41 protein-coding genes (1 of these 41 running past the window's edge) are annotated in these 57,671 nt (G+C 63.6%); 23 read left to right on the forward strand and 18 right to left on the reverse strand.

Features of this window, described 5'->3' with window-relative positions:
* Nucleotides 1–201: 201 nt before the first annotated feature.
* Nucleotides 202–2,931 (reverse strand): TonB-dependent receptor, encoded by a 2,730-nt coding sequence (locus AAC050_RS05940; RefSeq protein WP_339914145.1) that lies wholly within the window; start codon nt 2,929–2,931, stop codon nt 202–204.
* A 290-nt stretch (nt 2,932–3,221) separates the two neighbouring features.
* On the opposite strand from AAC050_RS05940, the gene AAC050_RS05945 reads away from it, so the two are divergent.
* Together AAC050_RS05945 and AAC050_RS05950 are read left to right on the forward strand one after the other, a co-directional pair.
* The gene (locus tag AAC050_RS05945) at nt 3,222–5,030 is read left to right on the forward strand and encodes an alpha-amylase family glycosyl hydrolase (RefSeq protein WP_339914146.1); all 1,809 of its coding nucleotides are present in this window, start codon (nt 3,222–3,224) and stop codon (nt 5,028–5,030) included.
* A complete protein-coding gene (locus AAC050_RS05950; protein WP_339914147.1) occupies nt 5,027–6,664 on the forward strand; it encodes an alpha-amylase family glycosyl hydrolase in 1,638 nt (545 codons plus the stop codon). The genes AAC050_RS05945 and AAC050_RS05950 overlap by 4 nt, the downstream gene beginning before the upstream one ends.
* A gap of 5 nt (nt 6,665–6,669) precedes the next feature.
* Here the strand turns inward: AAC050_RS05950 and AAC050_RS05955 are convergent, their stop codons facing one another.
* Complete coding sequence (locus tag AAC050_RS05955; protein ID WP_339914148.1) at nt 6,670–7,683, reverse strand: LacI family DNA-binding transcriptional regulator; 1,014 nt, start codon at nt 7,681–7,683, stop codon at nt 6,670–6,672.
* Between the two features lie 113 nt (nt 7,684–7,796).
* Here AAC050_RS05955 and AAC050_RS05960 point away from each other — a divergent pair, with 113 nt between their 5' ends.
* The 12 genes from AAC050_RS05960 (at nt 7,797) to AAC050_RS06015 (ending at nt 23,822) form a co-directional block, all read left to right on the forward strand.
* Nucleotides 7,797–9,851, forward strand: a complete 2,055-nt coding sequence (locus tag AAC050_RS05960) for a glycoside hydrolase family 97 protein (RefSeq protein WP_339914149.1) — start codon at nt 7,797–7,799, stop codon at nt 9,849–9,851.
* Nucleotides 9,848–11,401 carry an MFS transporter gene (locus AAC050_RS05965; RefSeq protein WP_339914150.1) on the forward strand — a complete coding sequence of 518 codons (1,554 nt, stop codon included), beginning with the start codon at nt 9,848–9,850 and terminating at the stop codon, nt 11,399–11,401. Before AAC050_RS05960 ends, AAC050_RS05965 begins: the two co-directional genes overlap by 4 nt.
* A 73-nt stretch (nt 11,402–11,474) precedes the next feature.
* On the forward strand, nt 11,475–13,904 hold the full coding sequence (locus AAC050_RS05970; protein ID WP_339914151.1) for a glucan 1,4-alpha-glucosidase: 2,430 nt from the start codon (nt 11,475–11,477) through the stop codon (nt 13,902–13,904).
* A 359-nt stretch (nt 13,905–14,263) separates the two neighbouring features.
* Nucleotides 14,264–15,043, forward strand: a complete 780-nt coding sequence (locus tag AAC050_RS05975) for an aldolase/citrate lyase family protein (protein ID WP_339914152.1) — start codon at nt 14,264–14,266, stop codon at nt 15,041–15,043.
* 74 nt (nt 15,044–15,117) lie between these two features.
* A complete protein-coding gene (locus AAC050_RS05980; RefSeq protein WP_339914153.1) occupies nt 15,118–15,852 on the forward strand; it encodes an SDR family oxidoreductase in 735 nt (244 codons plus the stop codon).
* Complete coding sequence (locus tag AAC050_RS05985) at nt 15,836–16,915, forward strand: 3-dehydroquinate synthase family protein (RefSeq protein WP_339914154.1); 1,080 nt, start codon at nt 15,836–15,838, stop codon at nt 16,913–16,915. Before AAC050_RS05980 ends, AAC050_RS05985 begins: the two co-directional genes overlap by 17 nt.
* Nucleotides 16,912–18,684 carry a thiamine pyrophosphate-binding protein gene (locus AAC050_RS05990; protein WP_339914155.1) on the forward strand — a complete coding sequence of 591 codons (1,773 nt, stop codon included), beginning with the start codon at nt 16,912–16,914 and terminating at the stop codon, nt 18,682–18,684. The genes AAC050_RS05985 and AAC050_RS05990 overlap by 4 nt, the downstream gene beginning before the upstream one ends.
* The gene (rfbF, locus tag AAC050_RS05995; RefSeq protein WP_339914156.1) at nt 18,681–19,463 is read left to right on the forward strand and encodes a glucose-1-phosphate cytidylyltransferase; all 783 of its coding nucleotides are present in this window, start codon (nt 18,681–18,683) and stop codon (nt 19,461–19,463) included. Before AAC050_RS05990 ends, rfbF begins: the two co-directional genes overlap by 4 nt.
* A complete protein-coding gene (gene rfbG, locus AAC050_RS06000) occupies nt 19,448–20,536 on the forward strand; it encodes a CDP-glucose 4,6-dehydratase (RefSeq protein WP_339914157.1) in 1,089 nt (362 codons plus the stop codon). The genes rfbF and rfbG overlap by 16 nt, the downstream gene beginning before the upstream one ends.
* Nucleotides 20,537–20,555: 19 nt before the next feature.
* Entirely contained in the window at nt 20,556–21,881 is a 1,326-nt protein-coding gene (gene rfbH / locus AAC050_RS06005) for a lipopolysaccharide biosynthesis protein RfbH (protein WP_339914158.1), read from the forward strand.
* A gap of 8 nt (nt 21,882–21,889) precedes the next feature.
* Complete coding sequence (locus tag AAC050_RS06010) at nt 21,890–22,903, forward strand: SDR family oxidoreductase (RefSeq protein ID WP_339914159.1); 1,014 nt, start codon at nt 21,890–21,892, stop codon at nt 22,901–22,903.
* 88 nt (nt 22,904–22,991) lie between these two features.
* Complete coding sequence (locus AAC050_RS06015; protein ID WP_339914160.1) at nt 22,992–23,822, forward strand: M23 family metallopeptidase; 831 nt, start codon at nt 22,992–22,994, stop codon at nt 23,820–23,822.
* Here AAC050_RS06015 and AAC050_RS06020 read toward each other — a convergent pair whose 3' ends face one another.
* The 8 genes from AAC050_RS06020 to AAC050_RS06055 all read right to left on the reverse strand — a co-directional run bounded on the left by AAC050_RS06020 (nt 23,823) and on the right by AAC050_RS06055 (nt 33,132).
* Nucleotides 23,823–25,235 (reverse strand): hypothetical protein, encoded by a 1,413-nt coding sequence (locus AAC050_RS06020; protein WP_339914161.1) that lies wholly within the window; start codon nt 25,233–25,235, stop codon nt 23,823–23,825.
* Nucleotides 25,236–25,256: 21 nt separating this feature from the next.
* Nucleotides 25,257–26,537 (reverse strand): hypothetical protein, encoded by a 1,281-nt coding sequence (locus tag AAC050_RS06025; RefSeq protein ID WP_339914162.1) that lies wholly within the window; start codon nt 26,535–26,537, stop codon nt 25,257–25,259.
* Between the two features lie 71 nt (nt 26,538–26,608).
* Entirely contained in the window at nt 26,609–27,025 is a 417-nt protein-coding gene (locus AAC050_RS06030) for a GtrA family protein (protein WP_339914163.1), read from the reverse strand.
* Nucleotide 27,026: 1 nt separating this feature from the next.
* Entirely contained in the window at nt 27,027–27,983 is a 957-nt protein-coding gene (locus tag AAC050_RS06035) for a glycosyltransferase family 2 protein (protein WP_339914164.1), read from the reverse strand.
* Nucleotides 27,980–29,086 carry a hypothetical protein gene (locus tag AAC050_RS06040; RefSeq protein WP_339914165.1) on the reverse strand — a complete coding sequence of 369 codons (1,107 nt, stop codon included), beginning with the start codon at nt 29,084–29,086 and terminating at the stop codon, nt 27,980–27,982. Before AAC050_RS06040 ends, AAC050_RS06035 begins: the two co-directional genes overlap by 4 nt.
* Nucleotides 29,083–31,014 carry an SLBB domain-containing protein gene (locus AAC050_RS06045; protein WP_339914166.1) on the reverse strand — a complete coding sequence of 644 codons (1,932 nt, stop codon included), beginning with the start codon at nt 31,012–31,014 and terminating at the stop codon, nt 29,083–29,085. The genes AAC050_RS06040 and AAC050_RS06045 overlap by 4 nt, the downstream gene beginning before the upstream one ends.
* A gap of 163 nt (nt 31,015–31,177) precedes the next feature.
* Nucleotides 31,178–32,218: a hypothetical protein gene (locus AAC050_RS06050; RefSeq protein ID WP_339914167.1), complete on the reverse strand. Its 1,041-nt coding sequence runs from the start codon at nt 32,216–32,218 to the stop codon at nt 31,178–31,180.
* Nucleotides 32,215–33,132 (reverse strand): sugar nucleotide-binding protein, encoded by a 918-nt coding sequence (locus AAC050_RS06055; RefSeq protein ID WP_339914168.1) that lies wholly within the window; start codon nt 33,130–33,132, stop codon nt 32,215–32,217. Before AAC050_RS06055 ends, AAC050_RS06050 begins: the two co-directional genes overlap by 4 nt.
* Before the next feature lie 748 nt (nt 33,133–33,880).
* On the opposite strand from AAC050_RS06055, the gene AAC050_RS06060 reads away from it, so the two are divergent.
* The 5 genes from AAC050_RS06060 (at nt 33,881) to ugpC (ending at nt 41,119) form a co-directional block, all read left to right on the forward strand.
* On the forward strand, nt 33,881–35,548 hold the full coding sequence (locus AAC050_RS06060) for a ShlB/FhaC/HecB family hemolysin secretion/activation protein (RefSeq protein ID WP_339914169.1): 1,668 nt from the start codon (nt 33,881–33,883) through the stop codon (nt 35,546–35,548).
* A 52-nt stretch (nt 35,549–35,600) separates the two neighbouring features.
* The gene (locus tag AAC050_RS06065) at nt 35,601–37,910 is read left to right on the forward strand and encodes a filamentous hemagglutinin N-terminal domain-containing protein (protein WP_339914170.1); all 2,310 of its coding nucleotides are present in this window, start codon (nt 35,601–35,603) and stop codon (nt 37,908–37,910) included.
* Between the two features lie 191 nt (nt 37,911–38,101).
* Nucleotides 38,102–38,671, forward strand: coding sequence for a L,D-transpeptidase (locus AAC050_RS06070; protein ID WP_339914171.1), 570 nt, complete (start codon nt 38,102–38,104; stop codon nt 38,669–38,671).
* 230 nt (nt 38,672–38,901) lie between these two features.
* Entirely contained in the window at nt 38,902–39,933 is a 1,032-nt protein-coding gene (locus AAC050_RS06075) for a cysteine synthase A (RefSeq protein ID WP_339914172.1), read from the forward strand.
* A 97-nt stretch (nt 39,934–40,030) separates the two neighbouring features.
* A complete protein-coding gene (gene ugpC, locus AAC050_RS06080; RefSeq protein WP_339914173.1) occupies nt 40,031–41,119 on the forward strand; it encodes a sn-glycerol-3-phosphate ABC transporter ATP-binding protein UgpC in 1,089 nt (362 codons plus the stop codon).
* Nucleotides 41,120–41,123: 4 nt separating this feature from the next.
* Here the strand turns inward: ugpC and AAC050_RS06085 are convergent, their stop codons facing one another.
* The 7 genes from AAC050_RS06085 to AAC050_RS06115 all read right to left on the reverse strand — a co-directional run bounded on the left by AAC050_RS06085 (nt 41,124) and on the right by AAC050_RS06115 (nt 52,888).
* On the reverse strand, nt 41,124–44,285 hold the full coding sequence (locus tag AAC050_RS06085) for a discoidin domain-containing protein (protein WP_339914174.1): 3,162 nt from the start codon (nt 44,283–44,285) through the stop codon (nt 41,124–41,126).
* 7 nt (nt 44,286–44,292) lie between these two features.
* Nucleotides 44,293–45,114, reverse strand: a complete 822-nt coding sequence (locus AAC050_RS06090) for a carbohydrate ABC transporter permease (RefSeq protein WP_339914175.1) — start codon at nt 45,112–45,114, stop codon at nt 44,293–44,295.
* Nucleotides 45,111–46,016 carry a sugar ABC transporter permease gene (locus AAC050_RS06095; protein WP_339914176.1) on the reverse strand — a complete coding sequence of 302 codons (906 nt, stop codon included), beginning with the start codon at nt 46,014–46,016 and terminating at the stop codon, nt 45,111–45,113. The genes AAC050_RS06090 and AAC050_RS06095 overlap by 4 nt, the downstream gene beginning before the upstream one ends.
* A gap of 11 nt (nt 46,017–46,027) precedes the next feature.
* Nucleotides 46,028–47,293 (reverse strand): sugar ABC transporter substrate-binding protein, encoded by a 1,266-nt coding sequence (locus tag AAC050_RS06100; protein WP_339914177.1) that lies wholly within the window; start codon nt 47,291–47,293, stop codon nt 46,028–46,030.
* A complete protein-coding gene (locus tag AAC050_RS06105; RefSeq protein ID WP_339914178.1) occupies nt 47,290–48,729 on the reverse strand; it encodes a glucoamylase family protein in 1,440 nt (479 codons plus the stop codon). Before AAC050_RS06105 ends, AAC050_RS06100 begins: the two co-directional genes overlap by 4 nt.
* A 90-nt stretch (nt 48,730–48,819) precedes the next feature.
* Entirely contained in the window at nt 48,820–51,840 is a 3,021-nt protein-coding gene (locus AAC050_RS06110; RefSeq protein ID WP_339914179.1) for a TonB-dependent receptor, read from the reverse strand.
* Nucleotides 51,833–52,888, reverse strand: coding sequence for a LacI family DNA-binding transcriptional regulator (locus AAC050_RS06115; RefSeq protein WP_339914180.1), 1,056 nt, complete (start codon nt 52,886–52,888; stop codon nt 51,833–51,835). The genes AAC050_RS06110 and AAC050_RS06115 overlap by 8 nt, the downstream gene beginning before the upstream one ends.
* Nucleotides 52,889–53,170: 282 nt before the next feature.
* Between AAC050_RS06115 and AAC050_RS06120 the strand changes: the two genes are divergently transcribed.
* The 3 genes from AAC050_RS06120 (at nt 53,171) to AAC050_RS06130 (ending at nt 56,080) form a co-directional block, all read left to right on the forward strand.
* Nucleotides 53,171–54,520 carry a GH1 family beta-glucosidase gene (locus AAC050_RS06120; RefSeq protein ID WP_339914181.1) on the forward strand — a complete coding sequence of 450 codons (1,350 nt, stop codon included), beginning with the start codon at nt 53,171–53,173 and terminating at the stop codon, nt 54,518–54,520.
* A 202-nt stretch (nt 54,521–54,722) separates the two neighbouring features.
* The gene (locus AAC050_RS06125) at nt 54,723–55,199 is read left to right on the forward strand and encodes a MarR family transcriptional regulator (protein ID WP_339914182.1); all 477 of its coding nucleotides are present in this window, start codon (nt 54,723–54,725) and stop codon (nt 55,197–55,199) included.
* 167 nt (nt 55,200–55,366) lie between these two features.
* Nucleotides 55,367–56,080, forward strand: coding sequence for a PepSY domain-containing protein (locus AAC050_RS06130; protein ID WP_339914183.1), 714 nt, complete (start codon nt 55,367–55,369; stop codon nt 56,078–56,080).
* Between the two features lie 13 nt (nt 56,081–56,093).
* Here AAC050_RS06130 and AAC050_RS06135 read toward each other — a convergent pair whose 3' ends face one another.
* Nucleotides 56,094–56,369: a metal-sensitive transcriptional regulator gene (locus AAC050_RS06135; RefSeq protein WP_339914184.1), complete on the reverse strand. Its 276-nt coding sequence runs from the start codon at nt 56,367–56,369 to the stop codon at nt 56,094–56,096.
* Between the two features lie 102 nt (nt 56,370–56,471).
* On the opposite strand from AAC050_RS06135, the gene AAC050_RS06140 reads away from it, so the two are divergent.
* Nucleotides 56,472–57,671, forward strand: partial view of a heavy metal translocating P-type ATPase gene (locus tag AAC050_RS06140; RefSeq protein WP_339914185.1) — the 5' portion only. The gene runs 1,158 nt beyond the window's last position; 1,200 of the gene's 2,358 nt are visible here — the first part of the coding sequence; its start codon is at nt 56,472–56,474; its stop codon lies off the right edge, out of view.

The following is a 57,671-nucleotide window of genomic DNA, read 5'->3' on the forward strand; positions in this document are numbered from 1 at the left end:
CGGCGTCTGGATATCCGTCATCTCATTCCCCCGATGGGCGTGCGATCAACGCGCATGATGCCTGCCACAACTGTTTTCACCGAATATCGGTCCCGTCCAGACGCTTTCAGATCAGCCCGCATCCGAACCTGGGACATGTCTCCCACCGGAAAGCGGGCCGCTTCGGTCTCCCGAAACGGCCCGTTCCTGCGGAGCTGGCCTCTAGTAGCGGTAGTTGAGACCGATCAGATAGGTCCGGCCGTACACCTGGTGGTCGATGATCCGGCGACGGTCATTGGCTTCGTATGTATAGAAGGGCTCGTCCGTCAGATTGTTGACCTGGAACAGGGCCGACAGACCTTCCAGCGGACCGGACTGGAACTGGTAGCCGATCTGGGCGTCGATGATGTTTTCGGCTCCGACCTGACGCAGGGTCCGGCCATTGCCAAAGCCCGCAACCTCTCCCAGGAATTCTGACCGGTAGCGGCTGCTGACGCGGGCCTGAATGCCATCCTTCTCATAGTAGACTGTCAGATTGGCGACAGTCTCCGACAGACCGGGAATGGGGGTGGCAGGATTGCCCGGATCCGGCTGGATGTTGCTCTTCGTCGAGGACACCGAGAACTGACCGCCGAAGCCTTCAAGCCAGGGCGAGATGAAGCCGAACGGCGTGGAGACCGCAAACTCGACGCCATAAAGCTCGCCGCCCGTGCCGTTCGCAGGAACGGAAACGATGCCCTGGTTGATGACAGGCGTGATGCCGCCGTTGGGGAAACCGGTGAAGTCGAAAACCTGGTTCTGATTGTAAATATAGGTGTCCAGCTCCTTGTAGAACCCGGCCAGAGACACATAGGCGGAGCGGCCAAAATACTGCTCGACCGAGATGTCGAAAACATTGGCGATCCAAGGCTTCAGTTCCGGATTACCGCCATTGCCACTCCAGGGCGAGCTATCGACCGTCGCCCCCGGGACATTCCTCGCGCTGTTGAAGCCGAAGGTCTGCGAGGCACGCATCTCGTCCATGCGCGGACGGGCCTGGGTCCGGGCGGCGGCCAGACGCAGGAAGCGCTGGTCCCCGATCTCGAAGATCAGGTTACCACTCGGCAGGAACTCAATGTATTTGTCGCCGCCGGAGATGGGCGTGGACAGGGTACCGGAACCCGAACCGGTGGCAGCATAGCCGCTCGAACTCTGGTCTACAGACACCACTTGGAAGCCGAAATTGCCGGTGACCGGTACATGGCCCCACGTGGAATCAAGATTGGCGCGAATGAACGAGGTAATAATCTGCTCCTCGACCTTCCAATTCTTGGCGAGAACATCCGCGTTCGGGTTGCGGACCAGATCGTAGAAACCACTGTGGATCAGCCCTAGGGTATCGTAGCTGATCATACCCGGGATGCCGATGAAGGCGAGCGAGGTCGGTGCGAGCCGGTACTGATCCGGGACCACCGGGGTGCCACCGCCGGCGACGCCGAGGAACCATTCGTCCGCGATCAGCTCCTTCTGGCGGTGGTTGAAATTGATGCCGATATCGACCGATTTGAACGGGCCGGCGTCAAAACGCTGCGTGGCCTGCAGCCGCGTAGCGAACAATTCGTCGGTGATGGTCGGGCTGTTCAGATAGCCATCCTGGCCACCCGGAATTACATCTCCGCCCCAGCCCTGGGGGCTGCTCGGGCGAATGAGGTTAAAGTCAGCGTAGTCCAGGGTGTTGTCGAACTGCGGGATACCCACACCGTCAATGCGGAACGACAGCGTATCGGCAGCCCCAGATCCGTTGTCGCCGGTACCGGAATAGCTTTCAATGATCTGGTCGGTACGGTCGACGCCCGAGTAACTTATGTCGGCCACAAAGCTCCAGCGATCATTGGGCGTGTAGTCGGTGTTGAAACCGAATGCCTTAATTTCGCTGGCCCGGGTATTGACGTCATTGCGAACGACACCACGGACATTGGTGAACTGGCCCTGGGTGACCATGCCGTCTTCAACCGTATACCCTGGCTGAAGGGACGCCGACGACCACTGCAGCGGAAGCTCGATGCCCCGCAGGATCTGGGTGTTGTCGAACTTGGAATAGAAGGCGTCCAGCGTAGTGTGCCAGCGATCGTTCGGGCGGAATTCGAGCACGCCCATATAGCCGTCACGCTCCAGCTCTGACGACATCACATAGGGCTTGCTGCCACCGATCACGCGGGTCCCAGGCGAAACCTCGGGGTAGCCCCAGGCGTTGAAACGCTCGGACTGGTAGGGCGAGGTCATATGGGCATAGCCCAGCGCGAGCCCGATCGTATTGTCCGCAAACTGGTCGATAAACGAGACGCTGTAGCGAACACCATGATCGGACGTGCCCGCATTCAGGGCCCCGATGTCATTCACTTCGTAACGAACGTTGGCGGCGATGGCGCGGTGCCCGAATTCAAGCGGGCGAACCGTACGCAGGTCGGCCGTACCGGCCAGACCTTGGCCGACCAAGGCCGAATCCGGCGTCTTGTAGACAATGACACCGGACAGAAGCTCGGACGGATACTGATCGAACTCGACGCCGCGATTATCACCCGTTGTGACCTGCTCGCGACCATTCAGAAGCGCCGTCGTGAAGTCCGGTCCCAGCCCACGGATCGAAATGACCTGGCTGCGCCCGTCAAGGCGTTGAGCTGTCAGACCCGGCAGTCGCGCCAGCGATTCCGCGATCGAGACATCCGGCAGCTTGCCGATGTCCTCGGCGGTCACGACCTCGACGATCGAGGTGTTATCGCGCTTGGCCGCGATGGAATTCTCGATCCCCGCACGGATGCCGGTGACAACGATCTCCTCGACCTCGGTCACGGGAGCGTCAGGCCCCCGCGGTCGCGTCTGCGCCTCGGCAGCGCCGGCCATCCCCAGAATGATGGCGACTCCGAAGGCACCGCCCGTCATCAGGCGCGAACGCCGGCTGAAGTGTTGTCTCATCTCATCCTCCCTTGGCCGTCGCGATTCTGGTGATGCGATCCGGTTGCCGTCGCAAACTTATGCAAACTTCTGGCAACCTTGCAAGTCGGTAATGTTGCAGATTTACGCCGCCGCGCTCGATATCTGGTGACCGAAACCCTGAATATCGCACTGCAGCACGGACCTTCTGTATGTGCGCAGGCCAAAAACCAGTGAGCTGTCGTCGGTTGACACCCGTCCCGTCCACTGCAAAATCATGCAACTTGATCGGACGGCATTGCATCGCCCGGCACTGCGGAGGGACGAAACTCATGGAAACGGGCACGGCCTGGCGCTGCAGGCGGATTGCGACGGCCTGTGCCCTGACCCTGTTGGCCTGGGCCGGTGCGGCCGTCGCCCGGGATGATTTCCGGCAGCGCCCCCCCGAAGATGAGGTCATCTATTTCCTGCTGCCAGACCGGTTCGAGAACGGGAACCCGTCCAACGATCGCGGTGGCCTGTCCGGCGATCGCCTCTCGCACGGGTTCGATCCGACTGACCGCGGCTTCTATCACGGCGGTGACCTGCAGGGCCTGACCACGCGGCTGGACTATATCCAGGGCCTTGGAGCCACCGCCGTCTGGATCGCCCCGGTCTTCGTCAACAAGCCGGTACAGGGACCACCCGGGGCCGAAAGCGCCGCCTATCATGGCTACTGGATCACCGATTTCACCCGGGTCGATCCCCATCTCGGCACCAATGACGACTTCCACGCCGTGGTCGAGGCGGCCCATGCACGGGGCATGAAGGTCTATCTGGACATCGTCATCAACCACACCGCCGATGTGATCCGGTACCGGGAATGTCCGGACAATGCCTGCGACTATCACTGGAAGGCCGACTATCCGTACCAGCGCCGCGGCGGGCTCGACGGCGAACCGGTCAATGACGGTTTCCGCGGTGACGGCGACGCTGCCGACTTCGCCCGTCTGACGCGACCCGACTACGCCTATACGCCGTTCGTTCCCGAGGCCGAGGCGACTGTCAAATCACCGGCCTGGCTGAACGATCCGATCTATTATCATAACCGCGGCAACAGCGCCTGGTACGGCGAGAGCGCCCTGGACGGGGACTTCTCCGGCCTCGACGACCTGTTCACGGAACATCCGCGCGTAGTCCAGGGCTTCATCGATATCTATGGCGCATGGATAGACACCTACGGCATCGACGGCTTCCGCATCGACACCGCCCGCCATGTGAACCCCGAATTCTGGCAGACCTTCGTGCCGGCCATGCTGGCCCGGGCCCGGGCCCGGGGGATTCCGAACTTCCACATCTTCGGCGAGACCTATGATTTCGACGCCGGGACGCTGGCACGCCACACTGTGGTCGACGGCCTGCCCAGCGTGCTCGATTTCGCGGTCCAGCGGGCTGTCCAGGAAATGGTTTCCGGAACCGCCGCCCCTGATCGGCTGGCCGGCGTCCTGGCCAATGACCCGCTCTACGCAGGGGGAGAGGCAGCCGCCCGACGGCTGCCGACCTTCTCCGGCAATCACGACATGGGCCGGATCGGACGCCTGATCCTGAACGCCCGGCCCGGGATCGATGACGAAGACCTGCTGGCCCGAACGACCCTGGCCCATGCGCTGATCCTCTTCGGACGGGGCGTACCGATCATCTATTACGGCGACGAACAGGGCTTCACCGGCGACGGCGACGACAAGGCCTCACGGCAGGACATGTTCGAGACCCGCACCCCCGACTATGCCGATGATCGCCGCATCGGCACCGCGTCGGGCCCGTTCGACCGGCAGGCCACGCTCTACACGCGCATCGCTGCCATGACCCGGATCCGCGCCGCCGACGCACGGCTGCGGCACGGACGCCAGCTTGTTCGTCGCGCCGATCGCGAGCCGGGCCTGCTGGCCCTGTCCCGCCTGGACGACCACGGCGGTGAGACCCTGGTGGTGTTCAACACGTCATCCGGGGCGATGACGGCGAACCTCGCGGTCGATCCGGCCTCCCGGATCTGGACAACAGCCTACGGCACCTGCGCCCCGACCACGAGTGCGCCCGGCAGCCTGACGGTGACCGTGCCCGCGCTCGACTATGTGATCTGTGTCTCCGAAGGTGTGCCTTGAACGTTCAGACTCTTTCGGTCGCCTCCCCGACGCCACAGGCTGAAGACGCGGAATGGTGGCGCGGCGCGGTCCTCTACCAGGTCTATCCCCGCAGCTTCGCCGACAGCGACGGTGACGGCATTGGTGACCTGCCCGGCATCACCGCCCACCTGGATCACATCGCATCGCTCGGCGTCGACGGCGTCTGGCTATCGCCCTTCTTCACCTCGCCGATGAAGGACTTCGGCTATGACGTTTCGGACTATTGCGGCGTCGATCCTGTATTCGGGACGCTTGCAGATTTCGACACCCTCGTCGCCCGGGCCCATGAGCTGGGGCTCAAGGTCATCATCGACCAGGTCTTCTCCCACGCCTCAGACGCCCATCCCTGGTTTGTGGAGAGCCGCCGCGACGCGAGCAATCCGAAGGCCGACTGGTTCGTCTGGGCTGACGCCAAACCGGACGGCTCCCCGCCATCGAACTGGCAGTCGGTGTTCGGCGGGGCGGCCTGGACCTGGGACGCCCGCCGCGGCCAGTACTATCTGCACAATTTCCTGAAGGAGCAGCCGGACCTCAACGTCCGCAATCTCGAAGTCCAGGAGGCCCTGCTCGCGAGCGCCCGCTTCTGGCTGGATCGCGGCGTCGACGGCTTCCGCTTCGACGCGATCAATTTCGCCATGCACGACCCGGACCTGACCGATAATCCGCCGGTCCTGACCCTCGGCAAACGAACCCGACCGTTCGATTTCCAACACCATTTCCACAACCAGTCCCACGGCGACATCACTGTATTTCTGACGCGGCTCAGGCGGCTGACTGATAGCTATGGCGGACGCTTCCTCGTGGCCGAGGTCGGCGGAGAACAGGCTGAGCGGGAGATGCAGGCCTACACGGCGGGGCCGGATCTCCTGAACAGCGCCTACGGCTTCCTCTATCTCTATGCCGAACGGCTCCAGACCGAACTGATCCAGCACGGCATGACCCTGTGGCCAGCCGAAACGGGGCGGGGCTGGCCGTCCTGGACCTTCTCGAACCACGACGCCCCGCGGGCCGTCTCGCGCTGGGCCGAGGGTCGCGACCTGAAGGCCATGGCCGAGATGAGTCTGCTGCTGCTGATGGCCCTGCGCGGCAATGCCTTCATCTATCAGGGTGAGGAGTTGGGTCTGCCACAGGGCAATGTGCCGTTTGACCGGCTGGTTGACCCCGAAGCCATCGCCAATTGGCCGGCCACCCTCGGTCGTGACGGGGCCCGGACACCCATGCCCTGGCATGCCGATCAGTCCCATGCCGGCTTCTCGACCACCGAGCCCTGGCTTCCGGTGGATCCCCGGCATGTTCCGTTGTCGGTCGATGTCCAGGAACATGATCCACGTTCGACCCTGAACGTGGCGCGCCGCCTGATCCGGCTACGCCGGAACCATTCGGCCCTGAGGGTCGGGAACCTGACCCCGGTCGAGGCTCCCGAGCCCCTGCTGGTGTTCGAACGCGGCCAGAGCCCCACAAGACTACTGTGTGCGTTCAATCTGGGTCATGAGACGACGGCCTGGTCCCCACCCACCAGTTGGCGGGTGGTCGAGGCGGTCAATCTGGACGGAGCCCCCGCCGGAACCCTGCCACCGCTCGCCGGCCTGCTGCTAGCTGAACCTGACGGATGAGACGTTCAGCCGCCGCAGCTCTCGCGAACGATCAAGTCGGTGGGAAGTCGCTCCGAACGACCGACCACGTCCCCTGCGTGGTCCAGCAGTTTCGAGACCATCAGACGCCCGGCTTTCATCGTGTCCTGGGCCATGGTGCTCAGGGCGGGGCGGCTATAGCGGCTGAACGGCACATTGTCGAAACCGATCACCGAGACGTCACCGGGAACGCTGCGACCGGCATGCTGCAGGGCCCGCATCGCCCCCAACGCGATCTGGTCACTGGCGCAGACCACGCCATCGAACTGCAGGCCGCGGCGGATCATGGAGTCCACCGAGGCCTCGGCCGACTCAACCTCAAAATGGGCACTGACGATCAACTCGGGATCGACGCCCAGTCCGGCGCTCTCGACTGCCTCCAGATAGCCCCGGTGGCGCTGCATGGCCTCGGGCGGATCCAGATCCCCCAGAAATGCGATGCGCTTGCGGCCCAGTCGCGCCAGATGCGCCGTCGCGCGTCGGCCTCCGGCGGTATTGTCCGACCCCACCGAACAATAGGTCTGGTCCGGCAGTTCAGCCCCCCAGACCACAAACCGACCCTCGGTCTCGACCAACCGGTTGAAGGCGGCATGCAGGGTGCTCTGCCCCAGGAAGATCACGCCGTCCGCCCGACTGGTGGTCATGGCGGCCAGCAGGTCCTCATAGGTCGCCGGCGTCACATGGCTGATGATCAGGTCGCAGCCCCGCTCCCGGGCGGCCTCGCCGACCCCGGCGAGGAGCTCCAGAAAGAAGGGGTCGGACAGACGCCCTTCCCTGCCTTGCGGGCGCGGCGCGACCAGGGCGATGGTCGCCTCTGCCCCGATCGGACCGGCAGGCATATAGTGGCGGAACGGGTAGTCATGATCGCGCGCCAGCTTCCAGATCTTCTGTTTCGTCCGGGCATTCACCGCCGGATTGTCGTTCAGCGCCCGCGACGCGGTCGAGATCGACACCCCCGCCATCCGGGCGAGGTCCTCGAGACGTGTGGTCTTGCGGCTCACTGGATGACGGCTCCGTCTGCAAAATTTGGTGCAAAACTTGTTATTCAGCCTTCTGCGCTGCCGCAACACCCTTTGGCAAGCAATGGCGATGGGATTTTGTCATGAAAACTCCGATGCTTTTGCGATGTATGGCCTTGATCGCCCTTGCCATCTCGTCGCCGGCCCTGGCCCAGACACCGGCTGTGGCCCGGGTTGAGTCCCCCGGCCATGTCCTGGCGGTCGAGGTAACCACCGACAACGACGGTCGGCCCAGCTATGCGGTCACCCGGATGGGACGTCCGGTGATCGCCCCGTCCCGACTCGGTTTCATCCTGACCGACGCCCCCAAGCTGGACCGACACCTGGCCCTGACCCCCGGTGCGACCCGCTCCGTCGACGAGACGTGGGAGCAGCCCTGGGGTGAGCGACGCTTCGTCCGAAATCATTTCAACGAGATGCGCGTCACCCTGACCGAGACCTCGGAACTGATGCGGCGCTTCGATATGGTATTCCGCCTCTATGACGACGGGGTCGGCTTCCGTTACGAATTCCCCGATCAGGCCGCGCTGCGGACGGTCCGCATCGGCCAGGAACTGACCGAGTTCAACATCGCCGAGCCCGGCACGGCCTGGTGGATCCCCGGGTTCGAATGGAACCGGGCTGAATATCTCTACAACCGGACCCCGATCGACGCGGTCGGCGTGTCCCAGACCCCGATCACGCTGCGCACCGACTCCGGTCTGCATGTCTCGATCCACGAGGCGGCCCTGGTCGACTACGCCGGTATGAACCTGCAGCGGGTCGAGGGTCGCCGCTTCCGCGCCGCCCTGACCCCCGGATTCACCAATGCAGCGGTCGAGCGCGAGGCCCCCTTCCCGACTCCGTGGCGCACACTCGAGATCACCGACACCGCGGGCGGTCTGGTCATGTCGAACCTGATCCTGAACCTCAACGAACCCAATGCGATCGGTGACGTCAGCTGGTTCAAGCCGATGAAATACGTCGGGATCTGGTGGGAAATGCATCTGGACCGGTCCACATGGTCATCGGGTCCCCACCACGGGGCAACGACCGAGAACGCCCTGCGCCATATCGATTTCGCCGCCACCAACGGTTTCGGCGGCGTGCTGATCGAAGGCTGGAACACAGGTTGGGACGGCGACTGGTTCGGCAATGGCGCGGACTACAGCTTCACCGAACCCTACCCGGACTTCGACCTCGAACGGGTCGCCGCCTATGCCCGCGCGAAGGGCGTCCAGATCATCGGTCACCATGAGACCGGCGGCAACGCCTTCCACTACGAGCAACAGATGGAGGCCGGGTTCGCCCTGGACCAGAGGCTCGGCATCCATGCGGTCAAGACCGGCTATGTCGCCGACGCCGGCGGCGCGCGTGTCGCCGGACCTGACGGACAGCCGACCCTCGCCTGGCATGAGAGCCAGGCCATGGCCCGTCACCACCTGACCGTTGTCCAGGCCGCCGCCGCCCATCAGGTCGCCATCAACGCCCATGAGCCGATCAAGGACACCGGCCTGCGCCGCACCTGGCCCAATTGGGTCTCGCGTGAAGGCGCACGGGGCATGGAATACAATGCCTGGGGTCAACCGGGGAACCCACCCGAGCACGAGGTCAATCTGGTCTTCACCCGGCTGCTGGCCGGACCGATGGACTTCACCCCGGGCATCTTCGGCATGGTCACCCGCGCGCCGGACGGCGTGGCCACCACCTGGGCCAAGCAGCTGGCCCTGTATGTGACACTCTACAGCCCGATCCAGATGGCCGCCGACCTGCTGGAGAATTACGAGGCCAACCCCGGACCATTCCGCTTCATCCGCGACGTCCCGACCGACTGGGACGACACCCGGGTGCTGAACGGCGAGATCGGCGACTATGTCACCATCGTCCGCAAGGACCGCCACTCCGACGACTGGTATCTGGGGGCCATCACCGACGAGTCGGGCCGCAACCTGACCGCGCCGCTGGGCTTCCTCGACCCAGGTCGCCGTTACCGCGCCGAAATCTATCGCGACGGTCCCGCGGCCAACTGGAATCCGCGCGACGGCCGCCGCGAGGATATCGTCATCGAAAGCCGCGAGGTCACCTCGGCCGATACCCTCGACCTGCGCCTCGCCCCCGGCGGCGGACAGGCCATCCGCTTCGTCGCCCTGGGCCGGAGATCCACCCGATGAGCGCCCCCACCTCCGACGCCACCGTCCTGACCCCACGGGTTCGTCCCCGCCTCAGCCAGCTCGCCATCTGGAATATGTGTGTCGGCTTCTTCGGCATCCAGATCGGTTTCGCCTTGCAGAACGGCAACGCCAGCCGGATCTTCCAGACCCTCGGGGCCCAGGTCGACAATCTGGCCATCCTGTGGATCGCTGCCCCCCTGACCGGCCTGCTGGTCCAGCCCATTATCGGCCATTTCAGCGACCGGACCTGGGGTCCACTGGGACGGCGACGTCCCTATTTCCTGGTCGGGGCCATCCTGACCTCGGCAGCGATGATCTATATGCCGAACGCGCCCAGCCTGTGGCTGGCGGCGGCGACCCTGTGGGTCATGGACGCCTCGATCAACGTCACGATGGAACCGTTCCGCGCCTTCGTCGGCGACAACCTGCCCGACGAGCAGCGCACCGCCGGCTATGCCATGCAGACCTTCTTCATCGGCACCGGAGCGGTGTTCGCCTCCTGCCTGCCCTGGCTGCTGGCCAACGTCTTCCACGTCGTCTCCACCGCCCCCGAAGGCGTTACCCCGGACTCGGTCAAACTGGCCTTCTACATCGGGGCGGCAGGCCTGCTGGCGGCCGTCCTGTGGACCGTGATCTCAACCCGCGAATACAATCCTTCAGAGATCGACGCGTTCGAAACCGCTCGCAGCGTGGGCCTCGCCTCCTCTCGCCCGAATGACAGCCAGGCACCGGCCCGGTCGGCCAGGATCTATATGCTGGGAGGTGCCGCGTGGACTATTCTCGGCCTCGCCGGGTTGTACAGTGTCTGGGCATTCGGCATCGAGAAGGAACTCTATGTTCTCGCCGGATTCCTTGCCGGTTTCGGCCTTCTGCAAATTGCCGTCGGGCTGATGCATCGGGCGCGGGCCTCGAACAGCCTGACCGAGATCATCGATGATGTGTTCCGCATGCCGAAGACGATGCGCGGCCTAGCGGTCGTCCAGTTTTTCAGCTGGTTCGCCCTGTTCTCGATGTGGATATACACCACGGCCGCCGTCACCGCCGTCCACTACGGGACCACCGACACGACGTCAGCTGCCTATAACGAGGGTGCCAACTGGGTCGGTGTGCTGTTCGGCGTTTATAACGGGGTCGCCGCCCTGACCGCCTTCGCCATTCCGGTCATCGCCCGCCGCACTGGTCGGCGTGGAGCCCACGCGATCAACCTGGCGCTCGGCGGCATCGGCCTGATCGGTATTTTCCTGATCCGTGACCCGCAGTTGCTGTGGCTGCCGATGATCGGTGTCGGCATCGCCTGGGCTTCGATCCTGTCCATGCCTTACGCCATTCTGGCCAGCGCCATCCCCGGACGCAAAATGGGCGTCTATATGGGCATCTTCAACATCTTCATCGTGGTCCCCCAGCTGCTGGCCGCGACCATTCTCGGCCTGATCCTGAAGAGTCTGTTTGACGGCCAGGCGATCTGGGCCCTCGTCCTCGGCGGCGTTAGTTTCTTCGTCGCCGCTCTCGCCAGCCTGAAAGTGTCCGAACCCCGGGTGTCGGGGGCATGAGCGTGGATCGCCGCCGCGCGCAACGGCCCGCCCCCCTTACCTTCCTGCTGCCTCCAATCTGACGAGCTCTCTCATGCGCACGATCTTCAGCCTCCTCGCCGGTACAGCCCTGATCACCCTCGGAGCCTGCGCCACGCTGCCCCAGCACGTGCCGACGGAAGCCGTCGACGGACACATCCAGACCGCGCCCGGCGCACCCGGCGAGACTCCAACCTGGTCCAACGCCACCAAGACCGGGGCCGGTGCATCCTACGAGGCCTATGTCGACGGCCGGTATCGCGACGGAGGCCCGACCGGCGTGGTGTCCAAAGTCTGGTTCTCGCTCGCCAACGGCATTCTGACCGAAACCATGTACGGGCTGATCCACGAGGCCCAGATCAAACAGATGCGGTTCGCCGTGGTCACGGACTCGGGCCTGTCGGTCGAGGGAACCGACACCACCAGCCGCACAGAATATCTGCACACGGACGCGCAGGGCCGCCCCCTGTCTCCGGCCTATCGCGTCATCACCACCGACAGACAGGGTCGCTACGAGATCGAGAAGCGCATCTACACCGACCCGGACAGCCAGAGCCTGGTGGTGCGCGCGACCATCCGCGCCCTGAAGGGCGACATCACCCCCTATCTGCTGCTCGAACCGCACATGGCCAACACCGGGGTCGGCGATCATGGCGATGCCACCCGCTCAGCGCTCCATGCCTCAGAAGGTTCTGTTCATCTGGCCGTGTTGCCCGATCAGCCGTTTGATCAGGTCAGCGTTGGCTTCGTCGGGGTTTCGGACGGCCTGACAGACCTTGCCGACGGCGGGCTCGACAACGTCTATTCCTCAACCGGCGATCAGCCCGGCAACATCATGCTGACAGGGGCCCTGCCCAGGGTCCGGGCGGGGCAGAGCGTCGGCCGTGATTTCGTTATCGGCTTCGGCGACAGTCGCCTCAACGCCGAGCGGCAGACCGAGGTGCCGTTCCGGACAGGCCTCGACGAAGTCCTCGCCCGCTTCAACGGCGAAGGCCAACGGATCGGGTGGGAAGACTACGTCGGCTCCCTTTCCGAGCTCCCTCGCCTCGCTGAACAGTCCACGGACGGCGGTCGATTGGCCTACGCCTCGGCCCTGATGCTGAAGGTCCAGGAGGACCGCACCTATGCCGGGGCCCTGATCGCCTCCCTGTCCAATCCCTGGGGCGACACCGTCGACGCGACCGAATCCTCGACCGGCTACAAGGCGGTCTGGCCACGCGACTTCTATCAGGTCGCCATGGCCCTGATGGCGCTGGGTGACACCGAGACACCGGTCGCCGCCTTCCGCTATCTCCCCCAGGTTCAGGTCCGCGCCGAAACGCCCGGCAATACCGGGGCCACCGGCTGGTTCCTGCAGAAGACCCATGTCGACGGCAAGATTGAGTGGGTCGGCGTTCAGTTGGACCAGACCGCCATGCCCATCATGCTCGGCTGGAAGCTGTGGAAGGCCGGCCGCATCGGCGACGCAGAACTGACCGGCATGTACGCGCGCATGATCAAGCCGGCGGCCGACTTCCTGGTCGACGGCGGCAAGGCCGGCCTCCTGTGGAACGACCGACAGGTCACCCCGCCCTGGACCCAGCAGGAACGCTGGGAGGAGCAGGAAGGCTATTCCCCCTCCACCACCGCCGCCGTCATCACCGGCCTGACCGTCGCCGCCGACATCGCCCGCGCCTCAGGTGACCCGGCCTCGGCCGTGCGCTATCTGGCCGCCGCCGACGACTATGCCTCAAAGGTCGAGGCCCGGATGTTCACCACCACCGGCGACTACGGTGACGGCCACTATTTCCTGCGCCTGAGCCGCAACCAGAACCCCGACGATCACGGACTGCTGGGTGAGAACAACGGCCAGCCCGCCGAGCCCGAGGACCGCATCATCGACGGGGGATTCCTGGAACTGGTTCGTTACGGCGTGCGCGCCGCCGATGCTCCGTCGATCACCGCCAGCCTGCCCGAATACGATGACCAGCAACGCGAGGCGCGGTTCCGGGTCCACTATAATCTGGCGGGGTCACCGGGCTGGCGGCGCTATGGCAATGACGGCTACGGCGAGAACACCGAAACAGGCGGAAACTACGGTGTGGGCGGCATGACCCCCGGTCAGCGCGGCCGGGTCTGGCCGATCTTCACCGGCGAACGCGGCCATTACGAGATCGCCCTTGCCCTGAAAACAGGGGCCCCGGCCTCCACCTTCGAAGCGATCCGCCGGACCTACGTCCACGGCATGGAATCCTTCGCCAACGACGGCCTTCTGCTACCCGAACAGGTCTGGGACAGCGTCGGCAATGCGACCCCCCACCAGTACGCCTCCGGTCAAGGCACCAACTCCGCCACGCCCCTTGCCTGGTCCCACGCGGAATATATCAAGCTGCTGCGCTCACTGGCCGACCGGGCGGTATGGGATCGCTATGCTCCCGTCGAGGAACGGTATGCCAATCGCCCGGGTCGGGATGACTCTGCCGTCCCCAACCCGGTGCGACGTTAATCGGGCTGGCCCCCAACGCCGTCACGACCGCGGCCCGCCTCTGATCCGCCGGGCCATCCAGGATGGTTCGCCGCATCCCCATCCGGCTCGCGTATCGACGTATCCGCCTGTCATATCATCGCCAGGTCCACCTGACGAAAAACGCATCAGGATTCCGCTCAACGCGCCTGTATCTACTCCAGAATGCAATTGTAATGCTAGATAGCTAGGTCTTTGAACTAGGGAGGATTCAGTCAGCACCCTTTTTTCCTTGACCTGAGCCTTACCTTTGGGGATGAACACCTCAACAGGGGGTGCCAGAAATAGCATGCTATGCGTGCGCCCCTCTATAACCTATGATTTCGCTCGGGAATGTTTAAATGAATCACGCAGAACGCATCATGCTTGAGCTGCTAAAGCGTGGGCGCGGCGAGTTTGGAGTCGTCGCAGTCAAGGCCGAATTTGAGGCGGAAGGCACCCGTCCCGACGAACTTCTTCGCCTACTGGAGTTGGCCCACCGCGCCGACCTGAAGGTCGCGCTCAAGATCGGCGGCTGCGAGGCTGTAACGGACCTGCTGTCCAGCAAGCTCTATGGTATTGATTACATCATCGCGCCCATGGTCGAGACTCCCTACGCCTTGCAGAAATTCATCGAGGCCAAGGACAAGACCCATAACACCGACGAACAGACGCAGACCGAGTTCCTGTTCAACCTGGAGACCGAAACGACGCTGCAGAACCTGGACGGAATGATCGAAGCAGGGCGCGGCAAGGTCGACGGCATCGTTTTCGGTCGGGTCGACTTCACGCTGTCGCGTGGTCTGCCGCGCGGTGACATTAATACGCGCGCGATCACCGATGCCGGCCTCACCATTGCGCGGGCTGCCCGCGCCAATGACATGAAGCTGGTGGTCGGTGGATCTGTTTCCACCGCCAGCATCGACGCCCTGCGGGAACTGCACGCCGTGCGCCTGGATCGCTTTGAGACGCGCAAGGTAATCTTCGCAGGCGACGCCCTGCACACTTCCAACATCGAAGCGAGCATCGAGAACGCCGTCAAGTTCGAGCTTGCCTGGCTGCAGAACAAACGCGACTATTACAGCAGCATCGGTCAGGAAGACGCCAAACGGATTGCGATGATCGAGACCCGCCTGGCATAAGATCGCGAAGATCCCCGAACAGATCTGATCGTCAATACCGGGCCTTATCGGGACTGCTCCGCGAGGAATGAGACGTGAATTCTAGTCAGTCCGGACAGGGCCCTTGGCGCATCCTGGTTTTCGGCGCGTCCGGAGCCATAGGTCAGGCTGTCGTGGATGCGGCGTCTGACGACGGCTGGGCGGTGACGGCGGTGACACGGGCACCTCGTCCCCCCGGCGGAGCACCAGGCACATGGGTAACGCTCGACGCGAGCCTGCACCCGATAGCGGGTTCAGCGCTCGAAGAGAACGGCCCGTTCGACGCCGTTTGCTGGGCCCAGGGCGCAAATATCTCCGACAGTATCTACAGCGCCGACGAGGACGCCGCGCTGGATCTGTATCGCACCAATTGCCTATTTGTCGTGACCACGCTGCGGCAGTTGCTCGCCGCATCGATGTTGAGACCGCAAGGCGCGCGTTTGTGTGTGGTCAGCTCCATCTGGCAGAACCGCGCACGCCAGAATAAATTGTCCTATGCCATGACAAAGGCGGCAATCGGCGGGCTGGTGCGATCGGCCAGCGCCGACCTGGGTGCAGACGGCCACCTGATCAATGCGGTTCTGCCAGGAGTCCTCGACACGCCGATGACACGGGCCGCGCTGTCAGCCGACCAAATCGCCGCCATCGGGGAGGCCACCCTGTTTGATGCGTTGCCTACGCCGCAGGCGGTAGCGTCGACGATTGCTTTCCTTTGCTCGTCGAGAAACACCGGCATAACCGGACAGTCGATCGCGGTCGACTTGGGGTACAGTCATGTCCGCATCGTTTGAAATCACATCAGCCAGCGGGAGCTATCCGGTAACGATCCGGCGCGGTGCCCTGGACGCAATCATCGAGCGTGGCGGCGACATCGTCGTCCTGTGCGACGAATATTTCACCGACTATCTGAAGTCGGCCGGTGTTCGCACGGTCAATCTGCCGGCCCTCGAGTCAACCAAGAGCCTCGACCAGATGCCGGCGCTCATCACCGCCCTGCGCAAATCCGGCGTTTCGCGGTCGACGACGATCGTCGCGGCAGGTGGCGGTATCGTCCAGGATGTCGCCTGCTTCGTCGCGTCGGTCTACATGCGCGGCGTCAAGTGGGACTACGTTCCCACCACCTTGTTGGCCATGGTCGACAGCTGCATCGGCGGCAAGTCCTCGATCAATGTCGACACCTACAAGAATATCGTCGGTACCATCCATCCTCCGCGCGCCATCGAAATAGACCCTACTCTGTGCGCGACGCTCGCACCGGACCAGATGGTGGCCGGCCTCGCAGAGGCGGCCAAGATCTGCTTCGCCAGATCGAACGAGACCTTCGAGGCGTACATGGCCCTGAAGCCGACGATAGACTCCGGGCCTGACGTCCTGACCCAGGTGATCAGCCTCAGCCTCTCGGCCAAGAAATGGTTTGTGGAGATCGACGAGTTCGACAGCAACGAGCGGCTTCTGTTGAATTACGGGCATACATTCGGCCACGCCGTGGAATCGGCGTCGAAGTTCCGAATTTCGCACGGTGTCGCGGTCGGCCTCGGTATCATGGCGGCCGGTACGATGGGTCGCCTCCTGGGCCGGGCCTACCCCGAAGGGAGCCTGCCCGCGACGATGGAAGGCCACATCGACGGCCTGTTGCGCCAGGTGCCCGACCTCCGGGATGCAGTGGGCGACATGAAGGTTGACGACCTGATCGCCGCATTCCATTCTGACAAGAAACATACCCGCGATCAGTTCGCCGTCGTAATCGCCCGCGAGGGTGGCGGCGTCGAACGCATAATGATTCCGCGCGATCCGGCCGCGGAAATCAACCTCCGCGCGGCCTTCAACGACATGACAGAACGGTACGCCGCATGAAATACAGTGACCTGATGGTCGATTGGCTGGTGGCGCAGGGCTATACCCACTGCTTCTACGTCGGCGGCGGCAACATCATGCACCTGTTGGACAGCTGCAGCCGCAAGATGACCTGCGTGGCGGTGGTCCATGAGGTGGCCGCCGGCATCGCGGTCGAGTATTTCAACGCAACTGCGGGCGGACCCAGGGCCTTGGCCCTGGTCACCGCAGGGCCCGGCATGACGAACCTTGTCACGGCCATATCGGGGGCCTGGCTGGAGAGCCGGGAACTGCTGGTGCTGGGTGGGCAGGTGAAGACCGCCGACCTGGCCCGTGGTCAAGTGCGTCAGCGCGGCATCCAGGAGATCGACGGCGTCTCGATTGCGCGGTCCATCACCGTCCACGCCTCGACAGTCGAGGGCGTTCTGGACAGAGCAGACTTCCTGGCGCGAACGGAGGCTGGCAGCCACGGGCGCAAGGGGCCGGTCTTCGTGGAGATCCCGCTGGACATCCAGGGACGCGAGGTTGATCCCGCTGCGCTCGACACGCCCGCCCCGTCGCCCCCGGCACCGCCGCGCGCAACAACCCAACAGGTCGAGGACCTCGCAACGCGTATTGCGAAAGCACAGCGTCCGGTGCTGCTGATCGGTGGCGGAGTCCGGCGCGACGTGGCGCAAGGCCTTGCGGACCAGCTGGCGGCTGCAGGAGTGCCGGTCGCCACGACCTGGAATGGTGCCGACAGAATGGGTCCCGACCACCCGGCCTACGTCGGCCGGACCAACACATGGGGCCAGAGATCCGCCAACCTGATCGTCCAGCAGGCGGATCTGGTGGTGGCGCTGGGGACGCGGCTCGGCTTCCAGCAGACAGGCTTCAACTGGCAAGAGTTTGCGCCGGTCGGCGACGTTGTACACGTCGATTTGGATCCGCAAGAACTGAACAAGGGTCATCCCCGCACGGCCGTGGCCCTCCAGGTCGACGCTAACGCCCTGCTGTCGGACCTCTTATCGCTCAACCTGGGGCAGCACGCCGACTGGCTGGCCTATTGCCGCCAGGTTCGGGCGTCAATCTCGCAGATCGAGGACAACCATACCGGCGAGGGCTTTATTTCTCCCTACGTCGTCGCCGCCACCCTGGGCGAACTTTGCACCCCCACGGACGTGATCATTCCCTGCAGCAGCGGCGGGGCGTTCACCGTGATGATGCAGACCTTCGAGACCAAGCCCGGACAGGTCATGGTCACGAATAAGGGCCTGGCCGCTATGGGCTATGGCCTCAGCGGAGCGATCGGCGCGGCCATCGCCTCAGGCCGCCGGACAATCCTCGTCGAGGGCGACGGCGGGTTTTCGCAGAACCTGCAGGAGATCGGCACCGCCGCCGTGAACAACCTCGACCTCAAGATTTTCATATTCGATGACAATGGCTACGCCTCGATCCGGTCAGTGCAGATCAATTATTTCAATGGCCGCTATGTAGGTTGCGATCGATCCACGGGGCTTGGGTTGCCCGACTGGGGGAGGCTGTTTGACGCGTGGGGAGTGCCTAGCTTGCGGCTGTCAGCGGGTTTCGAGAGCGATCCCGAGTTCCTCGCACGTTTCAATGGCCGCGGCCCTCAGGCCTTCATCGTACCGATCGATGAAAAGCAGACCTACTTCCCCCGTATCACCAGCAGGATGGTGGACGGCGGCGGGATGGTCTCCAACCCGCTGCATCGAATGACCCCGCCGCTTGACGAGACTCTGGCTGCACGGGTCGGTGTCTATCTGCCGACTATAGAGAGCAACCCATGACCGATAGACCCATCAAGGCTGTGATCCTGGCCGGCGGCAAAGGCACCCGCATCGCCGAGGAGACAGTCGTGCGGCCCAAGCCCATGGTCGAGATCGGCGGACGCCCGATCCTCTGGCACATCATGAAGAGCTACAGCCACTATGGCGTGAATGACTTCGTGATTTGCTGCGGCTATCTGGGACACAGGATCAAGGAGTATTTCCTCACCTATTCTCACCAGAACGCCGACATCACAGTTGATCTGGCGAACGGCCAGGTGTCGGTGCATCAGAGCAACGCCGAGCCGTGGCGGATCACCCTGGTGGACACTGGTCCCGAAACCCTGACCGGCGGTCGCATCCGTCGTGTCGCCGACTATGTCCGTGACGAGCCATTCTTCTGCATGACCTATGGCGACGGGGTGTGCGACGTCGACATCGGGGCGACCATCGATTTCCACCGTCGCCACGGCAAAAGCGCCACCGTCACGGCGACCACCCCCCTTGCGCGCTTCGGAGCGCTGGAGATGAACGGCGACGCCGTCACCCATTTCGTCGAGAAGCCCCACAATGAAGGTGGCTACATCAACGGCGGCTATTTCGTGCTCAACGCCAACGTGCTCGATCTGATCGAAGGTGACGAGACGGTCTTCGAAAAGGGCCCGCTCGAGGCCTTGGCGTCTCGCGGTGAACTGATGGCCTTTCGCCACGACGGCTTCTGGCAGCCCATGGACACCCTTCGCGACAAGCAGCACCTTGAGGAGTTGTGGGCTGAAGGTGCCCCGTGGAAGTCGTGGTGACGTCGGCCCTGCCCTCACCTGACTTCTGGCGTGGCCGGCGCGTTTTCCTGACCGGTCACACCGGCTTCAAGGGCGGCTGGATGGCCCTGTGGCTTCACCGTTTGGGAGCCGAAGTAGGCGGCTACAGCTTGCCTCCGTCCACCACCCCCAGCCTGTTTGAGGCGGCGCGTGTCGAGGAAGCCTGCACCGCGTCGGTGATCGGCGACATTCGCGACACGGCGGCGCTCGGCCGTGCGTTCGACGCCTTTCGCCCCGACATTGTGATCCACATGGCGGCCCAGCCCCTGGTGCGCGCTTCTTATGCGGATCCCCTGGACACCTATTCCACCAATGTCATGGGAACGGCCAATCTTCTGGAACAGGTCCGGACGGGCGGCGGCGTGGCAGCGACCCTGATCGTCACCACAGACAAATGCTACGAGAACCTCGAGCAGATGTGGCCTTATCGCGAAACCGACCGTCTGGGCGGCAAGGATCCGTACAGTAATTCCAAGGCCTGCGCTGAGCTGGTGACCCAGTCCTACTGGTGGTCCTTCTTTTCGAAGCAGCCGGGGCAGGCGCTGGGTTCCGGGCGCGCCGGGAACGTCGTGGGTGGCGGCGACTGGTCCCAGGACCGTCTGGTCCCCGATCTGGTGGCCGCGTTCGCCGCACATCGACCCGCCATCCTGCGCAGGCCCGAGGGCGTCCGCCCGTGGCAACATGTGCTGGAGCCCGTGTGCGGATATCTGCTGGCCGTCGAAAGGCTTGTCTCTACCCCGGCAGAGACGCCGCCGGCCTGGAATTTTGGTCCCAATGCCGAGGGGAACATCGCGGTGGGCGACGTCGCCGACATGCTGGTTGAAAGCTGGGGCGGAGATGCCCGCTATGAGGTGCGCCGCGAACCCAATGCGGTGCACGAGGCAACGTTACTGACGCTTGACCACACCAAGGCTCGCCAGGAATTGAACTGGACGCCCCGGTGGTCGCCTCGCACAATGATTGAGAAAACCGCCGACTGGTACCGCGCCTTCGGGGCGGGCGATGACATGCGCGCGGTCTCGATGCGACAACTCGACACCTATATTGATGCCTGAACGCCAAGGATTCTCCGACATGGATATGAAGACTGATCGCCTCGCGGTTTTGCGGGCTCAGATGATGGAACTGGCCGGCGAGTACGCCGACCTGGCCTACGCCCCACAACCCTTCGTTGCGGGAACGTCGCCCGTCCCCGTATCCGGAAAGGTCGTGGGCGCTCCGGAACTGCGGAACCTGATCGATTCCTCGCTCGACCTGTGGCTCACGACCGGCCGGTTCAACGACCAGTTCGAGAAGCGTCTGGCTGAATATATCGGCGTCCGATTTGCGCTGACGGTCAACTCAGGCTCGTCGGCCAACCTGACCGCGACCACGGCCCTGTGCTCGCCGATGTTGGGCGACAAGGCCCTGAAGCCGGGCGATGAGGTCATCACCTGTGCCACCGGGTTCCCGACCACGGTCAATCCGTCGATCCAGAACGGCCTGATCCCGGTGTTCGTCGATGTCGATCTCCCCACCTACAACATCATGCCGGATCGCATTGAAGCGGCCGTCACCGACAAGACCCGCGCCATCATCGTCGCGCATACCCTGGGTAACCCCTTTGACCTGGGCGAAGTCATGCGCGTGGCGGAAAAGCACAATCTGTACGTCATTGAAGACAGCTGCGACGCCCTGGGCGCGCGCTACGATGGCAAGCTGGTGGGAACGTTCGGCGATATCGGCACGGTCAGTTTCTATCCGGCGCACCATATCACCATGGGCGAAGGCGGCGCGGTCTGGACCGACCGGGGCGACCTCAAACGGTTGCTGGAATCGGTCCGCGACTGGGGCCGGGACTGCTATTGTGCGCCGGGCCAGGACAACACCTGCAACAAGCGCTTCAAGTGGAAGCTGGGCGACCTGCCGCGTGGGTACGACCACAAGTACACCTATTCCAACCTCGGCTATAATCTGAAGATCACCGACATGCAGGCGGCTGTAGGACTGGCGCAGTTCGACCGGCTGGACGGGTTCATCGCCGCCCGGAATCACAATTTTGCCTATCTGAAGGCCAACCTGCACGATATGCAGGAGCACCTTATGCTGCCCGAGGCGACGCCGCGTTCGGAGCCGTCCTGGTTCGGCTTCCCGCTGACCGTTCTCAGCGACGAAGAGGGCATCCGCGACGACCTGGTCCAGGAACTGAACGAGAAGGGCGTCGCGACCCGGCTTCTGTTCGGCGGAAACCTGATCCGCCAGCCGTACATGAAGCACCAGACCTATCGCGTGCACGGCGACCTGACCAACTCGGACAAGGTCATGACCTCGACGTTCTGGATCGGGCTTTATCCCGGCCTGACCGAAGCGCACCTGGACTATGCCTGTGACATGATCCGGCTGTTCTTTAAGAACCGCTGATCTCGCGCATGGAGACGCGTTTTCCGGAGCATCGCCGCGCCGCACAGGCCGCGTTTGAAAGGGCCCTCGGAGGAGAGGTTCGGCTGGCGGTGACCGGTGCCACGGGCTGGCTTGGCTCCGCCGTCGTCGCTATGGCGCTCAGGGCGGGTATCGGCCCCGGCGATGATCGGCTTCGGGCCTATGCGTCGCGTTCGGGCGAGATGGAAACGGAGGCCGGTTCGGTCCCATTGGAGGCCTTGGACGAAGCCCGGCCGTTGGAGGGTTCGAACTGGGTTGTTTGGCATTTTGCCGCCCTTGGGAAGGAGCGCACGGCCGGTCTCTCTCCCGAGGATTTCGTCGCGGCCAACACCGCCATCCTCAATGCCGCATTTCGTTTGATGGCGGCAGCCGACCACCCGCGAATGGTGTACTCGTCTTCAGGGGCTGTCCACGGAGCGGGAGGGGGGCCTCCCTCGCTCGACCAAGACCCCTATGGCCATGTGAAGGGGCTTCAGGAACGCGCGGTTCTCGACTGGTGCTCCGAGCGCGGAATCCCATTGGTCCTGCCTCGCGTTTTCAATGTGGGCGGTCCCCACGGTAACAAGCTGAACCTCTACGCCCTGTCATCCCTGGCCCAAACCGCCTTGGCCGGGGACGCCCCGGTCGTGGCTGCCCGCGGACCGGTGTTTCGCTCCTACGTCCACATCGAGGAGCTGATCGCGGTTCTGGCTCACCTGGTAAGACAGAGCTCGACCGAGACCGCGACGCCCTTCGATACAGCCGGTCGCGAAGTGGTCGAGATCGGCGATCTGGCCGCTCGGGTCTGTGAAGCGGTCGGCCTTTGCCCGGCTGACATGCGGCGGGACTACGATCCCGTCCGTCCCGCGAGCTGGTACGTCGGAGACGCCAGAACCTATCAGGTCGCCGTGCAGGCCGCGGGCCTGACGCCCATCCCGCTGAGCGACATCGTCGCCGATACTCTCGCGAGCCTGACCCTGTCTTCAGGAGGTGAGATTTTGCCGAACGGCACCCGGGCGCTATAGCCGTCAGATGACCGTCGCATTCGAGGACACCGCCAGCCTGTTGTCACCACGGTCGCCGTTTGGGATCAGCCGGACCCTGGCTCTCGCAATGTCGGGCCTCAGCCTGCTCATGTTGACCGCGGCCGTGCCCAGCCCCACCCGTCTCCATGGATCGAGCGCACAGCCCGTACCGCCTTCCGGCGGCGCGTCACCCTTCCATGAAGCCGCTGACGCGGCCGCTGGCCCTGTCGCCGTGCAACACACCGTCCTGCTAAAGCCGCTCACCCGGCCTGGCTTCGCCGCTCCCGTCGACCGCTTCGTCGTCTCATCGACCTACGGGCTGCGCCGGATGTCCTGGGAGGCCAACGCGCGCCTGCATCGCGGGATCGATCTGGCGGCTCCGCTCGGAGACCCCGTCAGGGCCATTGCCGATGGCGTCGTGACTCGAGTCGGCTGGCGGGGCGGCTATGGTCTGGCGGTTGATATCCGGCACGCCGATGGCCTTGTCTCGACCTACGCCCACCTATCCGGAATCGGACACGGCGTCGATCGTGGTGCCCGGTTAAGCGGGGGCACGCAGATCGGGGAGATCGGCTCAACCGGGTCCTCAACGGGGCCGCACCTGCATTTGGAACTGCGCGGACGCAACGGGGTATCGCTGGACCCCGGTGCCTTCCTGGGCGGAGGCCTGGCCCCAGGGGGGCTGCGCGAAGCCGATGCGGATTATCGCCGCGCAGTTCTCGTGCGCTCGCGGCAGGATGAACATCGCATCGCGCCGGCTCCGCCAAAGGTCGTGTTCGTTCAGGAACGCAGATCTGCACCGGAAAGCCGGACCCGACGTGATGAACGCGGCGAGGGCCATTTGACCTTCCGTACTGATCGTCCGCCGGTGCGCATCGTCCAGGCGCGGACCAACACCATCAGCGTCCGCCGGGATTGATCACCACAGCACGGCCTGGTTCAGGTCAAAGGAGACGTCGCGCCAGCTCGCACCCGGCTCGCTGAACAGCCACAGGGTACCATCCGCGTTCATGTCGAACATGGCCCAGCCCGCCGCCGCCCGGCCCGCGACTGGGGCATGAATGGCCGCACCATACCTATGGGGCGGTTCGTACTGGCTGCGAGTGAACAGCGGCAGTCCCGCACGACCGGGCGACCCCTCCAACTCACCGAACAGCACGGGTACGTCTTCGGCGATGGCCAACCCCGTCTCACCGGCAAAATCGACGATTGCGCCGCCGGTTCGAAAGACGAAGTCCGCCCCGTAGTAGGAGTCCGGCGTCATCTTGACGACGAATTTCTCGATCCGGCCCCTGGGGCGGACATAGGCCCCCTCGCCCAGTTCATCGCCGAAAGTCAGCATCGGTTCGGCGATGCGCCAGGGACACTGATCGCTGTCCTCGCCCACAAAGCCGAAAGCTATTCCTTGCGCGTCCGCCGCCACGACATGGCTCATCTCCAGCCAGGTCCAGTCGTCCCCGGTCGCAACTGAAAGCGATTTCGAGACAGCGCCGTCATTTACGAACAGCCGGCCCCGCCCACCCGAGACGCGCTGAACCCACATGCCGAAGACCACACGTCGGCCTCGATAGGTCTCGAAATCGGCGGGGGCGTGGTAGAAATGCGCGTCACCCGGCCCTTGGGGGACGAAGACAACGCAGCGTTTCATCGAGGGTCGGAGGTTGGACCGCCAGGCTGGACGCAGCGGGCCTTTCGCGTCCGGGTCGAATGTCATCCCGAGCCGGCCAGCATCGGCGAGACGGGGCCAGCGATCGATCCACAAATGGGCGGAGACGGTCTTGGACCATCCGTCGGGTCCGTGGCCGGTGACCCCCTTGAGGTCCGCGCGCATCACCTGGCGGCAGGCGCAGCGGATTGGGCCGATCCGCAGCACCGCGTTGCGCGGCGGCAGCAAGGTGAAGCTGCGTCGTCCATAGTCCACCGATCGAACCCGGACCGGACTGACCCGCAGCTCGGCGGGACCGGCGGCGTCAAAGGTCAGGACTGCGCCGGGATAGAGGAACTGAACTGCGTCGTCACCGAACACGCGAATCTCGACCTGGCCGCCCGGCCGTTCCGCCGCAAATTCAATCCGGTCGACGACGATGGCAGGAAGGTTGTCCGTACACAGCCAGCTCCACTCGGTGTCGAAACTGTTCAGGTGGATCTGCAGCGTCGCCGGGTCGCCATTCCAGCCGGGCCCCAGCGCGGTCAGGATCTGCCACTGACTGTTGGGAAACAGGTTTTCCGCCCCTCCGGACGGCCACGTCGCAGGCGCGCGAACAGTGCTCGGTCGCGGCATCACCAGACCTGCGGCCGAGAAGGTCAGGGCATCGCGGCGGGACAGGGACATGGGCGACCTTGGGCTCGGGTGTCAGCCGCCGGACGGGGCCAGATCCGGAGACATCGGGAGTAGAGAAACTCTACGGGCTTCGCGTGCGCGTTTGCGTCGAACGCTGCGGACGAGCGACAATATCATCAACGTCACGTATCCGAACTGGATGACAAGGAGCAGTGCGGGACGCACGAACTGTCCAATTGCGACCCCTACTTCCATCTGGACCGAACGGCCTGTGAGCCAGGAGTCGAAGTAGGGTTGGAGGACGTCAAAGATCCGATAGTCGTAGCTGATCGAGACTAGATAGGCCGAGATCAACATGGTGATGCGGGTCGGCCCGCGCCAAGGCTCCATGAAGACGAAGAACAGCAGGAATATCTGGGCGTAACCGCTGGGCGAAGAAGACGTAAGTATCATCGCGCAGATCGCACCCGTCATGTACCGGGCACGGATCGCCCCGGGATGCAGAAATGACAGGACAAAGCAGATGACGACGGCCGCCTGCGAGGCGCGCATCAACAGAGGCAGGAAGAAAGTCAGCTGTTCAAGAATCTTTGAGCCCGTGTAGTAGGCGATCGGGAAATCCGAGTTGATGAAGCGTACCATCGAGCTGAACGAGGTCGCATAATAGATGTCGGACCAGCTCCCGCTACTCTGAAGCGCCGCAAGGGCCTGTGTGTTCACTGCGATGTCCAGCGGACTACCGCCGCCTTGCATGGCATAGGTGATCAGATAGAGCACCAGGGTGGCGATCCCTGCTCCCTCGAACCAGCGCCAGCGTCTTTGAACGATCAGCGGCAGGAGGGTCAGCACCAGATAGGGTTTGAAATTGATGGCGACCGCGTGGGCCAGCCATTTCAATCGTGCTGATTTCAGGATCCGGCTGTGCGCCAGCACGAAGGCGACATAGCAGGGGATCAGCAGGTTCCCGCGCTCCAGTCCATAGAGCATAGGTAGGCCCAGCATCAGGGCCGTCGCCCTCAATAATGCCGTCGAGCGATCTATCCTGCGCAACGCCAGGAAGGTGACAACCCCGCTTAGCACCCAGAAGCCGAGAATGGACGTACGGCCGACGAGGTCGCAATCGCGCGCCACAATCGCGCTGGACGTATAACAGGCACCGTCCGAGAAGAGCCTGAGGAAGACGAAAGAGATCGGTGGGTAGACCGATTGCCAGACATCGTACGTGCCGGGATTGTGAGCCCAGTACCCAGGGTTATGCCAGTCCATAAAGGTGTCGAAAGAAAAGAAGATGAAGGGCTGAGGCAGGTACCCCTTGGTCAGCAGCCACCAGACAACATGGACGACGCTGGCCATGATCAGCGCCCACAGGACAGACTCGACGATAAGGCCCGCCGTAAATCTGGACCTGACCCTGTCGGCAAGCATTAGGTCGGCTTCGGCGGCGTGAAGACCAGAAACTTCAGCACCACGAAATTGATCGCGGCCACGATGCCGATGGTCAGGAACCCCGAGATGTAGGGCGAGGGGATGATCCGGGAAAGCCCGGCCAGGATCGCGAGACCCAGGACATAGTTCACGGCATAGGTCGCCACATACTCGACCACGGCGGCGCGGGAATTCTTGAACACGAAGCGCCGGAACATGAAATAGTTGAACGCCATCCCCGCCAGGTGCGAGACGATCTGGGCCGCGAACAGATTGACGCCGAGGAAGATCAGAAACGAAAAGACGGCGTAGCCGAAACCGGCATTCACAACGCCAACCTTGACGTAGGCCCATAGCTGTCCGAACCGGGCAAGCCGATCACGCAGCAGGGTCAGGCCGGTGTCGGGCGTCAGCATCCTAAAAATTCACCCGCAGTTTCTCGATCACAAGCGGCGTCGAACGCGTACGCTCCGAGATCAGCCGCACCTGTTCGCCGAGAAGTCCGAGGAACACGAACAGGAGGCCGAAGCCAACCTCGACCAGCAGGGCGATCATCCAAAGGCCGGTTCCGCTGCCCAGGATCAGGGCGACGATGGCCCCCAGGACGGTCAGGGCAGACAAGCCGCCAACGGCTACGGCCACATAAAACGGTAGTCGAAGCAGATCCTTGGACGAGGCTGCGAGTCCCGACAGGCCAAATTTGATCAAGGTCCCCCAGTTGTTCTTGGATTTTCCGGCGGCCCGGCCCGGCCGCTCGTAGGGGACCAGGGTGATGTCGTAGCCACTTTCGACCAGCATGCCCCGAAAGAAGGGCTCGGGCTCGTTCCAGCGGGCCAGTTCATCGACAACCTTGCGATCATAAATACCGAAGCCTGTCGCTCCGGGGATGACCTGGTAATCGGCGAACCGGTTCAGGAAGCCGTAGGCCGTGTTCCGGATCAGTCCATGCAGGGCGGAGGTCTGCTGACCCTCACCCGAGCCGATGCCCAGGACGATGGGCGCACCAGCCTTCCACTTCTCGATGAAGACGCCCAGCAGGCTTGGTGGGTCCTGAAAGTCGGCACACATGGCGATGACGGCCCGTCCGGTCGCCTGAAAGATGCCGTAGGTCGGTGAACGTAGCTGACCGTAGTTTCGGTTGTTGGCGATCAGCTTGACCCGGGAATCCACCGCGCAAAGCTTCAAGGCCAGATTGACGGTCTGATCGGTCGATGCATTGTCGATCAGCACGATCTCGTAGGTGACGTTCGTCCGCTGCAACTCGTCGCCAACCGCGGCCACGATGGCCTCGACGTTCTCCTGCTCGTTGTAGCAGGGGATAACGACCGAAACGTCCGGCGCTCCACGTGGCTTAACGAGGGTCTTACCCCTCATGTCAGGTCGTTCCGGCCGGCGCGACCCAGCCGGGGACGCCCGCCCAGGCCGGTGAAGGGAACGTACCACTCTGTGAATATGGCCAGCAGAACCAGGGCCAGGAACAGGCCGACGAATGCCAGGTTGAAGTGCCGGGCCGGATCCACGAACGGATGCTCGATGATCTGCAGATTGGTCTGGCTGGTCACTTCCTGGATGGCGATAGCTTCAAAGAAGCGACGATAGCCCTCGACCAAAGTCAACGCGTACTGCTGCTTTCGGAACAGCTTCTGATAATCCGTCACAATGTTTGACAGCCGATAGGGGCTTTCGGCATCACCGGGGTTGTCTAGCTGCGCAATCTGGCGGCGCAGTACGTTCATTTCATTGCGGATCTGACGAATCTGGAAACTGCTGTCGGCCGCGACAGAGCGCAGAGTTTCCAACTGCACCTCCTTGGCCTGGAGCGCGCTCTCATACCCGAGCCGCCGCGTGAGGTTCTGTCCGAGCGTGCTTTCGGGTGAAGCCAGATTGTAGCGTAGCCGATAGTCCAGAAGCGCCTGATCGGCCAAGTCGAGTTCTTCGCGCGCCGCGTCCCAACGATCCGTGACCAACCGACGCTTGTACTCGACCTGCTCCACACCGAGATCGGCCAGGTGTTTCTCAACAGCGGCCGTATAGGCGACCACGAGATCTCGAGCGAATTTTTGGTCATGATCGCGTGACCGGACTTCGATGACACCGCCGCTAAGGACGTGTATCTCCACCTTCTTTTCGAGACGGACGCGGGCATCGTCCTGATCGGCGAAGGCAGCATAGCCCATGGCCTTGAGGCGCTTCAGGGCCTCAAGCTGCACATCGTTCGACCGCCCGATGATGACATAGCTGCCCCTCTGCGAGGACAGGGCAGAAGCGATGTTCGTAACGCCGCTGGACACCTGGGCCAGAACCTGGGCTCCGCCGGAGGTAGACTCCTGTGGGAGAAACTTGGCGTAGGCCACATAGGAGCGGGGGAAGACCGCGAGGACGGCAGCCACAACGATGGCAACGGCGTACGCCGCGCGCCGAAGCCTCGTGTTGCGACCGATCGTCAACCCACGCTGGTAGAGACCGACAGGCGTCATTTCGCGATCGCCTGGATTGCCAGGATGCCGATAGATCCCTGGTAAAGAAGGGTCGATATCTGAAGCAGGCGCTCGAAGATGTCGCTTCCTTGGGTTCTGACCGGCACGAAGATCACGTCACCCGGAAGAGCCGGCTGGTTGAGGACGCTATGGAACCATCCTCCCTGACGGGCAGAAATCACCGATCCGTTGACGCGGATCACGGAGAGTTCGCGACTGTCGGCGATCGCACGCGGCCCACCGGCGAGCGCGAGGTAGTCGCCGATCGTGGAATTGGGACGTTCGACAAAGGAGCCGGGTTGATAGACCGCGCCAAACACGCCGACCGTCGCCGGGCGGGGCGGAATATTGATCCGGTCGTTGTTCTCGAGCGGGAAATCGAGTGGGAGGGTCGCGGCCTGTGGCGAGAGTCCAAGGACGATACGGCCATCGGGGCGGCGTTCGCTCAGCCGATTGATGACCGCCTGCACAGCCGACATCCGGACGGCGCTCTCTGACCCGCGACTTTGGCGGTCCACCAAAGGCAGCGCCGCCATCTGCAACTCCAGATCCGCGATCGCCTGCTTGAAACTGACCTCTTGCTGCAACCTGGATGATTCCCGCAGAAAGCGGGTGCCGTAAAGGTAGGCGCTGTTGGAAAGAGGGCCGGCCCGGGCCATGGCGTCGGCAAGCGTGGAGCCGGGCTCAAGGTAATAGTTCCCGGGCCGCTCAACCTCGCCTTCGATCGTAACGAGGACGGCCTGGCGTTCGCGCGGCTGAGCGATGCCCACTGCCGACAGGATGCGGACGATCGCGCCACGCTCGACGGGCCGAACCTGGGCCTCGCTCAGATTCAGTTGAAGCCAGCCTGTCCCCTCGAGATTGGAAACCTCCGCCACGACCGCGCGGCTGGAATCCGCCACGGAATTGAAGCCGCCGGCGTAGCGCAACACATCGCTCAGGGTTTCGCCGCGCACGGCCTCGTAGATGGCTTCGTTATTGACGCTGCCGGTGACGGCCACTTGAGCGCCGACCGGGCCTATGTGAATGACGTCCTCGTTCTGGAGAACGGCGTCATGGCTCTTGTCGCCACTGAGAAGTAGATCGTAAAAGTCCAGCGTCGAGATCACGCGTCCGTTGCGCGTCAGGGTGATGTTGCGGAAACTGCCGCCGCTGGCCGGGCCGCCTGCTGCAAGCACCGCATTGATCATCGTCGAAAGGCTGGTGACGCTATAGGCCCCGGGCGACGCCGCATAACCGGTGACATAGACTCGAATGCCGCGAAGCTGGCTTACCGACGCGGAGACCGTAAAGTCCCGGAACTCCCGGCCAAGGGCTCTGGACATGACTCGCTCCAGATCTCCGTAGCGCACCCCAGCCAGCATCACAGATCCGACCCGGGGAACGAACACGCGCCCGTTGTTGTCGATGGTCAGGTCCAGATTGCCTTCGACCGAGCCGGCCAGCCCCACATAAACGGTGTCGCCGGGGTTCAGTCTGTAGTCGGGCGGAACGGTCGCGTTGGCTGCAGGATTGAAGCTGCGCTGGCCACGGACGAGCAGAGAGGCCCCAAAGCGCGGTAGCGTCTTGCCTAAAACTTTTTCGACATAGAGCTCAAACTCTCCCGGAGGCGGCGGAAGAAAAATCTCGCCATCATTCCGATTCCTGGAATCAGGATCGAGGCTGTCTTCTGACTGACGATCTCGCGCGGTAACGGTCACGGGCTGATAGCCGGTTTGGTCTTGCGAACCCGTATCGCTCTGGTTCCCGCTAGAGTTGGAACCGCTGCCGGAGCTGCGGCCATCGTTGCTCGAAGTGTTTCCGGTATTGTTGGGCGCCTGACCTGTCGTGGGCGTCCGGGTATTGAACGGGTCGTCGAACGAGGGGGCCTGCGCCAGCGCGGTTCCAGGCGCAGCAGCGCCGAGGACGGCGACCAATACGGCAAGCAAGGCGAGAGCGCGGCGACCCGAATTTAGGGCGCTGGACGGGGCAAGGAAGGGTGAGATTGTCATAAAGGTCCGAGGCTTCCTTGTTCTCGTCAAGCGATCAGACGGAATTGAACTTACGCATGAGGATTCTGTCGTCACGCCGTCGGACGTGGCCACATGTGCCCTACACCAACGACAATCTCATGTCGTTTTCAAATTCAACCCACGGAACTCCCGATCCAATCTTTGCGGTCAGATCAGGGTTGGCTAGAAACGCCCGCCCCCAGGTGACCATGTCCAGCAGGCCGGCATCGACCTCTGCCTCGGCATCCGCCTGCGACAGGGACGCGCCGCCGATGATCAGGCCGGGCCACATTGGGCGCACAGCCCTGATAACTCGCCCGGATGTGGCGAAATAGTCCGCATTGGCGCAGCTGATATCAAGGATGCGCAGACCCAGGCTCCAGAGACGCGGGATGAGGTGGTCCAGCATCGCCTCCATGTCCGGCCAATCATAGGGTCCGCCCATGAAACGCGACGGCGAGATGCGCGCGATGACCTTGTCAGCGGGCACGTCCTTCAGCACAGCCTCCACCAGTTCCAGCGTGAACCGGCAGCGGTTCTCGATCGAGCCGCCGTAGGCATCCGTCCGGTCATTGACGCGGGCATCGAGGAACTGGTCGGCGAGATACCCGTGGCCCAGATGCAGTTCCACAGCGTCGAAACCAACCCCGAGGGCCCGATGCGCGGCATCAATGAACATCTGATGGACCGCCGGCATCTCCTCAACCGGCAGGGCGCGGGGCGCTTCATAGGGCTTGTCGTTTTGACGATTGATGCCTTCGGCCGCCCGGTCCGTAGAGCTGACGGGCTTGGCACCGTCCGTAAAATCGGAATGGGAGATGCGGCCGCAATGCCAAAGCTGGCAAGCGATCTTGGCTCCGGCGACATGGACAGCGTCGACCACAGGCCGCCAGCTTTCAGCCTGGGCGTCAGTCGCGATCCGCGGGACGTCCTTATAGCCATCCCCCGTCGGATGGATCACGACGCCTTCCGTCAGGATCAAACCGACACCACCCTCGGCCCGACGGCGATAGTAGGCGAGAATATCCGGCGTTGCGCGATGATCCGGGTCGGCAAACCCCCGGGTCATGGCGGACATCACAGTCCGGTTGCGCGCCGACATGATCGGGGAATCGAGGGGGGTAAGCAAAGGTGACATCATTCTTCGAGTCGATACTGATTAAAGAAGGGCGAGGCAAGGTAAGCGTTCAGCGTCGATCGCCAATCTCGTTGCATGTCTGCGTTCTCTCGTTTCAATCTTTCGCATCCCAGGACCGCGCGGTCCGGCCGCCGCTCAGGGCCGGCCTCCGCCGCAGCGACATCGGCCGCAGGCACCGGCTGTATCCGGAACCGCGCGCCCCATCCCAGGGCTTCGACAATCTGGCTTGCGACCTCGTGGAAGGCGGCGTGCCCATGCGACGACATCTGATAGACCCCGGTACGCTGCGCCTGCATTAGGTACAGGGAATTTTCCGCGAGATCGCGCGTCCATGTCGGCTGCCACACGCGGTCGCCCACCTCGAATACCTCTGCCCCTCCCATCATTGCCCGGTGCATTACGGGAATAATACGGCCGACGAAGTTCTTGTCGGCGTCGTCCCCCCCGAAAAACCCGGCCATGCGGACCACCAATGCATCCGATTGCGCGTCGCGGATGATCTGTTCGGCTTCCCATTTGAGCTCCCCGTAGAGGGACAGTGGCGCGGGCTCGGTACACTCAGCGATCGGGTCCTGGCCGCCCTCGTAAACCAAAAAGGATTGGGGATAGAACAATCGCGCATTGGCTGCTCTGGCCAGGACAGACACATTGCGTGCCCCGTCGACCAAGGTCTGGCGGGCGGCTTCTGGATCTCGGGCGCAGGCCTGGACATCGACCGTGGCTGCGCAATGGATGATCCAACCGCCCTCGACCCAGTCAGCCCACGCCATGACCTGGTCCATGTCTCGCACATCAAGCACGGCCTTGGGCAGGGCGCGCACCTCCATGGCATTATTGATGGACCCCTGCTCGGCGAAAGCCAGGCCGAGCATGCCGGCACCGCCGGTTACGAGAACGGGTATTCGCATAAATTTCATCCAAAAGCGGGAGGCGATCCGCGGTAATCATCCGAACCGGGTGCGGCGCTCACAACCTTATGCATCCCGGATTCAACACACGTTGAACATTTCGCGCCGGCTGGAATCAAGCTTCCCGCCCCTGCTCAATGGTCGAGCTATCTAGCATTACAGTTGCGTTTATGGACAGGCTCCGAATCCATAACCGCCACGGTTGGGCGGCCATGGATGGCGAGCACGTCAATGAGACGGCGCTGGAGCTCCAGGCGTCATTGCTGACGTAACTCCCGCTTCTCATCCAACCATAATGAGAGCCTTCGGACACTCTGAGCCATGATTGGCGGGGCTGGCAAGAGGCCAGCCTACGCAGACATCAACTCCTTAGCGTTGCGGATGCTCAGCCTGAAACGGAAACCCCACCGCACCCCGCACGATCACGGCCTCACCTGCCGGAAATCGGTCAGAAAAGTAAAATAACGCGGTTCGACTTCTGGGGTGCAAATATTCATCGGCCAGCTCGGAACGAATTCAAAATAAAACCGTTCAACAGCAGATACCTTTAAAAGGATCATTGGCTTTAATGCGTTGTTAATCCGCAAATATCTAATGTTTTTATTACAGGAATCCTGAGAATTAGCTCACCAATACAGGTGATTATTTCTTAGAGACGCGCCGATCAAATCGATAATCCATGCCTTTTCTACGTGCGTTCTCTCCGCTGCGTGAGAGCCGTTACGCCCTGATACCGCGGCGGCACCTCGAGGTGGCTATGTTGAAATCGAGTCTTTTAGCGACGGCGTTGCTGACGGTCAGCCAGACCGCCTATGCCCAGCAGCCCCCGGCCGCCGGCGCACAGTTGCAGCAGATTCCGCCGGTCGTGCGACCACTGCAGGCCCTTCCCGACATTCGCATCGAACGCCCGGAAGTCATCGCCGACGCGGAAGCGGAGGGCGCACGGATTCGCGTCAACGCCCTGCACATTACCGGTGCCACCCTGTTTCCGGAGACCGAGCTTGTCGCAGCCACCGGTTTCTCACCGGGGCGCGACCTGACCCTGCCGGAACTTCGCAATGCCGCCGCAGCGATCACGCGTCTGTACAACAGCCACGGCTATATCCTGGCCCAGGCCTATCTACCGGCCCAGGACGTCGTGGACGGTGCCGTGACCATCGCCGTGATCGAGGGCCGCTACGGCGCGATCAACGTGCGTAACCAGACCCGACTGTCCGACGGCGTAGCGCGGCGAGCCACCATCGGCCTGAACAGCGGCGACCCGGTCGCCATCGGTCCGCTCGAGCGACGCCTGCTGCTTCTGTCGGACATCCCGGGCGTTCGGGTCCAATCGACCCTGTCTCCGGGGGCTGCAGTTGGCACCTCCGACCTGACGGTTGATCTGTCCCCCGGGCCGGGGATCTCGGGCAGTCTCGAAGCGGACAATGCGGGCAACCGCTATACCGGAGCCTACCGGTTCGGTGGGTCGATCAATCTGAACAATCCAACCGGCTGGGGCGATGTGCTCGGCCTGCGCCTGCTCGCCTCGACCGAGGGTCTGGCCTACGGGCGCGCCTTCTACCAGGCCCCGATCGGCGACACCACGATCGGGGTCGCCTACACGCACATGCGGTATGATCTGGGGCGCGAGTTCTCGGCCCTGAATGCCGGCGGCACGGCCGACATCTTCAGCCTCTACGCCAGCCACCCCCTGATCCGCTCCCGCAGCGCAAATCTGTATGCCCTGGCCAGCCTTGACGCCAAATTCCTCACCGACGAGATCGGCGTGGTGTCCCAGGTGTCGGACAAGGAAGTCCGGTCGCTGACCGTCGGCCTGCGTGGCGATTCCCGCGACGGAATCGGCGGCGGCGGCTGGAATGCCGGATCGGTGTCGTGGACGTCCGGCGATCTCGACATCAAAAGCCCGCTCGAGCGCGCGACCGATGCGACAACCGCGCGCTCCCAGGGCGGGTTCAACAAACTTCAGTATGCCGTCTCCCGCTTGCAGACAGTCAGCGGCCCGCTCTCGGTCTACGCGTCCGTCCGCGGACAGCTCGCCACCGACAATCTCGACAGCTCGGAAAAGATGGAGCTGGGCGGGGCCTATGGGGTGCGCGCCTATCCGGAAGGCGAGGCCTACGGCGACGAGGGTTATATCGCGACGCTCGAAGCCCGGTGGATGCTGAACGAATGGACCCCGGCGCTTCCCGGCCAGTTCCAGCTGATCGGCTTCGTCGATGCGGGCGAGGTCGACTTCGCCCATGACCCCTGGGTCTCCGGTCCCAACCATGCCCGGCGCAGTGGTGGCGGCATCGGGCTCAACTGGTTCGGCCCCAACGACCTGACTGTCCGTGCGTCCTACGCACACCGGTTCAACGACCAGATCTCGACCTCGGGGCCCGACGAAAAGGGCCGCGCCTGGTTCCAGATCGTCAAATTGTTCTGATGGCCGCCGTGACGCGCTCCCGATTCCTGCCTCTCCCGACAAGGACGTTCTGATGACCAGACTCCATCACCTGACCGCCGGCGCTGCACACGCCCGGCCCCAAGGCGGCCTGTCCAGCCGCAAGGCGACCCTGTCCGCCACGACCAATCTGGCCGGCCTCACGGCCTGCGCCATGGTCGGACTGGCCGCCTCCCTGTCCCTGGCAGCCCCGGCCCAGGCCCAGACCCTGCCTACCGGCGGATCGGTCACCGCGGGTGGCGCGACCATCACCACCGGCCCCGGCGGAATGACGATCAACCAGTCAACGCAGAATACAGCGATCAACTGGCAGAGCTTCTCCATCGGCCAGGGCGGCAATGTCGTCTTCGTGCAGCCGAACAGCAGCTCGGTAGCCCTGAACCGGGTGCTGGGCCCGGACGCATCGGCGATCTTCGGCAGCCTGACCGCCAACGGTCAGGTGTTTCTGATCAATCCGAACGGCGTGCTGTTCGGCCAGGGCTCCCAGGTCAATGTCGGCGGGCTTGTCGCCTCCACCCTGGGCATGAGCGACGCAGATTTCATGGCCGGCGACTACAGGTTCTCGGGCAGCGGAAGCGGCGCGGTGCTCAACCAGGGCACAATCATCGCAAACGGCGGCTATGTCGCGCTGCTGGGTGGCCACGTAAGCAATGAGGGTCTCGTCCAGGCCAATCTCGGCACGATCGCCCTCGCCTCGGGCGAGGCTATCACCCTCGATGTGGCCGGCGACCGGCTGCTCAATGTGGTGGTCGACAGGGGCGCGGCCGGTGCCCTGGTCCAGAACGGCGGCATGCTGCACGCCGACGGCGGTCGCGTACTGATGACCGCACAGGGCGCGGGCGACCTGCTCAGAACGGTGGTGAACAACACCGGCGTCATCCAGGCCCGCACGATCGGTGAACGCAACGGAACGATCCTGCTGCTGGGCGACATGCAGAGCGGCACGTTGAACGTTGACGGCGTGCTGGACACCAGCGCCCCCGACGGCGGCGACGGCGGCTTCATCGAAACCTCCGCCGGAACGGTGAACATCGCGACCGGGACCCGCATCACGACCGCTGCCCCGTCAGGCGCGACCGGGACATGGCTGATCGATCCGCAGGACTTCACCATCGGCGCGGGCGGTAATATTTCCGGTGCCACCCTGTCCGCACAGCTGGTGACCACCAATGTCGTGATCAGCACCATGACGGGGCCGGGGGCCACCCTGCCCGGCAATGGCGACATCCACGTCAATGACGCGATCACCTGGACGGCGTCCTCCACGCCGACGACCCTGACCCTGAACGCCAATCGCGACATCAATATCAACGCTGCGATCACCGCCACCAACGGCAATTTCGTAGCCTGTTGCGGCCGCGACGTGAACGTCAACGCGGCCATAACCACAGTGAACGGCAGCCTCCTGCTCAGCGCCGGGCAGAACGTGAATGTCTTTCACGCGATCACCACGACGGATGGCAACATCACCCTGTGCGCCGGGCACGACGTCCACATCGACGCCGCCATCACCCTGACCCGGGGCAGTACGATTCCGGCCCAGAGTCTGGGCTTGACGGTCGGCCTGTCCCTCATCGCCGGCGCGGACGGTTCGGGTCCGGGCGTGAACGGCGGCACCATCATCTTCAGCCCGCTGGCCCCTCTGGTCACGGTCACGGCCGCCCCGGCCACGATCAACTACAATCCCGTGTCCTACACGGCACCGACGGACTTCCTTCCACGCTTCACCCTGACGGGGGGGGCGACACTGACGCAGCGAATGCTGCTGTTCCCGGACGGCAGCCGGGTCTTCGACGGCACGACCGCAACGACCCTCACCGGCTTCAGAACCACCACGACCTCGGGCCTGCCCTCGGGTGTCACCCTGGTAGCAGGCCCCGCCGCCCTCGCGACCTTCGATTCGGCCGCGGCCGGCACCGACGTCGGCATCACCTACAGCGGCTACACCCTCGCGGGGGCCAATGCCGACCAGTACGCCTTGGCCGGTGCCTGCTGCGTGTCCACGTTCAGGACACGAGGAACGATCACCGCCGCGCCGCCTCCTCCGCCTCCTCCTCCGCCTCCTCCGCCTCCTCCTCCTCCTCCTCCTCCTCCTCCGCCGCCTCCGCCGCCGCCTCCGCCACCACCGGTCGTCACCCGGCCCATCCTGCCCTATCCGACGGTGACCTGGCCGACTGTGACTCCGCCGGCACATATCAGGCTGGCGGTAATGGATCTGGGCGTGCGGATGCCGGTGTATGAAACGCCGCCGGTCGAGGTGGTGGTCGAGGCCCCGCCGCCTCCGCCGCCCCCCCCGCCGCCTCCGCCTGTCCCGGTCTATCCCCGCAAACAGGACCGCAACTGAGCATGCCATCCCCGGCGCACCCCTTTCTGACGTCCGCCGCCTGCATGATGCCTCGTGTGCGTACGCCCGGTGCCGAGGTTCGCTTGCCGGGACGGTGGGCCGCAGCGGCAGGACTGGTTGTGGGGCTCGCGTTCGCCCAGCCGAGTCTGGCCGCCGGATTCCCCTATTCGTCTGAAGGTCCGGACGCTGCGGTGGACGCCGCCGCATCGTCCACCGCGGACCAGATTGAGACGTGGATCCGGGAGACCGCCGACAATCAGGGACTCCCTTTTCTGATCGTCGACAAGATCAATGCGCGGGTTCTCGTCTTTGACCGCGAAGGCCAGCTGCTTGGAGAGGCCCCCGTTTTGCTGGGTCTGACGCAAGGCGACGTGTCGCCTCCCGGCATCGGCGACCGCCCCCTGTCCAGCATCGGCCCCGAAGATCGCATCACACCGGCCGGGCGCTTCGTCGCGTCGATGGGAGAGAACCTCGGCGGCAAGCAGATCCTGTGGGTCGACTACGCCACCGCCCTCTCCCTGCACCCGGTCATCACGACCCGTCCCGCAGACCGCCGACTGCAGCGCCTGGCCACGACCACCGCACTGGACAACAGAATCTCGTATGGCTGCATCAATGTGCCGGTGAAATTCTTCGAGGAGGTCGTGCAGCCCGCCTTCGACGCAACCGTGGGAGTCGTCTATATCCTGCCGGAAACCCGATCGATCGAGAAAGACTACTTCACGGCAGCCCGCGCTACCGTGGCATCGCCCTCTGACTAACGCGGGTCGTTCCCGGCTCAGGTCGAGCGGGGCAGGGTGTCGTTCACCTCACGGCAGTTCAAGTATTCGGTCCGTGCGAGACGCCGGAACTGGATCAAGGCAGATTGCTTCCTATCTGATGCAGGTTGCCGTCGGAATTTTCATTCCTGTCGGTCTCCGGAGCGTAGCGGGATCCGGTATCCGGAGCCGGCCCGGTTGCGCTCTCCGCCCTAGACCGAAAGACGTTCTCCATGACGGTGACCCGCTCCATCATCGACCTCATCGGCAATACCCCGTTGATCCGGCTGAATCGTCTTTCGGACGAAACGGGCTGTGAAATCCTCGGCAAGGCCGAGTTCCTGAACCCGGGCCAGTCGATCAAGGACCGCGCCGCCCTGTCGATCGTGCAGACAGCCAGGGCCTCCGGCAAACTGCGGCCCGGCGGCACCATCGTCGAGGGCACGGCCGGCAACACCGGCATCGGGCTGGCCCTGGTCGGGGCGGCGCTGGGCCATCCGGTGGTCATCGTCATCCCCCGCACCCAGTCAGACGAGAAGAAACAGGCGATCCGGGCGCTGGGGGCCCGGCTGATCGAGGTCGACGCCGCCCCCTTCTCCAGCCCCGCCCATTTCGTCCATACCTCGGGTCGCCTGGCACAGGAGATCGACGGCGAAAACCCGAATGGAGCCGTCTGGGCCAATCAGTTCGACAATACCGCCAACCGCGACGCCCACTACACCGGCACCGGGCCGGAGATCTGGGAACAGACTGGCGGCCGCATCGACGCCTTCGTCAGTGCCGTGGGTTCGGGCGGTACCATCGCCGGGGTCGGGGCCTTCCTGAAGGAGCGCGACCCGTCCGTCCTCATCGCCCTGGCCGATCCGGCGGGGGCCGCGATGTTCAACTGGTTCACCAAGGGCGAGATGAGCGGCGAGGGCTCGTCCATCACCGAAGGCATCGGCGTGGCCCGTATCACCGGCAATCTCGAGGGCTTTACCCCGGACCAGGCCTATCGCATCGAGGACGCCGAATTCCTGCCGATCCTGTTCGACCTCGTGCGCGAGGAGGGTCTGTCGCTGGGCGGCTCGACCGGCGTCAATCTTGCCGGCGCGGTCCGGTTGGCGCGTGACCTCGGCCCGGGCAAGACCATCGTCACCTGCCTGTGTGACCCCGGATCCCGCTATGCGTCGAAACTTTTCAATCCGGACTTCCTGAAAGCCCGTGGCCTGCCGGTTCCCGACTGGACCTCGCCGTCGCCGGTTCAAGATCACCGAACAAAATAGTCACCGGCCGCCTCCGGACGCACTTGCTGTTTCCCCCCCATTGATCCCGACCTGTAACCGGTTACGCTAAGGCGGTGAAATGATCGGGGCTTGAAGCATGGCGGACGTCCGGCTGACCGGAGTGAAAAAGAGCTTCGGGGCTGTCGAAGTCCTGCACGGCATCGACCTCGACATCGCCGACGGCGAGTTCGTGGTCTTCGTCGGCCCTTCGGGTTGCGGCAAGTCCACCCTGCTGCGGACCATCGCCGGACTGGAGGACCTCAGCGGCGGCACCCTCGAGATCGACGGTCGGGTGGTCAACGACCTGTCGCCGTCCGACCGCGGCATCGCCATGGTGTTCCAGTCCTACGCCCTCTATCCGCACATGAGCGTCTACGAGAACATGGCCTTCGGCCTGAAGATCGCCAAGGCCGACAAGGTCGAGATCGACCGGCGGGTCCGGGCCGCGGCGACGGTCCTCAACATCACCGACTATCTCGACCGCAAGCCCAAGGCCCTGTCCGGCGGTCAGCGCCAGCGAGTGGCCATCGGCCGCGCCATCGTCCGCGAACCGCAGGTCTTCCTGTTCGACGAGCCCCTCTCCAACCTGGACGCCGCGCTGCGCGTGAAGATGCGGTACGAGTTCGCCCGGCTCCACGAGGAGCTGAAGACGACGATGATCTACGTCACCCACGACCAGATCGAGGCCATGACCCTGGCCGACCGGATTGTCGTGCTCAACGCCGGCGTGATCGAACAGGTCGGGGCCCCGATGGATCTGTACGAACATCCACGGAACCTGTTCGTGGCCGAATTCATCGGCAGTCCGAAGATGAACCTGATCCCGGCCGAACTGGTCGAGAACTTGGCCCGCAGCGCCACCGTCAGAACGGAGGCCGGGGACATCGTCACGGTCGCGGTCGACGCATCCTCGGGCAAGGCGGGCGACCGGGTCACCCTGGGTGTGCGACCGGAACAGCTGGGTCTGACTGAGCCGGGCTCGCCCATCACCGCCGAGGCGGTCTTCGTCGAGACGCTCGGCAACACCACCTTCGCCTATCTGACCTATTCCGGTCTGGCCGAAACCCTGACGGTGCAGCTGTCGGGCACGGTCCGCCCCAAGACCGGCGACCACCTGACCCTGCATGTTGCCGCCGACCAGGCCCACCTGTTCGGTACCGACGGAAACGCCTTTCCGCGCCCCTGACGTTTCAGCGCATCTCGATACGACGGGCATCGGCCGGAATGGCTAGCCAGCCCCGCGACCATTCGGCCGCGCGACCGTCGATGCGCACCCGCGCCGGCGGCGTCTCGCCCGATGGCCATTGCACGGCATAGCCGCCCGGCGGCGTCGCCCCCGGTTCGATCGTCAGAACATAGGTCCGGCCCTCGCTACGGAAGCGATAGCCGACCGGGCCCCAAGAGGTGCGAATGCCGCGAACGCCGACGCCCGCTTCTGTCTCCAGCCAACGGGTCGGCACCCCCGCCGCCAGCACCAGCGCATGGTCGCGATCACGTTCATAGACCAGCAAATCGAGGGCCGAGCGGATATAGTCCGAACTGATCCAGGCGTGAGGCATGTCGCCAATGAACCGCGGCTCGCGCGCGTCGCGGCCTACGACCTCGGCCCAGCCGTTCCATGCGGCCGGTCGCATGTCAGCGAAATAGAAGTCCAGTGCCCGCAGCGCGTCCTCGCGCCGCCCCAGTCGCACGAGGGCCCCGACGTTGCGCAGCTCGTAGGGGGTGTAGTCCTTCCAGGCGATGCGGTTCTCTTGCCGCGCGGTGAAATTGAGCCACCATTTGTCAAAGGTCCCCGTCAGCAGGTTCTGTGGCAGGTCATCAATCAGCCCGCCCGGCGACAGGGCGATGGTGGTCGAGGTCGCATCAAAATCACCCCGATCGGCGGCCCCGGCGATCCAGTCGATGCCGTACACCTGTGCCGTCGCCGTGATCGAGGCCGTCAGGTCAGTACGAAACTCAGCCTCCGAAGCCCGAATGCGGGCAGCGGCAACCGGGTCGCCCATGGTGTCAGCGATGAAGGCGGCGTCGCGATAGCCACGCAGGCCCCAGAAATCGTCCCAGTAGCTGTAGGCGGGCCGGTCCGAATAGCCCTCGTGACTGATCGTCGGCGGCAGCAGCCCGAACAGGTGACGCCTGTCTTCGGTCTGGAACGCGGCAGTCCGGGTCGAGGCCCTCAGGTCGTCCATATAAGCAACCGCCCCCTGCACCTGCGGCCAAACCTCGCACAACAGGGCCTCGTCATGCGTGTAGCGATATGTCTCGGCGGCCAGAAAAATGAACTCGCCGTGGCTGTCGTTCTCAGGCACCGGATCGGCCCCACGCGCATCAGCGCAGCAGGGCACCTTGCCGTTGTCGAATACCAGCGGCGCGAACCAGCGCAGATAGTCGGCTGACAGATCGGCGTGACCCAGCCGGTTCAACCCCTCGGCCATCATAGCGCCATCGCGGATCCAGCTGCGGTTATAGCTGCGTGTGCCCGGTTGCAGGACCGGCCCCTGCCGCGACATCAGGATCTGGGCCAGAGAGGATCGCATGACGTCCTCGATCCGTTCGACCTCGAGCGGGAGGATCAGATCGAAACGGTCCAGCTTTTCGCGCCAGACGGAGGCGACACGGTCCTCAACCAACTGCAGCAGCACTCCGGCCGAGGGCTCGATCAGGTCGATGGGGCCGCCGGACAGAGGCGTCGTCCATCCGAAGGTGCGCACCTGTCCCGGCTGGAGGGTCACCTCGTACAGCAGGGCCCCCGCGGCCAGCTCCGTGTCGGATTCGACCCACCGTTCGCGCGGCGATCGGTGCCGCGCAGCGTTAGCAAGCAGGCTCTGGGGGTCGGCACCGGCCTGGAAATCCGAAACCGCGACGGCGTCGGCCCGGCCCAGACTGTGAATCCGAATGGCATCGTTCAGGACCAGCGCACCGCCCGCCCAGTCGACCTGCCGGATCGGGCCGACACCGCCGGGCGTAGTCAGGAACTGCACCGGGCCGTTGACCTGAAACGGTCGCGCCATTAGCGCCAGGGTCAGGGTCCGTGGCCGGTTCGACCTGTTGGTCAGGACGTACCGGCCATACAGCTGGGCCGCTTCCGGCGTGCCGTCCGCGATGGCGCTCGTCGCCAGCGTCCAACCTTCCCCTATCCACGTCACCGTCGGAATCGGCAGATATCCGTCCCGAAGCGACTGGCTGATTTCGACATCCGCCCACGTCACCAGTCGCCCGTTGTCCAGCACGAAGGGCTCGATCGACGGACCGCCGCGCCGCAGTTCGATGGCCCCGTCCTCGCCGATCAGTCCGCTCTCGCCGCCGCCGTCGACCCCGACCAGGGTCCAGTAGGGTTGTTCACCGACGAAGCCGCGCGGATAGAGGCCGCGACGACTCTCGCCGGCCACAGTGGTGACAAAGGCGGTCGCCGTGGCCCCAAACGCCAGCGGCTCGATTTCAACCGATTTCAGTCCATAGGTCGGTCCGGGCCCCACCCTCAGGTCCAGCTTCAGATACCGGGCCGAAGCTTCCGGCAACCGCAGCCAGTCCGTGCCCCCGTCACCGTCCGACACCCGGGTCATTTCACGCCAACCCTGCCCGTCGGACGAGGCCAGAACCGCATAGTCGGACGCCGCCTGCCCTTCGGTCCAGCGCAGGGTCAGGCCGCCGAACTCCCGTTCGTAACCAAGGTCGAGAATCAACCATTGATCACCCGAAGCCGTCGACTGCCACACGCTGCCCGGATCATCATCGATGCTCGCTGACGCAACGGCGTTACCCTCCTGGCTCGATGCGGTCGCGATCGGCCGGGGTGACGTGTCGGGCTCCGGCGGCAGGGCATGCAGTTCCAACTGGTCCAGCTCGATGAATCCCGATCCACCCTCCCCGGCCGTAACCACGAATTCGATACGCGCGGCCCCGCGGAAGGCGGGGTCCGGGTCCGGTCCCCAGGCCCGGACGATCTGACGTTTCTTGATCGTGTAGCGGGTCCAGTCACCGGTCGCCTCGAAGCGTTCAATGCGCCGCCAGTGGACATTCTCGCCCGAGGCATCGACGAATTTGACCTCCAGTGTATTGGGGCGCATCGCGCCGCGAAGCCAGAAACTAATCTCATAATTGTCTGGTGTATTCAGATCAATATACCGAGCAGCGAAGGCATAACCTGAGTGCCCGTTGAAGTCATAGGTGAGCCGCATGGCCCGACCGTCATGGCCCGGCACCGTCGTGATCGCCGACGACACATCGGTCGAGGCGTCGGCCGTCCACGGCATCAAGGAGTCGAAGGAGTCCAGCGTCTCCATCGTCTGGGCCCGGGCGGCTCCGGCGAGGGCCAAGGCCATCAGCAAACTGGTCAGGACACGCAGGATTCCCATGTCCGCCCTAGCCCTTCACGCTGCCCGCGAGCATGCCGCGGATGTAGTAGCGCTGCAGGGCCAGGAACAGGATCAGCACCGGGGCCACAGTGATCACGGCCCCGGCCATCATCATCTCGATGTCCTGCACATGCTCACGCGACAGGGCGGCCAGCGCCACCGGCAGGGTGTAGTGCGACTGGTCGGTCAGCACGATCAGGGGCCACAGGAAATCGTTCCAGCTGCCGAGGAAGACAAACAGTCCCAGGGTCACCACGATCGGCTGCAAGGTCGGCAGGACCACGCGACGGAAGATCTGCCCCTCGCTGGCCCCGTCGATACGCGCCGCCTCCAGCATCTCGTCGGGAATCGACAGCGAATACTGCCGCACCAGGAACAGGCCGAAGATCGAGGCCAGCCACGGCACCAGCGCCCCGGCGTAGGTGTTCACCAGCCCGACCGACTTCAGCATCAGGAACAACGGCAGGGTGCCGATCTGGGCCGGAATGACCAGGGCTCCGATCATCAGCTGGAACAGTCGGTCCCGCCCCTTGAAGTTCAATTTGGCGAAGGCATAGCCGGCCGGCACGGTGAACCCCAGGGCGAGGATCGTGGCCAAGGTGGCCAGGGCGAAACTGTTCCAGAGGTAGCGTCCCATGCCCTGGGTCACGAACAGGTCGCGGTAATGCTGCAGCGTCCAGACCCGGGGCAGAAGCGGCGGCGGGAAACTGGCCGCCTCACCGGTCGACATGAAGCTGACCGACACCATCCAGGCCAGGGGGAACAGCACCAGCAGGGCAATGACCGCCACGGCGAAATTCAACAGGATCGTCTTCGGGCGAAACCTCATGTCTCGACCCCCAGTCGGCGCGACACCCAAAGCTGCACCAGGGTCACCGCGAAGATGCACAGGAACAGGATGACGGCGACCGCGCTGGCGGAGCCTAGGTTCCACCATTTGAAGCCTTCTTCGTACATGAAGTAGAGCACCGTCACCGTGCTCTGGGCGGGGCCGCCCTGGGTCATCACATAGGGTTCGGCGAACAGCTGGAAGAAGCCCGCCACCGAGATGATGCTGACCAGCAGCAGGGTCGGGGCGATGGCCGGCAGGGTGACGTGCCGGAACGACTTCCACGGTCCCGCCCCGTCGATCCGTGCGGCCTCATACAGATCGTCCGGCACCGTCTGCAGCACCGCCAGAAAGATCAGCATATTGTAGCCGAACGTCTTCCAGACCACGAACATCAGGATGGCCGGAATCGAAGTTGCTGGACTGCCCAGCCAGTCGACGGCGGGCAGGCCGACACTGGTCACCGCCCAATTGATCACACCATAACGAGTGTGCAGCAGATAGTTCCACAGCACCGCCGTGGCCACCAGGGTGGTGACATAAGGGGCGAAGAACATCACCCGCCAGATTGGCCGCCACTTCACCACCCGCGCATGCAGGATGACCGCGGCCCCCAGCGAGGCGGCGATGGTCAGGGGCACGCCGATGACGGCGAACACAACCGTGTTGCGCATCGCCCCCCAGAACAGCGGATTAGTCAGCAGCCGCTCGTAATTTTGCCCGCCGACGAAGCGCAGGTTCTTCAGATCGGCCAGGGCATAGATGTCAAAATCGGTCAGGCTTAGAAACATGGCCGAAACCACCGGCACGACGAAGAAGACGGCAATGGCGATCAGGGCCGGAGCGATAAAGCCCCAGGCTGTCCGTTGGCGATGCCGCGTCGCGACATGGGGCGCTGTCACCGGTTGCGCCATCACGACACCCGGTCCCGCTCGATCATCCAGCGTCGCTTCTCGAGCAGCCGGTCAGCCCGACGGTTGATCTCGGCCCCGGCAGTTTCGGGCGTATATTCGCCCCGCACCATACGCTCGGCGACGATCTGCATTTCCGTGACGATCCGCTCCCACTCGGGCACCTTGGGCACCGCCCGGGCGCGGGCCAGCTGGCCTTTGAAGGCCGCAATATAGGGGTCGCCCGCGACGGCGGGAGCCGACCAGGCGCTCTGCCGGGCCGGCAGGCTGCCGGTGATGGCATTGAAGCGGGCCTGAACCGCCGGCTCTGACAGGTAGCGCACCAGCTTCCACGCCGCCTCCTGATACGGCGAGGCGCGGAACACGGCCAATGACGAGCCTCCCGGAGCCGAGGCCCCCAGACCGGTTGGGCCGGGCACGCCCGTGGTCATCCAGCGCGTCTCGGGCGGCAGGCGCGCCTTGAAGTCGCCGATGGTCCAGGGGCCGGAGAAATAGAAACTGAAATAGCCGCGCGCGAACTCGATCCAGACGTTGGAGATCTGGGTGGCCGACACCAGCGGAGCCAGCCCCTCGTCAAACAGACTCTTGTAGAAGGCCAGGGCGGCGATGAAGGACGGGCTGGCGAAATTACCGCGCGTGTCCTCGTCGCGCAGTAGCGCCTCGTCGCCCTGCAGGCCGAAGGTCAGCAGCTGTTCGAACTCATTGACCGGCATCAGGATCGCGTAATTGCCCGCCCCGGCCACCCGTTTCACGTCGTGCATGGCGCGCTTCCACTCGGCCCAAGTCGGCGGCACCGCCTCGTGACCGGCCCGGGCCAGCATGTCGGTCCGGTAGAAGATCAGACGGGTGTCGACATACCAGGGCGTGGCCATGGCCCGCCCGCCGATCTCATTGGTCTCCAGCACCGCCGGGAACTGGTCCGTCAGCAGGTCGGCTGCGGCGGCCGGCGTCGGTGACAGGGCCCCGATGGCTGCCATCTCCGACACCCAGGTGTTGCCGATCTGGCTGACGTCCGGCAGCGAATCCCCGGCATAGGCCGTCAGCAACTTCTGGTGCGCCGCCGTCCACGGCAGGGGCTGGACCTCGACGCGTATGCCGGGGTTCAACTGTTCGAACACAGCAATCAGCTGCGGGACATTGCTGCCCTCATTGCCCATGGCCCAGAAGCGCAGCCGGGTGATGCCATCGGCGCGCGACGAACAGGCCGCGACTGCGCCTCCGGCCAGCAGGCCCAGCGTCGCGCGGCGGTCTGGCCGCAGCAACGTCATGCACGGTCCAGCCAGCCGCCCGAGAAGCCCGCGCGCTTCAGGCCCCGGATCAGGTTCGGTTCGCCGCGCATAGCGCGCCAAACCAGGTCCGACCGGTGGTTCTCGGTCATGACCACAATCGGCCCCTGGTCGATCCCGAGGTAGTCCCGGTCGACCCAGCCGACGCCCGGTACGATGCGACCGTGCAGCAGGGCGGGATGAGCCTCTGTCAGGGTCAGGTTGAAGGCATCGAGGAAGCCGTACTCGGTGTAGATCACCTGACCGTAGCGCGCCTTCATCGCCTTGACGCAGGCGGTCACCGCTTCTGGCGCGAACGGCAGGGAAGCCGCCGCCGCCGTGGGGGCCAGGGTGCCGTCATCGCGATCCCCGGGGCCTCGCGCCGAATAGCTGAAGAACTCCCGCTCCCGGCCCCCGATCACCGTCTTGAAATCACCGGGGCCGTCGCAGGCCGTCAGGCCCCAGACCTCGGCGGAATAGCCGGCCCAGCCCATCGGATTGTCGATCGCGTACTGCCGTTGACCCTGCACCGCCCGACGGCTGTTCTCGAAATAGTCGAACGCGCCGATCTCGGCCGATTTCGTCCGCATCCAGGCGTCACGGATGCCACGGAAATCGACGAACATGTGGCTGTACTGGTGCCCGAACAGCGGCGGGAAATGCAGATGGGCCGGCCCCCAATGCTCGGTCCAGCTCTGGTCATAGACCGAGCACCACTCGGTCCAGACCGATGGAGCCACCGGATGGGTCGGACTGCCCAAGGCCAACAGCAGCACGATCATGCCTTCGTTGTAGACATGCCAGTCGGCCGGGATGAATCCGGTCTCGGGATGCCAGCCCATGGATATCCGGTCCGGCCGCACGACGGCCCAGTCCCATTCGACCCGGTCATAGATGGCCTGGACCCTGTTCCGGATCTCGACCTCGTCAGGATGGTCGCCGTCAAACCAGCGGGCCACGAACAGCATACCCGCCAGCAACAGAGCAGTGTCGACCGTGGACAGCTCGGTCTGACCGAAACGGTGACCAGTCTCCATGTCGAGAAAATGATAGAAGAAGCCCTTGTAGCCGGTGACACCAGTTGCCTGTGGCCCCTGGGGGGCGTCGTGGAAAAAGCGGACGGTGGTCAGGGTACGCTGGCGCGCTTCATCCCGGGTGATCCAGCCGCGACCCACGCCGACCGGCCAGCAGGTCAGGGCAAATCCTACGGCGGCGACCGAAGAGAAGGATTCACTCGGCCAACGGTCCGGTGTCAGACCGTTGGCGGAAGTGGTGACACGCTGGAACCAGCGGAACGTCCGTTCCTGAAGCTCGTCGATTTCGGGGTCGACCCGGCGTCCGGTAACGGGAACGCGCCCGGCAATGCCGAGACAACCGGCCAAGGCCACAAGCGCCCCGCCCGCAGCGGCCGAACCCATCAGAAATCGACGACGATCCATGGGCACAACCTCATACGCAATTCAGGACAAAAACAGAAAAGTTGGCCGCCCTCCGTCCGGAAACGAAGGGCGGCCGTCAGGCTCAGGAACTTACCAGCGATAGCGCAGGCCAACCTGGAAGCTGCGGGTCGGCAGGAACTGGGACCGGGGATCTCCGTACTCAGTTGAACACAGGCATTGCTCGAAGCCGTTGTAGTTCTTGAAATTGAACACGTTGATCGCATCCAGGATCAACTCAACAGAATCCCCGCCCCAGACCTGGAATTCCTTGGTCAGACGCAGGTCCAGCTGACGGTAGGCCCAGGCGTTGGGAATGATGAAATTATACTTCTCCGGTCGGCCGCCGTTCCAACAGACGTCCGGATTGCTCGCTGTCGGGCAGGCCCACTGATGATAAGGCAGACCCGACCCGAGAGTGAGAATACCCGACAAGCGAAACTCCATCGGCAGGCCGACGATCGCCGAGGCCACGATCCGGTGCCGCTCATCCTGGTTGGTCGGGAACGTGGGAGACAGGCCGGGGCGATTATAGTCGAAATCGAACCCGGCAATGCCGTTGTCGCGGCTGCCGTTCCGCTTCGCATCGGACAGCGTGTAGGTGAATGACATGCCCCAGTTGCTGGCCGTATCGAACGGCTTGTCGACCGTCAGATACATAGCCTTGAAGGTCTGTTCAGCGTCGTTGTTGCCGAAGAAAATCAGGTTGCGGAACTCCGGATAGCCGACCGAGGTCGGCGTCGGGCCGGAGAACCGGTCACCGGTCTCGGATCCGGCATTGGCAATGTACCAGGCGAACAGGTTGGCGGACTTGCCATAGGCGAACGTCAGTGCGGTCTGGAACTGGCCGAACTTCTGGCGAACGCCGAGGTTGAACTGGTCGGTCCGGGGCGGCTCCATGTTATTGTTCAGCAGAAAGACCTCGCCCGCCCCCGGCGTCGCCGCCAGCAGCGGATCGAGACCCGCCGGGGTCAGATAGCTCGGATTCCAGGCCACGGTATTGACCCCGCCATGGGCTCCGCCGGCGACGGAGAAGAAGATTTCCTTGTTGAACTGGAAGGGCTTGAAGCGCTCGTCGAAGGCGAAGTTGAACCCGACCCGGTCATAATAGCGACCGGCCCCGCCGAAGATCACCGTCCGTTCATCGCCATAGACATCGTACGAGAAACCGATCCGCGGCTGGAACGCCCCGGTAAACGCGTCCCGACCGTCGGTGATATAGTCCGTGTAGTTGAAATAGGACGGGAAATCGTACCCCGGCAGATTCTGGATCGCGGCCAGCATGTTGCGAATGCTGTCCGGGGTCCGGTAATCGTTGTTGACGGCATTGTCTTCATAATCCCAGCGCAGGCCAAGATTGAGCTCCAGCTTGTCGGTGACCTGCCAGTCGTCCTGAACGTAGAGGCCGACCACATTGTTGTTGACGTCGGCCGGCGGCACATAGGCCCCCAGCGAGACCATGACCGGAATCGAGGTGCTGCCGTTGATTTCCGGGCGGGCGTCTACATCAAAGATGAACTGTGGGTTTCGGCCGAACTGTTTGTTCACATACATATTTTGGGCGGAAAATTTGGCACCCATCTTCAACGTATGAAGGCCGTGCCACTCGATGTCGCTGAAGGTCAGGTCATCCTTGAACGTCCAGCTACGCTGGCGGATGTCCTGATTGTTACTCTGGCCACCAGTGTTGAACACATAGTCTTGGCGATTATAGACATTGTACTGGAAACCGACGGGCACCGGACACGTCGCGGTGGGGAGATCGCCGTCAGGGCAGTTGTCGCGGAAGATGACATAGGACCGGCCGTAGTCTGAAAAGTTCAGCGCCGTCGGATTATAGTTGTACTCAAAATAGTCGACCGAGGCCTCGTTCAGGAACCGGTCTCCATTGTACTGGTGCCGGATGTTCACCGAGCGGGTGTCGGTGTTGATCTGATTGGCTCGTGAATAGGCATTGGTCCCGCCGAAATCACGGATATCCGCCTCATTGCGATAGGTGGCGCTGATATCGAGGCGCTGACGGTCGTCGATCGACCAGGACAGCTTGCCGAAGAACAGGTCTTCCTCAAACGGAGCGGCGAACGTGCCGGTGTCGGCACCGACCAGGCTGGCATAGGCTGCGCTATTCAGCACCACCGTATTCGACCGGGTCTCGTCCTTGCGTTCATAGGCCCCGAAGAAGTGCAGACGGTCCTGAATGATCGGACCACCGACGGAAAAGCCATATTGCACCCGCTTGAGATCCACCCGGGGCTCGCCCCGCTCCCGGGCGAAGCTGTCCTGGGCGATCCAGTCCTGGTTCTGGTAGGTAATGAAGGCGTCCCCGGTGAACTCATTGGTGCCCGAGCGGGTCACCGAGGTGATGATCGAGGACGAGGCTTGCTCGTATTCCGCCTTGAAATTCTGACTGATGACCCGGAATTCCTGGATACCCGCCTGCGGGAACGGGTTGCCGCGGCTGTCGTCCTGACCGGCCACGCCACCGTCGATGATTGTCGATTTCTGGTTCTGGCCGTCGATGAAGACGTTGATTGCCGACGCGCCCTGACCACCCGCTGAAATGGTCCGCTCGGTCTCCCCTTCCGTGACCCGCACGCCCGGTGCGAGGGCCGCGAAATTCAGGAAGTTGCGGCTGATCTGCGGAAGATTGTTGATCTGCACCTGGCTGACGTTGGTGGCAACCTCGGGTGTCCGCACCTCAAACACTCGCCGTCCGGTGACGACGATGTCCTCGAGTCGGGTGGCACCGGGCGTGCTCGCTGTCGTCACGATACCGACATCGAGATCCAGCGTACCAACCTGGCCCAGGGCCAGGGTAACACTATCGGATGTCGAGTGGCCGTCGGTGGCGGCGACGTCGATGCGATAACTGCCCGGACGCAGACCCGTCAGGACATAGTTCCCGTCTGACCCGATCCGGCCGCGAGTGACATACCCCGTCGAGATTTCAGTCGCCGTAACAGAACCGCCAGCCTCAACCTGCTGACCATCATAAACAGTTCCCCGCAGGGTCGCCGATGCAACCTGCGCAACAGCGGATCCTGTAAAGGCAAGCGAGATTGCAACCGCCAGAGCGGATACGCCGCCGAGATAATGAGACGTGGGTCTAGTCATTGTGGTTTCCCCCTTGATTGACGTCATCCGCAGGAATGGTGCGAAATGCCCTGTCCTGCAGCGTGGATTGGATCGCCGGATCGCTGGATGACCGAACGACCAGCTCTGGCCGGACGACTTCGCAGGCAGTGTCGGCGACGTCCGAGCCTGCGGATTCGATAATGCGAACGAGCCGCTCGAGAGCATTGCGGCCTGTGTCGACGATGCGAATTCTGAGCGTGGTCAGTGCCGGGCGCACGAGTTCGGCGAGCGGCACGTCATCAAAGCCCACCATTGCCAGGTCTTCAGGACAGCGGACACCCGCTTCCTGCAGGGCCAGCATGGCACCGATCGCCATCATGTCATTGGCGGCGAAGACAGCATCGGGTCGGTTCACAAGGTCAGCCAGGACCGTTCCGGCCCGGTGTCCTGAGGCTTGGGTAAAATCTCCCTCGATCACGATCGGCGTCAGTCCGCCCCGCGTCATCGCTTCCAGATAGCCGGCCAGCCGGGCCTCGGCCTCAAGGTTCCCGGCCGGACCGGCGACATGGGCGATACGGCGTCGACCCGTGGCCAGCAGATGCCCGACCGCCGCGACAGCACCACCAAAATTATCAACCACCACCGATGGACGACCGGCGTCCCTGGCCCCGCCATTCATCAACAACACCGGCAGCCGCCCGGCCAGGCTGGCAGTCAACTCGGTTGCGTCCAGGTGGGGTGACAGGACGATCAGACCATCGACCCGGCCACGCATCGAACGGATGGCAGCTGCAGCTTCGTCGGCATCGTCGTGTGAACTGGAGACAATCAGATGATAGCCATGGACTCGCGCAGCCACGTCCATGCCGCGGATCAGTTCGGAAAAGAACTCACCGTAAAGGTCGGGCAGGATCACCCCGACCGTCTGGGTGCGGCTGGTCGACAGGCTGCGTGCACCGCTGTGGGGAACGTATTGCAGAGCCGTCGAAGCCTCGAGCACCCGGGCTCGCGTGGCATCCGAGACCGGATCGGCACCGTTCAGCACGCGCGAAACCGAGGCCACGGAGACACCCGCGCGCTCGGCCACGTCACGAATCGTGGCGGCCTTCACAGGCGCAGGCCCGCATAATGAAAAAGGTCGCCGGCTGGCGTCACAGTCTTCCTCCCAACAGCGAAGGTGGTCCCGGTCCCCTTGTCGGAGATCCGTCCACCAAAACCATGTAACCGATTACATGACACACTAGCCACACGCCCTGCAAGTGCCGTAGTTTCGCCACACGGAGGCGGGTCTTACCGACCTTCGTCTCCACATCGACCCGTTTTTCTATTGCTCAACGTCCGCCCAAGATTATGTACGAGGCCCTACTCCATGACCGCCAAGTATCAGTTTCCAGACAATTTTCTTTGGGGCGCGGCCACGGCGGCCTACCAGATTGAGGGCTCATCCATGGCCGATGGGGCCGGAGCATCCATCTGGGATCGATTCAGCCACACACCGGGCATGATGAAGGACGGGGACACTGGTGACGTGGCCTGCGACCATTACAATCGCTGGCGCGAAGACATTGAGGTGATGAAGCGCCTCAACCTCCAAGCCTACCGGTTCAGCGTGTCATGGAGCCGGGTCATGCCCGATGGCCGCGGCACGGTGAACGCCAAAGGGCTGGACTTCTATGATCGCCTGATCGACGGCCTGCTTGAGGCCGGAATCGAGCCGCTATGCACCCTCTATCACTGGGACCTGCCCGCGGCCCTCGACGACCGCGGCGGTTGGCTCAATCCTGACATTGCCGACTGGTTCGCCGACTACGGTCAGGTCCTGTTTGAAAAATTCGACGGGCGGGTGAAGAAATGGGCCACGCTGAACGAACCGTGGGTCGTGGTCGACGGCGGCTATCTGCACGGGGCCCTGGCCCCCGGCCACAAGAGCGCCTTCGAGGCGGTGATCGCCTCGCACAATCTGCTGCGCAGTCACGGGGCGGCAGTAAAACGCTACCGCGAGGTCGGCAAGCACGAGATCGGCCTGGTGGTGAACATCGAGCCGAAATACCCGTCCAGCGACCGGCCCGAGGACGAGGCCGCACGGATGCGCGCCGACGCCCAGATGAACCGCCAGTACCTCGACCCTGTCTTCAAGAAGCGCTACCCGACGGAGCTGGCCGAAGTCTTCGGCGAGGCTTGGAAGGAGTGGCCGGCGGAGGATTTCGACCTGATCGCCCAGCCGATCGATTTCGTTGGCCTCAACTGGTACACGCGCTCGGTTCCCAAGAACGATCCCGATGCTTGGCCGATCCGCGCCACGCCAGTGAAACAGGTCCAGCATGCCCACACCGAAACCGGCTGGGAGGTCTTCCCTCCGGCTCTGACCGACACCCTGGTGTGGATGAAGGACACCTATGGCGACACGCCGATCTATATCACCGAGAATGGCTCGGCCTGGTACGATCCGCCCCACGCCATCGACGGCCGGGTACAGGACCCTCTACGGGTCGACTATCTGAAGAACCACCTGAAAGCGGTGCACGACGCCATCGGCAAGGGCGTTGATGTGCGCGGTTATATGGCCTGGTCCCTGCTCGACAATCTGGAATGGTCCCTAGGCTATTCGAAGCGCTTCGGCATCACTCACGTCAACTTCCTGACCCAGGAGCGAACGATCAAGGACTCGGGCCTGCTCTATTCCGAGATCATTGCTTCGAACGGCGCAGTCCTCGATTGAGACCCCATCGGTGCAACATGCCCCGGCAATACGAAGGAAACCCAACACTCGCCTGACTGGTTGGTGAAATAGTGTAGGATTGTGAGAAGCCGTTTCCTGTTGCCCATTGCGCAACGGAACGTGGTAAATCGTTTCACGGGAGAACGATTCAATGAATCACATATCTGAAGCACCCCGGCATTCCGGGGCCGAAGAACCGTTGATGTGCGAATCCGTCACATCTGAAGCGCTGGATTTCTTCTGGACCATTTCCGCACTGTCGATCGCGGTTGCGGGCCTGTTCCAGGTCAAGGGTCCAAGTGGATTCGTCGACGTCATCACCGCCTTCGCCCTGGGCAAGATTGGCGAGGCGGGTGACACCGGTATTTCACAAACCAGCCTGGCGAACTCACTTCAAAGGTCACCAACGACAATCACAAGATTGGTTGATTTTCTTGAGGAAAAAGACCTCGTCGTCCGGAAACGGGATGAGGTGGACCGCCGTATCAAGACCCTGTCTTTGACCCGGGCCGGCACCGAGTTGCTGGAACGCATCAGGGAGCAGGCCTCGGCCGCGGCCCGTCTGACGTTTGTATCCGAATCCCTGCCCTCGCTCCAGGAGCGTCACGCCTATCTCAAGGCCACTCTGGATATTGTGACCCGTGCAGGGGATGCCGCACCAAAGTCTGTCGATCCATAAGCTGATCCTGTCGTGATGACACGAGGCGGCGACAAACGATCCGGAACGGCAAAAGGTCCGGGGCCGCCTGTCTCTGCGAATGACTCACACATACCGCGCATGCCACAATCCCGGCTGTACGCCTCACATGGGCTGTCCTTTAGCTATCCGTTCCGGAATCGCACCATATGAAACTCCTTCGTCTGTCGACCCAGCTTCACAAATGGATCGCCCTGGTCGTCGGTATCCAGGTTCTGTTCTGGGTCGCGGGCGGTCTGGTAATGACGGCGATCCCGATCGAGACCGTGCGCAGCGAGCATCATGTTCGGGAGCAGACTCCGGTGCCGCTGGTACTGGGTACAGTTCGAGCCCTGCCCGAGGTCGCAGGAGCCCTGGATCTTGTACCAACCAAGGCTGAACTTCGATCCACTGCGCGGGGGCCGGCCTGGGTCCTGACGCCCGTCGAGGGCGATCCGGTCACCGTTTCCGCCGTCACCGGAACCCCCTTCGGGGCGCTGGAGGCCGGCGAGGCATCAAGACTGGCGGCGTCAGCCTACACCGGGACCGGCGTACCGGGAGAGGCCCGGCTACTTCCCGAGGCCCCACAGGAAACCGGTCGCGAGGGGCCGATCTGGCGGGTCGACTTCTCCGACACCGAACGGACCACCTTCTATCTGTCGCCCGAGACCGGTGAGGTCCTGACCCGGCGATCGGCTGTCTGGCGCTTCTACGACTTCTTCTGGCGCCTGCACATCATGGACCTGGAGAACGGGGAAGACTTCAACCATCCCCTGATCATTGTCGCCACGCTGTTGACCCTGAGCATCGTGGTCACCGGCATTATCCTGTTGTGGATCCGGCTGGCACGGGACTGGGCCCTGTATCGCGCCCGCCGGAACTAGGATGGCGCGCAATCTATCGCGCTGTACGGGACAGAAGTTCGATCAGTTCGCTCGCCTTGGCCCGACGGTCAGCGGGATCCTCGCCAGTCATTGCCTGCATCACACAGTGGTCGAGGTGATCCTTGAGGATTTCACTTTCGACCCGATGGAGCGCGGCCTTCACGGCCTGCACCTGGGTCAGGATATCGACGCAGTAGCGATCCTCCTCGACCATGCGACCAATGCCGCGCACCTGACCTTCGATCCGGCTGAGACGATTGATCACCTTCGGCTTGGTTTCGCTCTGCATCACAGGCCTCCTGAATTGAAACCCACCTATACCCCATAGGGGCATATTGCACTATACCCCCCTTGGGTATATATCGCTGACGGTCAGACAGGGAGATACGCCATGGCTAAGCCCGCAACCCCTCACGCACACGATTCCGGGCACAGCTGCTGCTCGTCCGGGACACAGGGTTCAAACACGACGGTGACCGATCCCGTCTGCGGCATGACGGTTGATCCGGCGGCGACGCCGCACACGGCGAGCCATTCAGACCAGGATTATTTCTTCTGCTCGGCAGGGTGCCAGGGCAAATTCGTGGCGGACCCGGAGCGATACCTCGGCGAACGGGTTGAACCGGCGGCGATCCCCGGGACGATCTACACCTGCCCCATGCACCCGGAAATTCGTCAGGAAGGTCCGGGATCGTGCCCGATCTGCGGCATGGCCCTCGAGCCGGAAATGGTATCGGCCGAAGCGCCGGTGAACCATGAGCTGATCGACTTCACCCGGCGCTTCTGGGTCGGACTGGCCCTGACCCTGCCGGTGTTCGCGCTGGAGATGGGTGCGCACCTGACCAATCTTCACGCGCTCGCGGCGGGTCAGACTTCCAACTGGATTCAGCTGGTGCTGGCAACGCCGGTGGTTCTCTGGGCAGGTTGGCCGTTCTTCCAGCGGGGCTGGGCTTCGCTGCAAACCCGCAACCTCAACATGTTCACCCTGATCGCCATGGGGGTCGGCGTGGCCTGGCTCTATAGCGTGGTGGCGGTCCTGGCTCCCGGGCTGTTTCCCGCAAGCTTTTTGCGACACGACGGCAGCGCCCCTGTCTATTTTGAAGCGGCGGCCGTCATTACCGTGCTGGTTCTGATCGGCCAGATTCTGGAGCTGCGGGCGCGGGAACAGACTTCCGGTGCCATTCGGGCGTTGCTGGACCTGACACCTAAAACTGCACGCCGGGTTCGCGACGACGGCAGCGACGAGGACGTCACCCTCGACCTGATCGCAATCGGCGACCGGTTGCGGGTCCGGCCCGGCGAGAAGATCCCGGTCGACGGCGAGATCCTCGAGGGCCGGGTTGCCATCGACGAATCGATGGTCACCGGCGAATCCATGCCCATTACCAAGGAGGCTGGGGCCGCTGTTGTCGCGGGCTCCCTGAACAAGACCGGGTCCTTCGTCATGCGCGCCGACCGGGTCGGGGCGGACACCCTGCTGGCCCGGATCGTCCAGATGGTGGCCCAGGCCCAGCGCAGCCGGGCCCCCATCCAGCGACTGGCCGACACCGTCTCGGGCTGGTTCGTACCGACCGTGATCATCACGGCCATC

The sequence above is a fragment of the uncultured Brevundimonas sp. genome, assembly GCF_963974615.1.
Classification (GTDB): Bacteria; Pseudomonadota; Alphaproteobacteria; order Caulobacterales; family Caulobacteraceae; genus Brevundimonas.

Excerpts from the sequence above, each read along its gene's own strand:
- AAC050_RS05940 (WP_339914145.1), bottom strand. The coding sequence starts at position 2,931 with ATGAGACAACACTTCAGCCGGCGTTCGCGCCTGATGACGGGCGGTGCC.
- AAC050_RS05945 (WP_339914146.1), top strand. The coding sequence starts at position 3,222 with ATGGAAACGGGCACGGCCTGGCGCTGCAGGCGGATTGCGACGGCCTGT.
- AAC050_RS05960 (WP_339914149.1), top strand. The coding sequence starts at position 7,797 with ATGCTTTTGCGATGTATGGCCTTGATCGCCCTTGCCATCTCGTCGCCG.
- AAC050_RS05965 (WP_339914150.1), top strand. The coding sequence starts at position 9,848 with ATGAGCGCCCCCACCTCCGACGCCACCGTCCTGACCCCACGGGTTCGT.
- AAC050_RS05970 (WP_339914151.1), top strand. The coding sequence starts at position 11,475 with ATGCGCACGATCTTCAGCCTCCTCGCCGGTACAGCCCTGATCACCCTC.
- AAC050_RS05975 (WP_339914152.1), top strand. The coding sequence starts at position 14,264 with ATGAATCACGCAGAACGCATCATGCTTGAGCTGCTAAAGCGTGGGCGC.
- AAC050_RS05985 (WP_339914154.1), top strand. The coding sequence starts at position 15,836 with ATGTCCGCATCGTTTGAAATCACATCAGCCAGCGGGAGCTATCCGGTA.
- AAC050_RS05990 (WP_339914155.1), top strand. The coding sequence starts at position 16,912 with ATGAAATACAGTGACCTGATGGTCGATTGGCTGGTGGCGCAGGGCTAT.
- rfbF (WP_339914156.1), top strand. The coding sequence starts at position 18,681 with ATGACCGATAGACCCATCAAGGCTGTGATCCTGGCCGGCGGCAAAGGC.
- rfbH (WP_339914158.1), top strand. The coding sequence starts at position 20,556 with ATGGATATGAAGACTGATCGCCTCGCGGTTTTGCGGGCTCAGATGATG.
- AAC050_RS06010 (WP_339914159.1), top strand. The coding sequence starts at position 21,890 with ATGGAGACGCGTTTTCCGGAGCATCGCCGCGCCGCACAGGCCGCGTTT.
- AAC050_RS06015 (WP_339914160.1), top strand. The coding sequence starts at position 22,992 with ATGTCGGGCCTCAGCCTGCTCATGTTGACCGCGGCCGTGCCCAGCCCC.
- AAC050_RS06020 (WP_339914161.1), bottom strand. The coding sequence starts at position 25,235 with ATGTCCCTGTCCCGCCGCGATGCCCTGACCTTCTCGGCCGCAGGTCTG.
- AAC050_RS06025 (WP_339914162.1), bottom strand. The coding sequence starts at position 26,537 with ATGGCCAGCGTCGTCCATGTTGTCTGGTGGCTGCTGACCAAGGGGTAC.
- AAC050_RS06030 (WP_339914163.1), bottom strand. The coding sequence starts at position 27,025 with ATGCTGACGCCCGACACCGGCCTGACCCTGCTGCGTGATCGGCTTGCC.
- AAC050_RS06035 (WP_339914164.1), bottom strand. The coding sequence starts at position 27,983 with ATGAGGGGTAAGACCCTCGTTAAGCCACGTGGAGCGCCGGACGTTTCG.
- AAC050_RS06040 (WP_339914165.1), bottom strand. The coding sequence starts at position 29,086 with ATGACGCCTGTCGGTCTCTACCAGCGTGGGTTGACGATCGGTCGCAAC.
- AAC050_RS06050 (WP_339914167.1), bottom strand. The coding sequence starts at position 32,218 with ATGATGTCACCTTTGCTTACCCCCCTCGATTCCCCGATCATGTCGGCG.
- AAC050_RS06055 (WP_339914168.1), bottom strand. The coding sequence starts at position 33,132 with ATGAAATTTATGCGAATACCCGTTCTCGTAACCGGCGGTGCCGGCATG.
- AAC050_RS06060 (WP_339914169.1), top strand. The coding sequence starts at position 33,881 with ATGTTGAAATCGAGTCTTTTAGCGACGGCGTTGCTGACGGTCAGCCAG.
- AAC050_RS06065 (WP_339914170.1), top strand. The coding sequence starts at position 35,601 with ATGACCAGACTCCATCACCTGACCGCCGGCGCTGCACACGCCCGGCCC.
- AAC050_RS06075 (WP_339914172.1), top strand. The coding sequence starts at position 38,902 with ATGACGGTGACCCGCTCCATCATCGACCTCATCGGCAATACCCCGTTG.
- ugpC (WP_339914173.1), top strand. The coding sequence starts at position 40,031 with ATGGCGGACGTCCGGCTGACCGGAGTGAAAAAGAGCTTCGGGGCTGTC.
- AAC050_RS06085 (WP_339914174.1), bottom strand. The coding sequence starts at position 44,285 with ATGGGAATCCTGCGTGTCCTGACCAGTTTGCTGATGGCCTTGGCCCTC.
- AAC050_RS06090 (WP_339914175.1), bottom strand. The coding sequence starts at position 45,114 with ATGAGGTTTCGCCCGAAGACGATCCTGTTGAATTTCGCCGTGGCGGTC.
- AAC050_RS06100 (WP_339914177.1), bottom strand. The coding sequence starts at position 47,293 with ATGACGTTGCTGCGGCCAGACCGCCGCGCGACGCTGGGCCTGCTGGCC.
- AAC050_RS06105 (WP_339914178.1), bottom strand. The coding sequence starts at position 48,729 with ATGGATCGTCGTCGATTTCTGATGGGTTCGGCCGCTGCGGGCGGGGCG.
- AAC050_RS06110 (WP_339914179.1), bottom strand. The coding sequence starts at position 51,840 with ATGACTAGACCCACGTCTCATTATCTCGGCGGCGTATCCGCTCTGGCG.
- AAC050_RS06120 (WP_339914181.1), top strand. The coding sequence starts at position 53,171 with ATGACCGCCAAGTATCAGTTTCCAGACAATTTTCTTTGGGGCGCGGCC.
- AAC050_RS06125 (WP_339914182.1), top strand. The coding sequence starts at position 54,723 with ATGTGCGAATCCGTCACATCTGAAGCGCTGGATTTCTTCTGGACCATT.
- AAC050_RS06130 (WP_339914183.1), top strand. The coding sequence starts at position 55,367 with ATGAAACTCCTTCGTCTGTCGACCCAGCTTCACAAATGGATCGCCCTG.
- AAC050_RS06135 (WP_339914184.1), bottom strand. The coding sequence starts at position 56,369 with ATGCAGAGCGAAACCAAGCCGAAGGTGATCAATCGTCTCAGCCGGATC.